Source organism: Paenibacillus sp. FSL W8-0439 (genome assembly GCF_038008995.1).
GTDB lineage: Bacteria > Bacillota > Bacilli > Paenibacillales > Paenibacillaceae > Paenibacillus > Paenibacillus polymyxa.
Map to the genome: position 1 here is coordinate 3,314,555 of NZ_JBBPAK010000001.1, position 57,671 is coordinate 3,372,225.

The following is a 57,671-nucleotide window of genomic DNA, read 5'->3' on the forward strand; positions in this document are numbered from 1 at the left end:
CAATCGCAATATCCGTGATCGGTGTACCTGGCTTCAAATCCATATATTCAAGCGCTTTTTCAGCTGCTTTACGTTCGTTTTCTGTCGGCAATTCTGCCGGAGTCGGTACGGTTGAGGAAATATCTGTTCCCATACCCGGACTGGTGCCCCAGGTTACTTGTGGTATCAAAGCATCGACGTCAAACTCCAGTACGACATCAAACTCGGCGCCTTCATCGGTGACAAGTGCTTTCCACTCAGCAACTGCTTGCTCAAAAGCAGCTCCTTGCGGCACATGCTCGCGTCCACGCAAGTAGTTGAAGGTCGTTTCGTCCGGTGCAATCATACCTGCTCTGGCTCCGCCTTCAATGGACATGTTGCACACTGTCATGCGCTCTTCCATGCTCAACTCGCGGATGGACTCACCTGTGTACTCAATAACATAGCCTGTAGCGAAATCTGTACCGTATTTGGCGATGACACCCAAAATCATGTCCTTTGCCGTCACACCAGGTTTGCGACGCCCTACGAAACGAACTTCCATCGTTTTTGCTTTTGCTTGCTGGAGACATTGCGTTGCCAATACGTGCTCTACCTCACTGGTTCCGATACCAAAAGCGAGCGCTCCGAACGCCCCGTGTGTGGAGGTATGGCTATCACCACAAACAATCGTTTTTCCCGGATGAGTCAGACCCAGTTCAGGCCCCATAACGTGAACGACACCTTGATCCACCGTATCCAGATCATATAGTGTGACACCGAAATCGCGGCAATTTTGAGTTAATGTATCAATCTGCTGCTTGGAAATCGGGTCCGTAATGTTGTAACGATCTTTTGTCGGTACATTATGATCCATTGTGGCAAACGTGAGCTCTGGACGACGCACCTTGCGCCCGCTAAGACGTAGTCCTTCAAACGCCTGCGGCGAAGTTACCTCATGTACGAGGTGAAGATCAATGTACAAAATACTCGGCTTGCCCGCTTCCTGATAGATGACATGGTTATCCCAAATTTTCTCGAACATGGTCTTTTTACTCATCAATATTCACCCCTGTGTTTTTCGAACCTAGTGGAGAGAAGCTGTACGGCTCTCTCTTGGATGTCAACAATATACCACGACGTGTCTGATTGGTCTAAGATATGATATCTATAGAAGTGATAGTCTTGACCTATAAGCGTGCTAGAGAAAATATTGAGGCAGGGAGTGAAGTTGGTAGGATAGAAAAATATATCCCCCTAGTTTTCTAACCAACATTTGCCCCGAGAGCTATGTATCTTGGAAGATTAACACACCAAAGGCCGAAGGTTATTTTTCCTTTCGACCTTTGGTATGACTCTATTTTTATATCATTATAGTTTTCTGTTAAACCTTGAGATTCAGTGTTTCTCCATATCGTACAACGTCAACCTCCGCTGACAGTTTACTTCAAATAGGTTCCCGTTTCTCCAATTCCACCACTGCCATTCAATACATATACCCTTGCATTTCCTTTACCGGAGCAAGTCAAGGTGATTTTGCCATCCGTAACGGTTTTGGAATCACCGGTCACTGCATCCACATAGGTTCCGTTCGGAATCCCGGAAAATGTTGCATTTCCTGAAATGGTGACCAACGCAAAACTGTCAATGCCTTTGGCGCTGTCGGTATATCTTCTCTTAAACGCAAGATTGCCCGTTACATTCTCTGTAGAATACTGGCCTTTTTGCAAGGCAGGAACAGCTCTCCTAATTAAATTTAGCTGTCTGATATGTTTCGCCAGAGGATGGTTGAGTGATTCCACAAGCGTGCCAGTAGCGTTTGTGTATTTGCCATAATCTTGTACCATAACACTGCCTTCTATGTGATCCCCGTAATAAGCCCGTCCCGTTTTGCTTAACGGTGCGTTTGGACCCGGATCAATGACTGCCCCCTTTTGAAATTCGATTTCGGAGCCATAGAAGATGGCGGGTATTCCGCGGAAGGTGAACATCAGGTCAAGATTCTCGGCCCAAGTATCTTGTGTGCCCGCAAATCTTTGATTTTCCGGAGCCTGGTCGGGCGCATAGTCATGGGAGTCGACATAGGTTACATTCCAGGTAGCATCATTGTAGTATTGATCTCCACTTCTCATATTGAAGGCTTCGTGCGCGGTCTTGAATGCCCAATGCATCGGGAAATCAATCACATCCATGCCCGATTTCCTCGAATAGTCAGGTGTATGATAGGTATTGCCGATTAAGAAAGCATTGTTCGAGGTTGGCTGTCCTGCTGTAGTAGAGTTATCCGCCCACTCTTGTTCAACCGACATTTTATTAGAGGCATAGTCATTTTTCCCATCGCCCGGATACGATTTTGAAGCCTTCCAAGTATAGAATGGTGTTGAGATCGCTGGAATTCCGCTGTTCCAAACATCTCTGTACCGGGTGGCTACTTCTCCAAAAACATAGAAATCCGAGCCTCCTCTTGTCTTCCAGGCAGGAATATAGTATTTATTGAAAATATACCGGCTCACATGCTTCACTGTATCGACACGGAAAGCGTCCACACCCATGTCTATATAGTGATTGTAAGTATCAATTAAATATTTGTTAACTGCAGGGTTTTCTGTATTCAAATCCACGCAATCTCCCGCTATCTGACCAGTCTGAACAGTATAGGATTCCCAGGAAAGACTTTTCTCTGTATGGTAAATGTTATTGTTCGTTTCCGTATTCTTCATTAGAGCGAGCCTTGCCTGATACTGCTGATCGGGTGTCATGGAATCATAGTTTGGCGGCAGCTTATCCGTAGTTTTCACCAAGTTGTTACCGGTATCCGGTTTAGCCGGATCTTTCTTAAACATGGGGTACAGATTCTCTTCACCAAAATTGCCGGTATGATTGACGACGATGTCCTGAATGACCTTCAGCCCTTTGGCATGGGCCGCATTGATCAAATCCTGATAAGAAGCTCCCGCCGATTCATACCTTGGGTCTACTTTGGCAAAATTTATAGCATGGTAACCATGATAATCATAACCGCTGGCATTCTGCACAACAGGTGTAATCCAGATGGCACTAAATCCGAGGGCTTTGATATAATCGAGTTTCTGAATCAGCCCCTTAAAATCTCCTCTCCAAGCAGGGTCCGAATCTGGATTACGCGCCTTGGCATCATCCCATGCGTGCACATTGTTGCTTGGATCACCGTCATAGAACCGGGAAGTAATCACGAAGTAAATAGTGTCTTCCCGAAAATCACCTTTGTCTCCAATATTATAAACAAAGCTCTGTTTGGTTTGATTTCCAGCACCGTCTATAACAAGAAATTTTAATGTCGTGGTCTTGGAGATAAGGATGGATGGTCCGGTCAATCCGGCCAATGCGTTACCGAGGATGTAGACTTTTGAGCTTGTGGTCGGTTCCGTACCATCCTCCGTGTAGTATGCCTTGGTCGTTGCCGCCTTGTTATCTTTCAGGTTGAAGGATACAGTCACAGAGGAACCGGAATGCCCGGCAGGCAAATTCGCTGTGATTGTCGGAGCTTGCAGATCGGCATTCAGGTCAATTACATAATCGAAAGAGGATGCATTTCCGGTTTGACCGATTGAATTGACGGCGATGGCCTTGATAGTCAAAGAGGATGCAACCTGAATTGGAGTGGTATACAAGGTCGAGGAGGTCGTAGGTGTCGAACCGTCTACCGTATAATAAATCTTATCGCTACTGTTGGTGCTGGAAAGCGTTACCGTTTGAGCCGAATCGTATGTTTTCGGCACAGGAGAGATGGAAACCGCCGGAATTTTTGGAGTTTCCGGGTTGGTATCATGCCATACGTTATCCGTGTAATACCAACTCTCTTTCACACTGCGAGACAAGTCGGCCGTCTGTTTGCCACTACTGTCATTAAAAATGAGACTTGAGCCTGTCGCCTCGGCAATGGTATAGCTATACCAGTCGTTTCCGTCCGACTTCATCAGAATTCCTGGCCACGCCCCACTAATCGGAACGGTTGACGGATTCAAATTCCAGTAATGGATTCGAATTGTTGAATTCCAGTTTGAAGGCTTCTTAAAGTGAACCGTTAATCCGTTTTGAGTTGCTGTAGGTGTTGCCATAGGTGCATATGTTGCAGTAACGGTAGAAGTAGCCGATGCGGTTGGCAATGGAAGAGCATTCACTGTGGAATTCGTATAGGTTGCTGAATAATCGGTATTACTGGCCGAAGCACCACTAGGTAAACCGAAGAAGTTCAAGCAAAGCGACAATATAATCAACCAAGAAATAAAACTCCCTGTTTTTTTTCTTAGCAAGTTAACACCCTCCTGATAAAATTTAGTGGGTAGATCGTGCAACCGGTTGCATAAAAACAAAAAAAAAAAGAAAGACACTTATTTGGATAAAATGAATCCATTGATCGCCTCCTCCGTGTTATGTAAGGAAAATAATCATTGTACGCGCTTACAAAATTAGCACTTAGAAAAGCCCATTTAAATACGGCTCAATAATACCCAATGATTTTTCCTTTTTTGATTATATCATCCATACTTTTCCTCGGTCAATGTATTTGCTAGTGTGTAGATTTCCTCGCTCGCTAAATTCCCACCACACCTATCTCCAATCTAAACTATGTAAAATTTTGGTTAGGTGTAATGAATTTCACATCTTTCCGGGTCAACCTGTTCTACCATAGAAGAGTGATACGCCGTGCTGGGCAGACCATTTTGGTTGGGACGTCTACTTCCTTTTCTAAATTAGCTACAGAGGCTGTCTGGCATGTGCGGCAAGTACGCCTTTATTTTGATTCGAAGCGGAGTGTCCAGATGTTGAATACCGAATTGGAATACCGTGAGCGCATCAGGAAGCTGGCCGTATGTATTGTCAAGCATTACCGAGGAAAAGGACCGGACAACGTTAAGGTTTCTCTCAACTCACCACTCCGAGTTACAGTAGAGATCCAGGGTACTTTGTCTAATCTGTCCGAAATTCTCGTTCATGAAGGCGCTGTGGAAAAGGTCAGTGATTACTGGAACGTCCTTCGTCCTTATCTGGAAAAGGAGTTTATGAGGGAAGCCGAAAAAACACTTGGCAGTCCCTTCACTTACACTTGGGAGGTCTGCCCCTCCGTCCATGGAGACGGACATATTATCATTACTCTTGAACTACAACACATACCCCGGTTGGATTAGCGGGAAGGAGATTATCTCCTCGCTCGCGGATAAGCCAGTACAGGATGCAGCGTGAAGCGGCATTTTTGTATTGGCTTTTTTTCATGTTACGAGTTTCATCTATTTCATATAAAAAGAGGTGCTGCACACATGGCAGACAAGGTATTAACAGTATGTCCTTACTGCGGAAGCGGTTGTCAGCTTCATTTGCTAGTGGACAAAGGACAGGTAATTGGCGCAGAGCCGGCTAATGGTCGTACAAATGAAGGAACATTGTGTTTGAAAGGACATTATGGGTGGGATTTTCTGAATGATCCACAGATTCTGACTGCACGCTTGCGCAAGCCCATGATTCGCAAAAATGGAGTCATGGAGGAAGTGGAGTGGAATGAAGCCATTCAGTATACTGCCGAACGACTGTCAGCAATTAAGGAAAAGTATGGTCCTGACTCTATCATGGGGACGGGCTCCGCACGCGGTCCGGGAAATGAAGCCAATTATGTTATGCAAAAATTCATGCGGGCAGTCATTGGCACCAACAATATTGATCATTGCGCTCGTGTATGCCACGGCCCTTCTGTAGCAGGTTTGACTTACTCGCTCGGGGACGGGGCTATGTCCAACTCTATTCCTGAAATTGAACACTCTGATCTCATATTCGTATTTGGATACAACGCGCCCGAAACGCATCCAATCGTCGCAAGACGCATCGTAGCAGCCAAGCAACGAGGTGCCAAAATTATTGTATGTGATCCACGCATGACTGAAACGGGCCGCATTTCAGATATGTGGCTACCTCTAAAAGGCGGCTCGAACATGGCTTTGGTGAACGCTTTTGGTCATGTGCTAGTGCATGAAGGGCTTTATGACAAAAGATATGTGGAAGCAAACACAGAAGGCTTTGCCGAATACGTAGATAGCATTAAAAAATATACGCCCGAATATGCAGAAGGCATCACAGGTGTCAAGGCGGCTGACATTCGGGCGGCTATGAGGGAATATGCCAAGGCTCCTACCGCTACAATTCTGTACGGAATGGGCGTATGTCAATTTTCACAGGCTGTTGATGTGGTAAAAGGGCTTGCTTCCCTTGCCCTACTGACCGGAAATCTGGGCAAGCCAAATGTAGGTATTGGACCTGTACGTGGACAAAACAATGTTCAGGGCTCCTGCGACATGGGTGCATTACCTAATGTGTATCCTGGTTACCAGGATGTCATTGACACCGCAGTTCGCAAAAAGTTTGAAAAAGCATGGGGTGTTGAGCTACCGCGTAAAAAAGGATATTCACTTACAGAAGTACCGCATCTCATCCTGAAAGAGAACAAGCTGAAGGCTTATTATATTTTTGGCGAAGACCCTGTACAGAGTGATCCGAACGCTGCCGAGCTGCGTGAAGCGCTAGAACAATTGGAATTTGTCGTGGTGCAGGATATTTTCATGAACAAAACGGCGCTGCATGCGGATGTCATCCTCCCTTCTACCTCTTGGGGCGAGCATGACGGGGTGTATTCTTCGGCAGATCGGGGCTTTCAGCGTATCCGTAAGGCCGTCGAGCCGCAAGGTGATGTAAAGCCTGACTGGGCCATCATTAGTGAGGTTGCTACCGCCATGGGCTACCCTATGTCCTATGCGAACACAGAGGAAATTTGGGATGAAATGCGAAGCCTCAGTCCTTTATTCGCTGGTGCCAGCTACCAGAAAATGGAGGAACAAGGCGGCGTGCAATGGCCCTGCCCTACAGAGGATCATCCAGGTACACCGTATTTGTACAAAGGCAATCAATTTTCCACACCTAGTGGTAAAGGACGATTATTCGCCTGCGAATGGCGTCCGCCGCAAGAACAGCCGGATGCAAAATACCCGCTTGTCTTATCTACAGTCCGTGAGGTAGGCCATTATTCGGTGCGTACGATGACTGGGAATTGCCGTGCATTACGCCAGTTGTCTGATGAGCCTGGATTTATTCAGATTAGCCCAGAAGACGGAGCAGATCTGAATATTCTGGATGGCGAAATTGTTGCCATCTCCTCCCGTCGGGGACGCATCATGGCGCGGGCACAAATTAGCGACCGTGTGCAACAAGGTGCGACCTACATGACCTATCACTGGTGGGTCGGAGCATGTAACGAGTTAACCGCCGATTTTCTCGATCCGGTATCCAAAACCCCAGAATTGAAATACTGCGCCATCCGGTTGGAACGGATTGCCGACCAAGCGCAGGCTGAACGTGATGTACATGAATCGTACCAAAAGATTCGCAGACAGATGAACGTCCAGGAAGCCGTTCTAGCTGACAAGGTGACAAGATGAGCGGCGTACGAAACACGCTGAACCGTTCGACGAGCAGAATGGGTTCAGCCAATAGAACAAGTGCTGTTGCCTCCTCTTTCGTCGTTGCGGATGGCGGGCAATGTATTGGCTGCAAAGCCTGTGAACTGGCGTGCTTTGCCGTTCACGGTCAGGCGAGCGGCATAGGCGCTTCGATCGGAACCGTCAGCGTGCCTGTGGTGCCCAAGGTGTATGTGGTGCGAGCTGGGGATACGTATGTGCCGGTGCAATGCCGGCATTGTGAGAATGCCCCCTGTGCACATGCCTGTCCGGTGCAGGCCATACGTCAGGAAGACGGCGTAGTCATGATTGATGAGGAACGATGCATCGGCTGCACCTCCTGTGTTTTGGCCTGCCCCTTCGGGGCAATCGAGGTGTCTCCGGTCTATCGAGCCGGGCACGTTATCACGCAGTCCGGCCTGACTCACCGTGCAAATCGAACCGCGCTTCCCCGCACTGCGGCAAGCAAATGCGATCTGTGCGCGGAAACAGAGAACGGACAGCCTGCTTGTGTAGAAGCCTGTCCAAATCATGTGCTACGGCTGGCCAATGGTATTCCCGACTCGCCTCCTGAGCCTCGGCGGGAAGTCTTTTTCCCACGCCTGTAAGGTCAAAATCAGCCGCAGAAAGGTAGAAAAACATGTCAACAACAGACAAGATCTCTTCGCCTCCTTGTATGAGGACGTCTGATTCTACAGACCCCGTCATTCATATTGACCCAACGCTCTGCACTGGATGCAGACGCTGTGCGGGTGTTTGTCCGGTAGATGCCATAGAGGGACTGCCTGGAGAACCTCAAACCGTGAATGCAGTCCGCTGTGTTATTTGTGGTCAATGTGTGCAAATATGCAGCGTATACGCCTCAGATTGGGCAGATTCATCTCCACAGGCAGCCGCCATCAGACGACAGGAACGTATACGTGAACGCGATATGCCTGCCGACATCGGCGAACCGCTATTTGCTGCCTATTATAGCTATAACCTGAATAAGGTAGCTGACATGATGAAGAAGCCAGGACAGCTTCGAATCGTGCAGTGCGCCCCAGCCATTCGCGTGTCACTCGCAGAGGAATTTGGTATGCCGTTTGGTACCCTGACGCCCGGCAAAATGGCCGCTGCCCTTCGTCGTCTCGGCTTCGATCGAGTATATGATACGAATTTCGGAGCTGACGTAACTATCATGGAAGAAGGCACTGAGCTGATTCGCCGCGTAACCGAGGGTGGACCGTTACCGATGTTCACATCCTGCTGTCCAGCTTGGGTCCGTTTTGCCGAGATTGAATACCCCGATCTGCTAGACCATCTATCCAGTTGCAAATCGCCAATGCAAATGGTGGGAGCGCTGGTCAAGACCTATGGTGCACAGCTGGATGAGGTGGAACCTGCGAATATTTACAGCGTCGCGATCATGCCATGTACCTGCAAACAATTTGAATGCGATCGTCCCGAAATGGAATCCGACGGTTATCGTGATGTGGATGAGGTGCTGACCACGCGTGAGCTGGCATACTGGATCAAGCAGCGCGGCATTGATTTTATGAACCTGCCTGATGAGGAATTTGATGCACCGCTAGGACAATATTCAGGCGCAGGCACTATTTTTGGGGTAACTGGAGGAGTTATGGAAGCTGCCATCCGCACAGGCTATGAGCTGCTGACGAATGAGAAGCTACCCAAGCTCCAGCTGGATTTTGTCCGTGGCGAGGAAGGCATTCGAGTAGCAGAGGTACAGGTGGGCGAGCTGCAGCTCAAGGTTGCAGTCGTTGCTGGACTCCAACATGCCTACCAACTCCTGGATCGTGTGCAGGCGGGTGAATGTGATTATCATTTTATTGAGGTCATGGGCTGTCCAGCCGGCTGTATCAGCGGAGGAGGGCAACCCAAGCTCATGTTGGAAAAACAAAAAATCGAGGCTTATCGTGCGCGTAAATCGTCCATCTACGGACATGATGCTGCATCTCAGGTGCGCAAATCGCATGAGAATCCTTTTATCATCAAGCTGTACGATGAATTTCTGGGTGAGCCGCTAGGTCATGTATCGCACCATCTGCTGCACACGACCTTCCAAAAGCGTGGACCCGGCAAGCAGAGCCGTAGCAATGATATGCCCGTCAAAGGGCATAACGATTATTCCATTCATTAGTACGCTCAACACATAAGTATGATCATTAGAAATTATATTTTGCTGTTAGTTAGAGAGGAGTCGAGTTGTATGAATCGCTTTGTTTTAGCTGATCCCGATCAGTGTATCGGCTGTCGCACCTGTGAAATCGCCTGTGTTATCGCACATTCGCCGGAGAACCCTTTTATCTCGCCAGATGACGAGTTTCATTTTCACCCTCGCCTCCAGGTGATCAAATCATTCGGAGTCACTGCACCTGTTCAGTGTCGTCACTGTGAGGATGCTCCATGTGCTAATGCCTGTCCGAACGGCTCCATTACGAACGCAGACGGCTGCATTCTTATTAATAGCGAAAGCTGCATTGGCTGTAAAACCTGTATGATCGCCTGCCCTTACGGTGCGATTACCATGGTGCCTCAATACAGAGACGGGCAGCCGGTCGTGCAAGACGGACTGTACACCAATGTGTCGGGTCGTTTGCAACCTAAAGAACGCATGATTGCCAGCAAATGTGATTTGTGCGAAGGTGTGGACGGCGGACCGGCCTGTATTGGAAAATGTCCAACTCAAGCCCTCAAGCTGGTCGAGCCAGATCTGGTTCATGCCCGGGTTGAGGAAAAACGAGCTGCAAGTGCACGTCAGCTGCTGCATATGACACGCATTCCGGCGACGGGTCTATAACATGACTCCGTCTTCTCCTCTGGTCAAAGTTATGCGGACCGAACGGGATGCACTAGGAGACATGGAAATTCCTATAGATGCCTTGTACGGTATTCATACCGCACGTGCGATGAACAATTTTGCAGTCAGCGGCAGGCCCGTGAACAGAAATCTGATTCACGCTCTTGTGTTGGTAAAAAAAACCGCCGCTCAAGTGAATGGTGAGCAGACCCGGTTGTCTGCCCACCGGGTCTCTGCCATTGTAAATGCCTGCGATGAATTACTCGCAGGACGGCATCAAGATATGTTTACCGTGGATGCCATGCAAGGCGGCGCAGGCACCAGTACCCATATGAACGTAAATGAGGTCATTGCTAATTTGGCCATTGTACAGCTAGGGGGGCAGCCAGGACAATATGAGCTTGTACATCCGCTGGATGATGTGAACTGCTGCCAATCTACGAATGATGTATATCCGACGGCGCTACGAATTGCAGCGATACGCCTGCTGCGCCCTTTGTGTGACACGATGTCTTCGTTACAAAATGCTTTACAGCAAAAAGAAATAGAATATGCCGACCTGCTCAAGCTAGGTCGCACACAGCTAATGGATGCCCTGCCTATGATGGCCGGGCAAGGCTTTGGCGCCTACGCAAAAGCTATAGGGCGTGACCGTTGGCGCCTCTATAAAGCCGAAGAGCGGCTACGAGAAATCCCTATTGGAGGCACGGCGATTGGCACAGGTATGAATGCGCCTCGGGCTTACAGCTACCGGATGGTCGAAAAGCTGGCGGACGAGACTGGATTAGGGCTATGCCGTAGCGACCACCCCATGGATCCGATTCAAAATATGGATGTCTTCGTCGAGGTGTCAGGTCTACTTAAATCCGCCGCGGTAAATCTGCTCAAAATATCTAGCGATTTTCGTCTGCTAGCCTCTGGTCCTTTCGGTGGTATCGGTGAATACATGCTACCTCCGGTCCAAGCTGGTTCCTCTATTATGCCTGGCAAGGTCAATCCGGTAATGGCTGAAATGGCCGGATTGACAGCGATGCGTGTGATGGCCGAAGATGCGGCTATCACGATGGCTGCTGCCTCTGGACAGCTGGAGCTGAACGCGTTCCTGCCGTTGATTGCCGAATCGCTGCTGGAATCGCTGCATATTCTCACCAATGCCGTTCAACTGTTCGAGGAACGGTGTGTGCGCGGTCTGATCGTACAGGAGGAACGCTGCTCTGCTAATCTGCACAGCTCAGCTGTGATGGCCTCCGCGCTGGTCGCTGAGCTTGGCTATGATGAAGCTGCTTCCATTGCATCAGCAGCCATTGCACAGGGTCGCACACCAGAGGATATTGCAGAGGATCGCGGTCAGCTGACCCGTGCGCGGATTGACCAATTGTGCCATCCCTATACCGTAACCAAGCCCGGAATTCCGGGGCAGGAAGAAGGAACTCACCATGGGAATGAATGATACCCCAAGAAGTAACCGACCACATATCGTTCTGCTTGGTCGCCGAAATGCAGGCAAATCCAGCATTCTGAACGCCTTGACCGGCCAGCCCGCCGCTGTGGTATCACCTATAGGAGGAACGACTACGGACCCCGTTTTCAAGCCGATGGAGCTACTTCCTGCGGGTCCCATTGTTCTGGTGGATACCGCCGGACTGGACGATGAGGGTGAGATCGGGGAGCTGCGCCGCAACAAAACGCTAGAAATACTTAATAGTACAGACTTGGCTCTGCTGGTCATCGACGCCACTGTTGGAGTCGGACCATTCGAGTACGAGCTGCTCGAGAAGCTACGCACCAAAAAGATTCCTGTCATTGGTGTACTAAATAAAATAGATACCCTTGCTGAATCAGATCCAATGGCTGCAACGCTGGAGACCGAATTGAATCTCGCACTGATTCCTTTCAGTGCATCTATGCTCCGGGGTGACGCAGAACTGAAAAAGGCCATCACAAATACACTCCCCCAAAACGAAGATCGCTTCCGTATCGTAGGTGACCTGTTGTCACCCGGCGATCTGGTCGTGCTGGTGGTTCCCATCGATAAAGCGGCACCAAAGGGACGATTGATTCTGCCGCAGCAGCAAACGATCCGTGATACGCTAGAGAGCGATGCCATCGCTGTCGTGACCAAAGAGCATGAGCTACGTTTGACGCTGGAGCGACTGGGACGCAAGCCCAGCCTAGTCATTACCGATTCACAGGTCTTTATGAAAGTTGCGGCCGACACGCCCAAGGATATACCACTTACCTCTTTCTCCATTCTGTTCGCCCGTCACAAAGGCGATCTGGACGAACTGGTGCGAGGAGCAAGAGCTATTGAACGCCTCAAGGATGGAGACCGTGTGCTCATTGCGGAAGCCTGCACTCACCAATGTCAATCTGACGATATTGGTCGAGTAAAAATCCCTCGTTGGCTGCGTCAAACGATAGGTAAACGCCTCATTATCGAACATGCATCTGGCTCCAGTTTCCCTGACGATTTGAGTGAATATGCGTTGGTTATTCATTGCGGTGCCTGTATGCTCAATCGGCGTACAATGCTTCACCGAATGTCTGAAACGAAAGCCGCCAGGGTGCCGATTGTGAACTATGGTGTGTTTATCGCTTATGTCCAGGGAGTCTTCCCCCGGGCTATTGAATGCTTTCCATCTGCTATGCTAGCCTGGGAGCAAGCCGCTAAAGCAGGAAGTTATTCTTAAAATCTCGTCATTAATATTCTTCTCTCTAGACATACAAAAGCAGCCGCGCTGATTCCAACGCGACTGCTTTTTATTTTCAAATGCTATTATTATCAATTGCTAAAAATACAAATCGCGCTCGCCTGCTTCTAATCGTTCAAGTCTGTCAAGCGTCAAACGGCGCGTTGATTCACGTGGTATACGCTCCAGATTTTCACGCAGAGCAGCAGCTCCCAATTCACGTGCTTCCTCATCTCCATAATCCAGCAGATATTCTTGGAAGGTCAGCAGCGAATTCGGCTGGCACACATTGTGAATTTGTCCGGATTTGGCAAGTTCCATGAAGCGATCTCCGGTTCGTCCCTCACGGTAGCAAGCTGTACAGTAGCTTGGCATATATCCGCCACGGCACAAACTTTTAATAATTTCCGATGGAGAGCGATGGTCTCCCACCTCAAATTGAGGCTTATCTTCCGTCTCCTGTTTTGCATAGGCGCCTACGCCTGTAGCTGATCCAGCACTAATCTGTGACACGCCTAAACCAATGACACGGTCTCTATATTCCGGCTCCTCGCGCGTAGACAGGATCATCCCAGCATAAGGGACAGCCAGTCGAAGAACGGATACAATTTTCATAAAATCATCGTCGTTGACCAGGTACGGATATCGCTCCAGATCTACATTTTCAGCCGGACGCAATCGTGGAACCGAGACCGTGTGAGGCCCACAACCAAAGGTTTCTTCCAAGTGCTCTGCATGTTTCAGCATGGCTACTGTTTCATACCGGAAATCATACAAGCCATACAACACACCGATCCCCACATCATCTATACCCGCACGCATAGCCCGGTCCATTGCGGTGGTGTGCCAATCATAATCCCGTTTGGGTCCCTGCAGATGAAATTTGCGATAGCTCTCCCGATGATACGTTTCCTGAAATAAAATATACGTACCAATACCCACCTCTGCCAGCTTCCGATAGTCCTCCTCGGTTGTAGATGCAATATTCACATTAATCCGCCGAATGCTGCCGTTATCTACCTTGACCTCATAGATCTGGCGCAGACAATCGACGATATAATCAATGGGACAATGGACTGGGTCTTCCCCCGCTTCTAATACAAGTCGCTTGTGTCCCAGTTCTTGAAGCACTCTAACCTCCTCCACCAATTCCTCCGGGGTCAGGCGGCTACGCGCAAAGCTATCATTGGTATGCTTATACCCACAATATTCGCAGTTATTAACGCAGTGGTTGCTTACATATAAAGGAGCGAACAGCACAATCCGGTTGCCATAAATCTGCTCTTTGACGGCCCGCGAAGATTTGAACATCTCTTCCAATAATTCAGGATCATCTACATGCAAAAGAGCCGCCGCTTCACTTGCATTCAGCCCGCGGCAGGCTCTACCCTTTTCTAAAATTTCCAAAATGCGTTGTCGATTTGTTGCCTCTTGTTTCCCCTGCTCCACTGCGGCCATTATCTCTGCTTCATTAATAAAATCTGCCGACACTTTCTCCCGTACTCCACTCACGTATACCCATCTCCTTATTTATGGTTACTGCAATGTTTCCGTCACGTTCTCACACGGTCCCCTGTCTCATAAGCTGTCGTTGCACTCTCAAACTATCGCCGCGCCCCATATCGACTTCAAATCCCGCTCCACGGATTCGCAGCTCCAAGCAATGTCTACATTGGGCAGACTCATCGCCCAAACATATTTTATTCTCATAAATCGCATACTTAGGCCTCACCGCCAGTGGCGACAAATTAGGCATCACCACATTCGCTCCCGCCTGAAGCGCCTTCTCCCTTCCCTGGGGATGAATCGTCCCCATGGCCGTGGATGCCGGAATAAGCGCATCTGGAACGACCAACCGGGATAATGAAATGATATCAAGTGCCTTTTCCATGCTCCCCTGGCTGGCCTCACGAAGCGGCGTATTGCTATGTGGTAAAAAGGGGCCAATTCCGATCATATCTGGCGACAGGCTATGCAAATAGACCAAATCATCTGCTAATTCACTGTTCGTTTGTCCCGGCAATCCCACCATACATCCAGCCCCGATCTGAAAGCCGATCCGTTGCAAAGCCAGCAGCCGGCTACGCCTGCTTTCGATCGTCATCGTCGGATGCAGCTTGGCGTACAAACTGGGTGAAGCTGTCTCATGCCGGAGTAAAAAACGGTCCGCGCCCGCCTCGTATAGTTGCTCATAAGTTTCGTCATCCCGTTCACCGATGGACAATGTAACCGCCACATCTGCAAAACGGCTTTTAATTTCCCGAATTAGTTTCGTCAGCCGGGCAGCCGTAAACCAGTAATCTTCCCCACTTTGCAAAACAAAGGTCCGATAACCCAGTTCATACCCCTCCGCGCAGCAGGCCAGAATTTCTTCCGGCTGCAAACGGTAACGGTCTGCCTGTTTATTCGAAGCACGCAGCCCACAGTACATGCAATCCTGACGACATATACTTGAGAATTCAATTAATCCTCGTAAAAAAACACCTTTGCCATAACGCTCCAATTTGGTGCGAGCTGCCAGTTGGCGCAGTTGTGCTCGTAGCGTCGGCTCACTATCCAGACGTGTCAGCAGCTCCGTCATTTCCGTATGCGTCCATTCCTTGCCATCAGCCAGACGCAGTAATAATTCGTCCGTGACTCATCCCTTCTTCCCTCGTCCATCCGGACTTTACATCATCAGTGGCTTATATCGTACATGTATTATTCTAGCAACATCAGAGAGAATATAACGTGACTAGTTTCACAAAAAATCCCATTTTCTGAAAACCAATTTCATTCTCACCTTAAAAACTACATATTCATCTCTACACACAAAAAAAGCTGTTCCTCCGTTATAGAAGAAACAGCTTCTCTCGATAGGTCTATTTATCACTGAATCAAATCAATCGCCTGCTGGGGTACAAAATAATCAACGCCGTTAAATACGACTACACCGTTGAGCGTAGAATTTTTACCATTCAGTGTAGCAATATTTTTGTATACTGGAAGCTCCAGCTTGTTACTGCCTTTGGTCACCGTAATGACTTTCGTGTCCGCAGTAAACTTGGCTCCTTTAGCTTCAAAAGCGGCTTTTGCAGGAACAAACAGTTGCTTGCTGACTGTATCCAAATCCAGTCCAAGTACACGTGTCATATACTTATTTACATCTGTATTGTCGATGACACCGGATGGACGGTCACCGTTCGGCGCGTACGTGTACAACACGACATCACCCCCTGTGTGTCCACCTGTAGTCCAGCCAATATTGGCGCGTTTGCTAATAATTGGTCCGACGGCATAGTTCATGCTGCCTTCTTTGGCATCTTTAATTGTTTTTACTTCTTCGTCTGACAAATCGGTGATGCCAAAATACGTGGAAAGTACCTCTTTAATATTGCTGCGATCTGCATTCAGCTTGGCTTCCAAGCCTTCACCCGTCAGCTTCGCTTTTTTCAATGGATCTATAAAAGAAGCTAAAGGCGTTTTGTCATAATTGCTAGTTGTATCACTGCTACCAATCGTCAATCCACCGTTTCCATGGTCTGTCACTGCTACGACGACAGTATTTTGGTTTTGCTTGGCGTAATCGAGAGCTACTTTCACTGCTTCGTCAAATGAAAGCACATCACTAATAATTCCCGTTGGATCATTAGCATGTGCAGCCCAATCCACTTTACTGCCTTCTACCATTAAGAAAAAGCCTTTATCATTTTTGGATAACACATCAATGGCTTTCGTTGTCATTTCTGCCAGACTAGGTTCCTTCGATACATCGCGATCCAGGTCATATGCAAGGGCTTCGGGAGAAAAGCTGCCCCAGAGCTTGCTGGAGGTCGAATTTTTCAGCCCTTCAGGTGTTGTGACAAAATCATAGCCCTGGTCTTTAATTTGAGCAATTAAATCTTGGCCGTCCTTACGCCCTGCTGGCTCCAAAAACTTGCCGCCTCCACCTAACACAACGTCAACTCCGTTGTAGGCTTGTTGCATGCTGAGTGCATCATAATTTTTGCGGTCAGGATAATGTGCGGTAAAATCAGCTGGTGTCGCATGCATAATCTCTGAAGTAGCAATAATTCCGGTTGATTTCCCTGCTAGCTTGGAAGCCTCCAGAATGGAAGCTACAGGCTTTTTGGCGTCACCTGCTGCGATCGGTTGCTGTCCGGGCATCGTTGCTTCGTCTGGAAGAACGCCTACATACCCAGTATGTGATTTATGTCCTGTGGCAAAAGCTGTACCCGCCGGAGCAGAATCGGCAATCGGTGCATCCGCAGAATGTGTACGCACCATCCCGCTTGCCATGCTGTCTAACGTTAAGGATGATCCTTTGTACCATCTAGCCAATGCAGTAGCGTCATTAGCCATGCCGTCTGGAATCAGAATAATTACATTTTTAATTGTCGTGTCCTTCTCGACTGCCATCGCTGTCCCGCCGCTTACGGTTAGCATCATCGTCGCTAGGAGTGCAGCTACCGATTTTTTCGTATGTATCCCCCAACATTTTAGCATTCATTTTCCTCCCAGACCTTTTTTTGTACAACCAGAACTAAGATTAATTATGTTTTATCAGGAGAATGTTAAGGGAATTAATTATCTATATTAAAAGACTCTATTTGTGAAAAAACGCTTCATCTTATATAAAACTTGTGACACATGAGATTCGTTAGGATTGGGCATTTAATTTTATTATTGTATAATCAGTCTATGATTTAATAGGAAAAGCTTATAAGATAAGGAGCATGAAATTCGATGGAATTCAGACAGCTTCAGTACACCCTGCAAATTGCAGCGGAAAAAAACTTCTCACGCGCAGCAGAAAAACTGCATATCGCTCAGCCTTCGTTGAGCCAGCAATTGTCCAAACTGGAAAAAGAGCTTGGGGTATTGTTATTTCAACGCAACACCAGCACGGTGGAACTAACACATGCCGGAGCAAGCTTTGTGGAAAAGGCAAAAAAAATAGTCGACGCGGTGGAACAGCTCCGACAGGAAATGGACGATATCTCTCAGTTGCGAAAAGGGAAGGTCGTCGTTGGCAGTATGCCTATCACGGGCTCCCATTTGCTGCCACATGTGCTGCCTGTATTCAAGAGGGCTCATCCAGACATTGAAATCGTGTTAGTCGAAGATTCATCCATGAATCTGGAGAAAAAAACGGCAAGTGGCGATACCGATCTCAGCCTGCTCTCTCTTCCCCTAGTAGAACCTACACTATCTTATGTACCCATCGGTGAAGAGTGGATTGATCTCGCTGTTCCTCCAGGTCATCCCCTAGCCCTGCGTAAAAACGGTAATCAGCCGCAGCCAGTGCACATGGAAGAACTTAAAGACGAGCCTTTTGTCGTCCTGAAAAAAGGGCAAGGCTTTCGCAAGCTGACGATGGATCTGTGTCATCAGGCAGGCTTTGAACCTAATGTGGTGTTTGAAAGCACCAATATGGAGACACTCCAATCGCTCGTAGCGACAGGTATGGGAGTGACGCTCGTTCCCCGTTTTATCGCCCGCGCCGCCAGCAGCGAGTTTGTTCCAGCATTGCTGCCACTAGCCGAACCTACCCCCAGCCGTACCCTGGCGATTGCTTACCGGAACGGACGTTATTTGTCTAAAGCTGCCGAAGCTTTTATTGATACCTTCCGAGAAACGGTCAAGCAACTTTCTCAAAAGTAGCATCGAACGTGAAAAGGACCGTCTTCCTCCCCAGCCCAAGCCAGAGAGGAAGACGGTCCTGGGGCTTCGCCCCTATACTTTCAATACGGCATTTAGATCACGGGTTCGATTACACTGTTGCGATTGCTTCCCTCTGTCTTCAACGAACCACATTTCATGTTCATTTGAAATCCATGTCAGCCTCGCCTGATTACTCTACACTTGCTCGGAAACTCCACTTTATCCATCCCGCATCACTTCTTTCCTTAAGGTCTCTAGTCTTGGTATCCAAGAATGTCCTACCTCAGTTCCAATGTGCTGTGTGATCCCAAAGTGCCTGTCCTCGCCTTGTTGTGATCAGGGTCTCCCTACATGGGGTGGACTTTTATCCTGATCATAGCCCATTTCAAAGTTGTTTCCGACAACCTGTCTATTTAAGCCTCTCGGCCGTGACAGGCCATCCCTATTCGCCAGTTCGGATCTACTTTGGTTATCCATCGTTATCAACCTCCTGGTGTCGGGATACTATTATAATACACCTATGGGCTGTATCTGAAACAGATTCAACAATTTTTTTATCGGGATGAACCAAATGCTTGCTGCACGTCGGATTCACTCACTTGTGTCTTAATAACCAGTTTCGAAGGATCTTGAGGCGAATATATCACCTCTATAATACTTCCCTGTTGCAGTTTGGATAGTTGGGAAGAAAAAACTTCCTTTTGCGTGGTTACATTAAATGTTTCGCCATTGCTTTTCGTCACCGCTAGTGTAAATTGAAGCTTAATTTTATCGGGTCCCGCTTCCCCCATGGGTGTAACATCCAGTATCTTCGCGTAAGCCTGCTCACCGGTTTTGGCGATTTCCATCAGCTCAGGCGAGACGCCCTGCTTGACCATCTGCTCATTCATTAATGCTTGCAAATCCATTTGCGACACCTGACCTTTCAGGTCGAGACCTACCTTCATTTTGTCTTTCTCAGATACGATCAACGGAATGATCGAGCCCGGCTGAAATTGAGCCATGGAGGTCAAAGGAATAATCGTCGTCAAGGCAGTATCATATTTATCTTCACCCTGTTTGGTTACGGTCAACCCGAGCTTTACCTGTGGTTGATTGTTTACATAAGTCCCTGTTTGTTGAACACTTGTAATGATTCCAACCCCCGGAACACCCTTCTTGACTTTACCGCCACCAAAAAACAAACCTAAAATACCCGGTAGAAATATAAGCGCAAAGCCTGTATAAATTAACGGCCGATACCACGGGGCTTCCATAATTAAAAATGGATCATCCCATAAATATTCAGCCAGAAAAGGCGAAAATCCTACCCCAAACACCAGAAGTACCCCGATCAAACTCAAAAATCCTTTCATTCTCCAAAACCCCTTTTTCAATCATTTATTTAAAAAAATGTGCTCGCAAGAATGGTGAAACGCCCGCCAATCATTTACGCTGTCACCAGCCCCATATAAATCAGCTCTGATGGATTTGCCGGATTGCTACCCAGACCCACCACATCTCCAGGTCGCGGAATTTGCAGCTTAGATACGAGCGTTTCCAGCGTTTTTTGGTATCGATTGCCGCTAACTTCCGTCACATCTAGTACAAGCACCACAATCGGATCAAAATTCACGAGCTTCCCGGTATCTGTTACCGAAATCACAACCGCAGTTGCTGCCATCGCCAAGCCTCCGTTAGCCGCCGTTTGAGCTTGTCTTGCCGAGTTTAAGCTCTGGTTGATCTGTTCCCGATGCTCTTTGGGGACCAGACCTTTCATAAATAATCCGGACAAGCCCTTATTCATCAGTTGATCTGCATGTTCTATCGCATCCTGCTGTTTTTTCTTCTTACCGAAAAAGTTCATCATGTGGTTGCACCTCATATTTTGTATTGTTGTACCTTATGAATTCAGTATAGAAGACGGTATCCAACACCACAATACGTTTTGACGCATACAAAAAAACCGAAAAAACAGCAGCTTTAAACTGTTTTTTGTCGGTTTAGTTTTGAGCTTTGGGGCGGTTTGCACAAAATTTTGCGCACTTCAGAGCATTCTTTTGCACGATCATCTGAATGTTTTGTGAAAAACGAGTGCATTCAGCCTATTTTTTACGCAAAAGATAGACCAGTTTACGATAATACGCTGATGATTCTTTATAGCGACGACTGTCCTCGGATACTACAGCCAGCGTTTCATATAGTTGCTCAAGCCGCGCTGGATGCTGGAGAGTTTCAAAATAAGGCAAACATTGCAGAGCATGCATCCAAAAAGCATCCTGTTTTCCCTGGGCAAGCGCAAGCTGGCTTTCATAAAAATCAAGCCCCATTTGCTGATCCGTTGTCAGATTAGTTTTACGTAGCTGATCCAGATGCTGTGAGAGCAGTCCCCAGTTTTTTCGGGTAAATGCAATCTCACAACGGTATATCAGCGTAACGGGCAGCATCATTTGTTGCATTTCCTCTCGCTCCCGACTCACCAATGCTTCAAAACGCACTACTTCTTCCAAGGCCTTATCCAGCTCGCCAATCGATGTCAGCATAATAATCCGATTGTTCAGGATCGTCGTAAGCATATCTGCCGCATTTTCCAAATAGACCAAATTCGCCTCCGCCATAGACAACGTTAACAGTGCTTCCTGTACAGAACCCATAGCAAAGCAATATCCGCTATAAGTCACGTACAGGCCCGTCAGACGGTGAAAGAGCCGATCATCATATACCCTGCGCATTGTTTGCTCAAACACCTGTTTGGCCTGATCAAATTGCTTGACCTGAATGCAGGCCTCCATCATAATGTTTTGCGCATTCAGCCAGTTTTCGGTTCCCTCATCCACCAGGCGGATGAGCTGCGTAACGTTATTTAGTACATCATAATAATGATTTTTAGAGCGGAAATATTGAATTTTATAAAATAAAATTGCTTTTTTTAGTGGTGCGGGCAACTCCACCTCATCCGAGCGACCAAACCTCTCCAAATAAAAATTCAAATAGGTTTGATGCAAATATTCATAGGCTGTTGGGTCATTTAGCTGCTGGAAATAAACAGCCTTCATCAAATAAGTCGTCATTTCCACCACGAGCGAATCGTTGCGATCCTCCAACTGATCCACATAGCTTTCCGTAGCGGGATTAGCCAGCTTGGACAGCTCTGTGAAAATCGTATCCGCTGTAGCCAGCGTCTCCTCATCCTCTGCCGATGCACGTAATAGGTAGGAAGATTGTACACCTAGACGTTCAGCAATTTGCTCAGCTAAATCCTCAGCCAGCGGGTAACGGTCAGCCAATATATTCGCAAAATGTGCAGGTGTAACTAATCCGTCTACTAACTCTTTACGGGATAGGTTTTTCTTTTTACACAAAAATTCAATGCGTTCCTTAAGCATGGATTATCCTTTCTATACTGACTATCGGTCATACAGCAGGGGACGCCGATCTTCAAACACTGGAATACGCCCACGCACGTCCTGAACCAAGGCAGACTCAATTGAGCCTGTGAGAATCTCCTCCTGCTCTCCGCCCTCGGCAATCATTTCTCCCCATGGATCAATGATGAGCGAATGCCCGAAGAAATCGGTATCTCCACTACGACCTACCCGGTTACAAGCAATGACATACATCTGATTTTCAATAGCCCGTGCGGTCAGCAGGGTACGCCAGTGGTGAAGCCGGGGATGAGGCCATTCTGCAGGTACGATCAGCAAATTTGCGCCAGACAGGGCCAGACTGCGAGCCAGCTCAGGAAAACGGATATCGTAACAAATTGACGCCCCAGCCTGTATTCCACCATCCAGTGCGAATACAACTTTCTCCTCGCCAGGCTGTAAATATTTCTCTTCATCCATAAGTCGGAACAGATGAATTTTAGAATACGACGCCACTTCTTTGCCTGTACGGTCAAAAACGAGCATCGTATTGTATACATGACCGTCGCTTTTTTTCTCTGCGATCGACCCTGCTACTACATTCACTTGATAAGTGGCGGCAAATGCCGCTATCCATGCCCGAGTCTCCGTGCCTTCTTCGTCCGCCAGCTCATGAATGCGATCCAAGGCATAACCTGTATTCCACATTTCCGGTAGAACAATCAGATCTGGCTTTTGTTCGGCCTTTACCGCTTGTTCCATTAAAGAACGGATATGATTGTGGTTTTCGGGAGGATTTCCTATCTCTATATGAGCTTGTATAAGTGCCACACCGAATGGCTGAGCTTCCTGATACGTCAAAGTTCTTCATCCTCTCTATGAGCCGGAACTTTTCCCGTGTCCCATTGTCCGGTATTTTCTCCCATCATAGCCCGATTAGTCTGGGTTACGCAACCATACAAGCTCAATTCCCCCTATACAACTCGGTAAAATCGTGATAGATTGTTTCTTAAACTATTCCAAAAGGTCGTGTACATTGATGACTCATTTTTCTATTCCCTCGGCTGACGTCATGAAACAGTTACCCACTCAATTTTTTGCCACACTTGTACAAAATGTAAACCGTGAAATTGCAGCAGGGCATGATGTCATTAATCTCGGACAGGGAAACCCGGACACTCCTACTCCATCTCATATTGTAAAAGCTTTACAGGAATCAGCGGATAACCCGCTGTATCATAAATATTCTCCTTTCCGCGGCTACAGCTTTCTCAAAGAAGCCATCGTCCAGCGCTATCAGGAGGACTACGGCGTAACTCTTGACCCGGAAAGCGAGGTCGCCATCCTGTTTGGCGGAAAAACGGGCTTGGTTCAGCTACCGCAAGTTTTGCTCAATCCCGGCGATGTGTGTCTCGTCCCTGATCCCGGCTACCCGGATTACTGGTCTGGCGTAGCCTTGGCTAAAGCGGAAATGTCATTTCTCCCCTTAAAGGAAGAGAACCGTTTTCTGCCTGATTATGAAGCCATTTCCGAAGAAGATCGCCGCCGCGCCAAATTAATGTTCCTTAATTATCCGAATAATCCTACTGCGGCAACTGCCCCACTCTCCTTTTACGAGGATACGGTTGAATTTTCGCTACGTAACGGTATTGTGGTTGCCAGCGATTTTGCCTATGGCGCTATTGGATTCGATGGCAAGCGGCCTGTAAGCTTCCTACAGGCCGAGGGGGCTAAGGATGTGGGGATTGAGTTCTATACCTTGTCCAAAACATACAACATGGCCGGCTGGCGTGTTGGTTTCGCGCTCGGTAATGCCAAGATCATCTCGCTGATTAATTTGCTACAGGACCATATTTATGTAAGCCTGTTTGGAGGTATTCAGGCAGCAGCGGCGACAGCTCTGACGTCCTCACAGGAATGCGTAACCGAGCTGGTTGCTCGCTATGAATCACGCCGCAACGCTTTTTATGATGCCCTTGGTCAAATAGGCTGGAAGGGGACGCGTCCAAGCGGCTCCTTCTTCAGCTGGTTGCCTGTGCCGCAGGGCTATACTTCGGCTTCTTTTGCTGATCTGCTACTGCGTGAAGTCAAGGTAGCTGTCGCTCCAGGGATTGGGTTCGGTAGCGGCGGCGAAGGATATGTGCGAGCAGGGCTTCTGAGCTCAGAAGCTCGACTGGCCGAGGCGGCTGATCGAATTGGCAAGCTAAACCTGTTTGGTTAAGCCGTATTTTCCAGCTACAACTTCTTTGCCAAACCTAGTCTTTTCGTGGTATTCTGTATCCAATATCATTTAGCGCGTTGAAGGGACTATTAAGAGAGGCTCGGTCCTGTTCAGAGAGTAAATTCCGATAGGCTGCAAGAATTTACCTGGACTCTCTCCCAACTCCTATCCCCGAGCGCCCTGCGCAATCAGGCGGTCCCTGCCGTTAACAGGTTTTAAGTGGGATGATCATGAATCATCAATGAAGGTGGTACCGCGGAAGCACAAACTTTCGTCCTTTGCATACAAAGGATGGAAGTTTTTTTGCATTAAAAAGAGTAAAATTAAGGAAGTGGACGTCTTGTCAACACGTATCGTCATTAAAATCGGTAGTAGCTCCCTGACTGGAGTGGAAGGTGGTCTGAATCGGGAAGCCATCGCTTATTTTGCTAGGGAAATCAGCTTGCTTCGTGCAAAAGGCCATGAAGTGCTGCTGGTTACATCAGGCGCTGTAGCCGCCGGGTTCCGGGAGATTGGATATCCCTTTCGGCCCAAACTGCTGCATGAAAAGCAAGCGGCAGCTGCCGTCGGCCAAGCTCTTCTCATGCAAGCCTATGAGCAGGCTTTTAAAAATTTTGACCTCGTAATCGCGCAGGTTCTGCTGACCCGTAGTGACTTTCTGAGCCGCAAACGGATGAACAATGCCGGAATGACTGTAGAAGAATTGCTGCGCCAGCAGGTTATCCCGATTTTTAACGAAAATGACACCGTATCGATTGACGAATTGAAATTCGGCGATAATGATATGCTGTCTGCACTAGTTGCCAATCTGGTCAAAGCCCAGCATTTGATTATCATTACGGATACCGATGGCGTATATACGGCTGACCCGCGCAAGCATCCAAACGCTGTACGTTTTGAACGTATCGAGGAAATTACAGAGGAGATTTATGCATTAGCCGGAGGTTCTGGATCAGCAGTAGGAACTGGCGGCATGCGATCCAAAATCGAGGCTGCCAAAGTGGCTACACGCGGCGGTGTGCCTGTATATGTGGGACGGGTAAGCGAAAATGGTGATCTGGATGCAGCCGTCGAAGGACACGGACCGGGCACTTATTTTGATACCCACCTCTCTTCACTGCCGATGAAAAAACAATGGCTTGGATTTATGTCCACCCCTTTGGGCTCAGTGCATGTAGACCAAGGGGCCGAAGAAGCGTTAGTACACGGAGGACATAGTCTGCTTCCGGTTGGCGTACGACGTGTCGAGGGCAGCTTTCATGCTGGAGATGTCGTTGAGGTACTGGGACCGGAAAATAAGGTATTAGGACGTGGCATCGTCAATTATGATGATGAACAGCTTAAAATGGTACAAGGTTTACCTAGCGGTGAGGTTGTGGGCAAAATCGGTCCCATCCATCGGCTTGAGGTGATCCACAGGGATGAATGGATTACATTATGTATGTAGGGAGGCCATAATATGAGTGATTTAACGACAAACACAGCGATAACAGAGGATAACCAGTTCAGCGAAGTACGAACCAAAGCAAGTCTCGCGAAAAAAAGTGCCGGGGTTATGAACCGACTGACTACAGCACAAAAAAACGAAGCATTGCTTGCTATGGCTGAAGCTCTAGTAAACCATGCAGAAGAGCTGATTGCAGCGAATCATAATGACCTGAAACGTGGACGGGAACTGGGAACGTCCGAATCACTGCTCGACCGCCTCAAGCTGACCGAGGAGCGAATCGGGGCTATTGCTGAAGGATTGCGGCAAATTGCGGCACTACCTGATCCGGTCGGCGACACGCTTGAGCAAATTGAACGTCCAAATGGTCTGCGGATTGAGAAAATACGTGTACCGCTGGGTGTCATCGGCATCATATATGAAGCGCGTCCAAATGTGACCGTGGATGCAGCGGGTCTGTGCTTGAAAACAGGCAATCCGGTTGTGCTGCGTGGTGGTTCGGCTGCTCTCTCCTCCAACCGCAAGATCATTGAAGTGCTCCAGCAGGCGCTAGACGCAACAGCCGTGCCACGCGAGGCGCTTCAACTCATTGAAGATTCAGACCGTGCCTCCGTCAGCGAAATGCTCACCTTGAACGGCTTGCTGGATGTAATTATTCCACGCGGCGGTCGTTCACTCATTCAAAATGTTGTTCAGAACGCTACCGTGCCTGTCATCGAAACCGGGGCTGGCGTATGCCATACGTTCTTGGACGCTACAGCGAATGTAGAAATGGCCGAAGCGATTACACTCAATGCGAAGGTACAAAGACCGTCCGTGTGCAACTCGATGGAAACACTGCTCGTACACTCGGATTATGCTCAAGCACATTTAACAGGATTGGCTGAACGTTTTCGTGATGCTGGGGTTGAGCTGCGCGGATGTGCACGGACACGAGAACTAGCTCCTTGGGCTGTCTCTGCCACGGAAGAGGATTATGGCACCGAGTACAATGATTACATTTTGAATGTAAAAGTCGTAAACAATTTGGACGAAGTACTGGAGCATATTGCCCGGTATGGCACGATGCATTCAGAGTGTATTGTTACTGAGAATAAAGCTCATGCTGAGCGTTTTCTGCAAGAAGTGGACGCGGCAGCCGTGTACCACAATGCATCCACCCGCTTCACGGATGGCTTCGAGTTTGGATTTGGTGCCGAGATCGGAATCAGCACACAAAAATTACATGCCCGCGGCCCTATGGGGTTGCCTGCCTTGACTTCAACCAAATACCGCGTGTACGGTACTGGACAAATCAGGGAATAATATCATAAATCAATCCGTATCTTTGGAGGTATGAATCCATGTGTGAATCACAAACAAAGGTGTTAATTAACGAGCAAATTACGTTTTTCGGTGCAGGTTCAATGGCTGAGGCTATTATTCGTGGGATGACGAATCGTTCTGTCGTTAAACGTGGCGGTATTACCGTCATCAACCGCAGTAATCAGGCTCGTCTTGAAGAACTCCAACAGCAATACGGAGTATTGTTCCAAACTGAGGATGCAGCCAAAACGGAACTGCTGCGTCATTCTCCAGTGATCGTGCTTGCCATGAAGCCTAAAGATGCTGCCGGGGCACTTGGACAGCTCGGTCCCCTTCTGTCAGATGAACAGCTGATCATTTCGGTCATCGCCGGGTTGTCTATTCGTACCATGCAAACGTTGCTTGGTCGCAAACAGCCAATCGCACGAACGATGCCCAACACATCCAGTTCGATTGGACTGGGAGCCACAGGCATCAGTTTTTCCAAAGAGATCAGCGAAACTCAACGTAAAAACGTGCTTACGATGTTCGAATCCGTAGGTACAGTAACGGTTATAGAGGAAGAGAAAATGGATGTACTGACCGGCATTTCCGGAAGCGGCCCTGCCTATGTCTACTACTTAATGGAGGCCATGATTGCTGGGGGAATCCGCGGTGGCTTGACTCCTGAACAAGCGCATGAACTAACAGTGCAAACTGCGCTTGGCGCAGCACGCATGGTCCAGCAAACCGGAGAGGAGCCTTCTGCCCTTCGTCATAAAATCATGTCTCCTAATGGCTCCACGGTAGCTGCATTGGAAACACTGGACAAAGGTGACTTCTACGAAACGGTGATTGCGGCGGTGCAGCGCTGCGCTGAACGATCCCGCGAGATGGGAGCTGTACTTAAGGAGGGAATTGAGTGAGCTATTGCCTGGCGACCTACCGAATATACGATGACAAAGCTGATTTTAAGCAAAAGGCCCACTCTATTGCCATCGGCATGACGGTGGGCAGCTGGACTGAGCTCCCGCAGGCCAAGCGGGATGCGATGCAGAAGCATCTCGGCTCTGTTCAATCTGTGGATATTCACGATGGAGGTCCCGGTGAGCGGTACGCCGACTTAACGATCGCTTACCCGGATGTCAATTTCAGCCGTGATATTCCCGCATTGTTAGTTACGGTCTTCGGCAAAATTTCGATGGACGGCCGAATTAAGCTGACGAAGCTGGGTTTCTCGGAAGCATTCCTCTCTGCTTTTTCAGGTCCGAAATTCGGTATCAGCGGCTTGCGTGAGCAGCTTGGCGTGTATGATCGGCCTCTGCTCATGAGCATTTTCAAATCCGTAATTGGGCTCAATTTGGACGAACTGCGTGAACAGTTTACCCGTCAGGCTCTCGGCGGCGTTGATCTGATCAAAGATGACGAGATCTTGTTTGAAAATGGGCTGACGCCGATTGAAAAACGTGTCGAAGCCTGTATCCGGGCTGCCGAAGCGGCTGAACGTGAAACTGGTAAAAAGCTGCTGTATGCCGCTAATTTAACCGGTCCAAACTCGCAGCTCAAAGCGCAAGCCCTCAAGGCTATCGGCGCAGGTGCGAACGCATTACTATTTAACGTGCTGGCCTATGGTTATGATGTGCTGCATGAGCTTAGCAGCGATCCCGCGGTTTCGGTACCGATTGCAGCCCATCCTTCATTAGCAGGTGCTGCATACCCATCACCTCATTATGGTATATCGGCGTCCGTCCTGCTTGGTCAGCTTATGCGGCTAGCTGGTGCTGATCTCGTTCTCTTCCCTTCCCCCTATGGCTCAGTGACAATGCCGCGTAAGGAAAACATGGCGATTCACGACGAGCTGATCACCCCTGCTCTACCGCTGAAGACCAGCATGCCTGTCCCTTCCGCAGGGATACACCCAGGTCTGGTGCCACTCATTGTACGCGACTTTGGTACTGATGTGGTGGTTAACGCCGGGGGCGGTATTCACGGACATCCACTGGGTACGGAAGCTGGTGGGCGTGCTTTTGTGCAGGCGATTGAGGCGGTGCAGCAGAATGTCCCGCTGGCCCAATACGCCCGCACTCATCCCGAGTTGCAATCTGCGCTCGACACCTGGGGAGGCGAACGATGAGCACAGCCAAGAAGCCCGTCATTTTTTGTGATTTTGACGGGACCATTACGAACAGTGATAATATTGTCGCTATTATGAAGCATTTTAAGCCTATGGGCTATGAGCCCATCATGCATCAAATCGTGAACGGGCATATGTCCATTCGTGAAGGCGTAGGTGCGATGTTCGCCTTGATGCCTTCGAAGCTTAAGGAAGACGTTATCTCATATGTACTTGGACAAGCGGGTATACGTCAGGGCTTTGCACGCTTTTTGGACTTTGTACGAGAGCAGCAGATTGAATTTTTCGTTACTAGCGGCGGCATTGATTTTTTTATTGATCCATTGCTAGAACCGTTCGGCATCCCGCAGGATCACATTTTTTGCAACGGAGCGGATTTTTCCGGGGCTCACATCCAGATCACGTGGCCGCATCGGTGTGAGGAACCGTGTAAGAATGACTGTGGCATGTGCAAAACGACCGTCATTCGTCAATACCCTTCCGAGCAATACGAACGGATTTTGATTGGCGACAGCCTGACAGATTTTGAAGGAGCCAAAATTGCCGACCTTGTGTACTCCCGCTCACATCTGACATTGAAGTGTCAAGAGCTTAGCGTACCGCATGTACCCTTTGAGACATTTGACGATATTATCGAGGATTTAAAGCAAAAACAGGAGCAGGGGGTACTGTAATGAGTTTTAACTTGGCAGACATTTCGTTTGAGGAAAAACGCCGTTCTCTGGAAGAACTCGCTGATGTCAAGGAGCTATTCGCCTCTCGCAACTGGTTCCCAGGTACAAGCGGTAATCTGTCGATCCGAATCGGTAATTTTCACCCAGAACAATTTTATTTTGCAGTCACCGCTAGCGGCAAGGATAAGACCAAACGTACTCCTGAGGATTTTCTGTTCGTAGACCAATACGGAAAAGCGGCAGAAGCCACAAACCTCAAGCCAAGTGCAGAGACGCTCATCCATTGCGAAATTTACCGCCTGACAGGCTGTGGAGCAGTTTTTCATGTGCATACCGTGTTTAACAACCTGATTTCCGAATATTACGGTGAGCAGGGCTTTGTACCTGTGCAAGGCATCGAGCTCATTAAGGCTTTTAACATTTGGGAGGAAAATGCCGCCATTCAGATTCCCGTACTGCCAAATTATGCTGACATCGCCTCGATTGCCAAGCTGGTATCAGACGTGCTGAATGATCAGGTTCCAGGCATTTTATTGCGTAATCATGGCATTTATGCATGGGGTCGTGATGTGTTTGAAGCTAAAAAGCATCTGGAGGCGTTTGAATTTCTGTTTGAAACGACCTATCGCTCCTTGCTACTGAAAACTTCAAAATGAATAAATTATAAATATTAAAGATGCGTATCATTGAATGGTAAAAATGGTCATTGAATATCGAGAACGGTACCTAGCGAAAGCACGGAACGTTCTTTTTTTTATTAAAAAAAAGCAACCTATTCTACTGGCTACCTAAAAACTAACCTGTTTTTCTCAAATGGACTTTTTTAATCCCATGAAGGTATCACTGCAAATTAAAAGGCAACTGGGGTGATAAGTTGAGTAAAGAAATAGAAGATATAATATTAAGTTTAGAAAAGCAGTTAATGCATGCTCGAAGTGAGGATTTTGAAAAACTATTAGCTTATGACTATATTGAGTATGGTTCGTCGGGTAGAAAGTACGACAAGTCAATGCAATTAACCTTTTTAAAGAGTAGGTCTCCATTGAACCATATACCATTTATAATTACTGACTTTAACATAAGGTTGTTATCTTCAGAAATTATACATGCAACATACTGTACTGAGTCAAATGATACCGGAATTAAATCATTAAGAAGTTCAATTTGGAAATTAAATGAAGGGCAATGGCAATTTTCAATGTTGTAAAAAAACAACGTCCCCTATTGGGGACGTTCCAGCGTGAATTGCTCTCCTAGCTTTGCATAGTTGTTTCCAGCCAACCGACTCACCGGACGCAACTCCTTGGCAATCACATATGTATTTTGGTACGCTTCCTCTGATAAATGATACTGCACTACGCGCCCAATTAATAGGTCACAGGCAGGTGTGTCCTCCTTGCCTCCCAGCGGTATCACCTTCTCCAAAATACATTCCATACGTATTTTCGCTTCAGTCACACCGGGAACTGCAATTTTTGTACTCTTTATTGGGGTGAGACCTGCCAGTGTAACCTCACTCTCCTCCGGCGACAGACGAGAAGCCGTCACATTCACTGCCCCCACATTGTCTTCGTCTGTAATATGTACGACAAAAGCATTGTGCTCTATCGCATTACGCGCTGTATCTTTAGAAACTCCATCGACACGCTGTACGGATACAGACAGCAGTGGCGGCTCGGCGGCAACGATGGAAAAATAACTGAACGGAGCACCATTCAGCACCCCTTCGCTGCTCAAAGTCGTTACAAACGCTACTGGCCTTGGGATAATACTCCCGGTCAACAGCTTATAATTTTCACGCTCTGTAAGTGTGTCAGGATTTAAAGAAATCATTTTTCCCCTCTTTTCCGACTACATTCGCTTCGAATGCATATCATCAAGTTACGCCTGGTAAGCAACTACAATTTATAACCAGTCACATGGTGCAACTCAGGCTTCCCTAACAAGTATCGCGTGAATGATACAAAATGTAAAGCTGAAGCTAGAAGCCCTCTCTATTTTTCAATCACATTCCCCTGACTGTCACGCACAGTAACCGCTATTCCCTCAGGCACAGCAATGGTAACGTCAAGCTGATGATGTGTCTGCATAAAACGTGTGGGAATCTGGCTGAGAAGTACATATAGTGTGTCTCCAATTTGCTTTGTCTGATACAGCTCCGTTCCTTTGAAATCATCCTCATTGCCTGTATATATATAATTCCCGAACACATGCACCTCCGGTGAGGTGGTTGCGTCAATTTTGACCGCATAGGGATCTTCTCCCTGTACAATCACCTTGGTCACTCCGGCAGGCAGTTTTTCATGCCAGTCTGGGAGAGTCCTTGTTTCCTGAACCGAACTCATCATTTCTCTGACTTGCGGAGTGATGCCCAATGAGCTGACTAAGGCAAATCCGATACAACAAAAAACCAATATCGCCGTAATAAACATACTGAACAGATCATAGCGAATGCGCTCACGTGTCCCTTTCCAAGCGGTATACATTAAAATCTCCAGTCCCAGCAAAACAAACACGACAGGCCACCACGTCAACGCTTGATCCAGTATGCCCGCTCCCCAAAACTTAGAGGCAAACGTTACGCCGCCCAGCAGTACCAGAAAAAGTCCCATGGACAGCCTTCCAACTTTCCACACACCTGTTGGAGCGTTTGAGCTCTTGGAGGTGCCATTCTTATGGGATGAAGTACCCAATAAACCTATTGCCCCAGTCACGTCGCTCTGAGAGTGATGGGCTCCCTTAAAGGAAGCCTCACTCTTTGAAAATTCAGTATCCATTTTATCGTTTCTCCTTTGCTCGCTTCAATTTGGAATTGCCAATCATCATCCAAACACCGCCGCCAATTAATAGAAGGGAGACAATAATGGTTCTTAAATACATATCAACTAAATTGTAAATTTGTCCATCCGGGAACAGACGGTCCAGTGTCGGAACAAGTACGTTAATCAGGATGTAGTATGCACCCAGCAGAAGCAGTCCTAAGCCTACCCAGCGGTGATATTGAGCAAACATAGCGATCACAGGCTTGTCGATCAGCTGCTCCCGTCCATAACGACTTACCTGCTGCAATGCATCAAAAAAGCTGTAAAACCAGACCACCGGGATTAGAAACAAAAAGAGTGAAAGATGCAGCACGTCCAGTATATAGATAAATCCTAAAAACAGTAGCATGAGCTGTAGTCCACGTTTTTGCAACCCAATATACATATGTCCGGCACCGGGAAATACCGATAAAATGGTAGCCAGCATTTTACTACGACGTCCCTCAACTCTTCCATGCTCCAGTTCCTCAAACAAAGTCCGGTCCTGAAGAATGTCTCCAGCTTGTTTACGATGTACATGCTGCACCGCATCAAACATGCAATACAGCCAAATAATCGGCAACACGCCTGCAAACGCCAAAAATCCGGATTCGTTCGTTATGCTAGTAATAAAGATGAGGATCGCGCCAAAGCCAAAGAAGGATAACAGAAAAGACAAGCCACGCTGCATCAGCCCCAAATGAAGGTGCCCCAAACCCGGAATGAATGACAGCAAAATCGTAAAAAACCGTTCATTATCCGATCCTTTTTGAAAAGCAGGTGATCCTGCCATACCATAGTATCCTTGTTGATAATGGTCATACCCTGGACCAGATCCCATACCTGCCCCCATGGTATTCGTGCCTGTGTCTGTTGCTCCCTCCGGCACCTCTCCTGTTAAACCAGCCTCTCCATAAGGTTCACTTTGCGAGTAAAAGCCATATGGATTGGGTCCTGCATGAGGGGGGTATGGAGCAGCGACTGCACGAGGATCATAACGTAATAAGCTAATCACGATATGCAGCATGCAGAGTCCCCATAAAAGGGCAGCAATAAACATACCCACCAAAAAAAACGCTCCGTCACTTGCTACCACTGACAAAAATATTCCCCCTGCCAGACATCCGAAAAACAAAATGGTATAGACAAACGCATTGGCTTTTCTGGTCCAGTAATAGTGTCCTACACCCGGAATGATGTTCAATAGAAATGCCAATAGCTTGCTTCGTTCCGTATAAGGCATCGCTACACTTCCTTTCTATTTATGGAATCTTGGTAAAATTCCCAACTGAAGTTTAAACTTGTTCGTCTTACCCTTAACTTATTTAGGGCTTTAATTTATCGAGCCAGGTTGTCGTAGCTTGCATGACTTCTTCACTGTAAGAGACGCGTTCTTTTGAAGGAACCGGCTTATTGCCTGTTTGCGGCATCATTTTGTCAAAGGCTCCACTGGATAGCAAGATCAACGTCAGACTTGCGGCAATAACATAGTGGAACACAGGTTTCTCAAACCAGCGACGTTTTTTAAACATAATTTGACTCGGTTCAGCTTCTATATCGGGAAGAACGGCCATTACCTGATCTATGAAGCGCTCCGTATCCATCCAGGCAGAGTGTTCTTCCAATGTCGGCTCTAATTGCTCCAGTGCGACAAGATATAGCATCAGCGCTTGTTCATCTTCCAACAAGAGCTTTTCCAGTCGGGTAGATTCCTCTATCGAACAAGTTCCTGTAATGTATGCATGCCAGTCATTCGTTTGCCCTTCCATCCACGGTCTATCCTGTTGGTCAGTCATTGCCATTCCTCCTCCTTCCAGTGATTCCGAATCCATAGTCGTGCCCGATAGAGTCTGGACTCTACCGTTTTTAAAGCTACCTGCGTCTCTTCTGCTATTTGATCGTAGGTTTTGCCCTGCATATAGTAGGCTTGAATAATATCTCGATGCTGCTGGGGCAACTGGGCGATTTTTTGTAATAGTTCTACCGTTTGCTCTTCACGGATGAGACGGGCCAATACATCTTCATCCGGGGAAGGGAGCTGCACAAGGGATTGTGCCACGTCTATAAGCTCTGCGGGTCGCCTGTCTTGTTTGCGTTTAATATCCAGCGCTTTATGGAGCGCAATTCGGCTCAGCCACGTTTTAAACCCTTCGTTCCGGTACTGGGGGAGAGACTTGTACACTTGAACGAACGCCTCCTGCGCGGCATCCTCCGCTTCCTTGCTGTCATGCAGTACCGAATAGGCCACATGAAATACATGCTTGCTGTACAGCTCTACGATCTCACGGAACGCCTGCCGATCACCGGACCGGATTCGTTCAATGATTCTCTCTATATCAATGACGCTCTCCCCCTTCCCAATACTATAGACGCCAGGAATTTTTCTTCCCCTGCATATTTCTAAAAAAAATTTAAAAAGGACACACCCTCCTAATCGGAAGGGTGTGTCCTCTATCATTAAAGTCTACTTGCTCACTTTAAATTTCTGCCCTACATTACATGTTGCACAAGCGATACTCCGCGTTGTCCATGTATCGCCATTTCAATGTGACAGCCATAGCGCATCAATTTACTACCTAAAAGGCTCAGTTTGCTACTTTAATTGCGACCGCCACCACGGAATCGCTGGGCATATTCTTTCGCATCCTGTGCATTACGAACCCGGTTTCGGCTCCACTCTAGCAGAATGCGATCTATATACCGGAAATGTACCTTCCCAGCAAATACCGCTTCCTTCAGGGCCAGCAAAATAAGCTCCTCCGGATACCGATCCTGATCCACCCAACTGCTGATCGTCTCATATTCCATCGGTGATAATGGTCGGCCGAATTCTTTCTCAAAAATTGTGAATAAATTTCGTTCTTCTGTAAGTGGAGATTCCGATACTCCATTCAGTAAATCCGGCTTCCCGGCAAACAAAATGTCATCTTCATCGTGCTGCTCCGAACGCTCGGCGATCATACATTCAGCCAGCTTGCGATACAGACCCGCCAAGTTATAACGTTCAAATTGGACGGATGAACTGCGGTCTTCCACGGAATCTATTCGCAAAAACCCTTCTTTCATGAGCTTACTGAAATAAAGCGCGATTTCGTTTGCAGTGCACCCAATTCGAGCCTGCAATTGCTCCCATGTCGGAAATTCATTACGTTCCGCTTGTTTAAATGCAAGTAACTGCATCAGTAGCAGCATTTCACCATCCGTCAGCCGAAGCGTCCGATAATGCTTGAGCAGAGCGTAGGGAATTTGAACCATTCCGGTTTCCATAGCATAGGCTACTCCCTCCGCCCAATCTGCCGCTGATGTCTTATCAAATGATCCTGTCATTGATTATGGATACAAACGATACAGCATACGTGGGAACGGAATCGTTTCACGTACATGATCGAGTCCACAAATCCATGCTACTGTACGCTCCAGTCCCAATCCAAAGCCAGAATGCGGAACGGTACCATAGGTGCGCAGATCCATATACCATTGGTAGGCTTCACGTGCCAGGTTATGCTCGTTAAAACGTTCTTCCATCAATGCTGGATCGTCAATTCGTTGGGAACCCCCGATAATTTCGCCATAACCTTCAGGAGCGATCATATCGGCACACAGAACAACCTCTGGGCGGGATGGGTCAGGTTTCATATAGAATGCTTTAATGTGAGTCGGCCAATGCGTAATGAACACAGGCTTGTTATATCTTTCGGCAATAGCCGTTTCATGAGGAGCACCAAAGTCTTCTCCCCACGGGATGTCGAATCCTTCACCTTGAAGGAAGGCAATCGCCTCATCGTACGTAATCCGTGGGAACTCACCTTGAATTTGCTCCAGCTTCGAAACATCGCGTCCGATAGCTTCAAGCTCCTTCGCACAATTTTTCAGAACAGACTGCACGATATGGCTTACAAATTGCTCCTGAACGCGCAAGGATTCTTCGTGATCCACAAAAGCCATTTCAGGCTCGATCATCCAGAACTCAATCAGGTGACGACGTGTTTTGGACTTTTCCGCACGGAAGGTTGGACCAAAGGAATATACTTTACCCAGCGCCATTGCCGCAGCTTCCATGTACAGCTGTCCGCTTTGTGTCAAATAAGCATCCTCGTCAAAATATTTGATGTGGAACAACTCAGTTGTACCTTCCGCAGAAGAAGGAGTCAAAATAGGCGGGTCTACCTTCGTAAAACCGTTGCCGTTGAAAAATTCCTGTACAGCACGGATAATTTCCGCCCGTATGATCAGAACCGCACGTTGCTTGGCGGAACGCAGCCACAAATGGCGATGATCCATCAGGAAATCTACACCGTGCTCTTTTGGGGTAATCGGGTAGTTTTCGGTCAAATGAATGATTTCAATACCTGTAACCGTTAATTCATAGCCCGATTGACTGCGCGGCTCCTCTCGCACGATTCCAGTTACATAAAGGGAGCTTTCTTGTGTCAGGGATTTGGCGTCATTCCAAATATCCTCAGACACTTCGCTTTTTACGATAACCCCTTGAATATACCCGCTACCATCACGTAGTTGCAGGAACTGAATTTTACCGCTAGACCGCTTATTGTTTACCCAAGCGCCAATTGTAACCGTTTCCCCTACATGGCGACCCACTTGGGCAATCGTACTTTTATTTGTCATGACCGTCTCTCTCCTTGAACCGAAAATCAAACAGCCCTCCCCCTTGGGTTAGGCTGTTTGCTCTCGCTGTTTGGTGCATGTGGTACTTAAACCATAGTTCCACATGTATAAAGTTTACACTTACGGACCGAACTACTGAACCAGACGGAACGTGTCACGGGCAATTACCAGTTCTTCGTTTGTTGGAATGATCAGTACTTCTACCTTTGAATTTGCAGTTGTAATCCGGCGAATCTCGCCAGAACGAATAGCGTTCAATGATTCATCCAGCTCGATACCGAGGAATGTCAGTTGTTCCAACACTCTCTTACGCAGAACGATGGAGTTCTCGCCTACGCCTGCTGTAAATACAATTACGTCTACTCCGTTCATTGCGGCAGCATACGAACCAATATACTTGCGCAGACGGTATTCATACATTTCAAATGCCAATGTAGAATTAGCTTCGCCTTTTTCCATACCTTCAGTGATTTCACGCATATCACTGCTGATACCAGAAATAGCTAGAAGTCCACTATGCTTGTTCAGCATGGAATTGACTTCATTGACAGTCAATTCTTCTTTGTTCATGACATAAGGCACGATTGCTGGGTCCAAATCACCACTACGAGTACCCATCATAAGTCCTTCCAGTGGAGTCATACCCATGGAAGTATCTACAGACAAACCGCCTTGAACTGCTGTTACACTACCACCATTACCGATATGGCAAGTGATGATCTTCAAGTCTTCCAAAGGACGGCCGACAAATTTGGCAGCTTCCTTACTTACAAAGTCATGGGAAGTGCCGTGTGCACCGTAACGACGAACCTTATACTTATTGTACAACACTCTCGGTATGGCGTACATATAAGCTTTTTCTGGCATGGTTTGATGGAACGAAGTATCAAATACCACAACTTGCGGTACTTCTGGCATATTCAATTCAGCCGCTTTAATCCCCATCATGGATGCTGGGTTATGCAGTGGAGCCAGGTCGAACAAGCGACGGATTTCACTCTTCGCTTCAGGAGTTACGAGCGCTGACTGTTTGAAAATTTCGCCTCCATGAACCACACGATGGCCCACAGCCTGAATTTCGCTAATGCTGGAGATAACACCATGCTCTGCATCTGTGAGTGCATTCAGTACTTTACGGATGGCAGTAGTATGCTCCAAAATTTCGCTAACTTCAGTGTATTCTTCCTTATTGGTTGGTTTATGCGTCAGAATCGAAGAGTCCATACCGATGCGCTCTACCAATCCTTTTGCCAAAACGGACTCGTCCGTCATATCATACAATTGGTATTTCAGGGAAGAACTCCCTGCGTTGATTACGAGGATTTTCATATCCGGTCACCATCCTTGTCATACTTAAAGAAGCCTTCGCCCGATTTCACGCCCAGATTACCTGCACGTACCATTTTCTTCAGGACGATGGACGGACGGTATTTCAGTTCGCCAAATTCACGGAACATCCGCTCCAGAGCCGCCAAAACGGAATCCAGACCAAAGCGGTCAGCCATTTCCAAAGGACCGTTTTGGAAGTTGTAGCCGATACGCATAGCATCGTCGATATCTTCGGCAGAAGCTACGCCCTCTTGAAGTACATGAGCTGCTTCGTTAATCAGCAGACAGATAATCCGGCTAGTTACAAAGCCAGGAGATTCATAAATCATGACTCCTTTTTTCTCCACGATTTCTTCCACGAACATTTTCGTGTTTTCAAAGGTATCATCTGAAGTTTTCAAACCACGAATAATTTCTACAAGATCAATACGGGATACTGGATAAATAAAGTGCATACCAATAACACGCTCTGGATACTTGGTCGAGCTGGCAAGCTCGGTCAGGCTCAGCGTGGATGTATTACTTGCAAGGATGATGTTGCTTGGACATACATGATCCAGCTCTTGGAAAACAACTTTCTTCTCATCCAGATTCTCTGTAATGGTTTCAATGACCATATCACAGCTAGCGAGCTCCGCCAGATGGGATACTTTTTCAATGCGAGATAAAATCAGTTTTTTCTCTGCTTGGGTAATTGCCCACTTTTCCAGTTGCTTATCTAGACTTGTTTCAATCATATTATAAGCGTAGTCTAGTTTCTCTGGTGTCTGCTCTACTAGCAGCACATCGATTCCTTTGGACGCAAGCATTTCAGAAATACCTTGTCCCATGGTGCCGCCGCCAATGACGCCGATTTTTTTAAATTGCATGGTTCTTAACTCCACCCTTTCCTGGTCACTCTCATATATTGTATCCTTCTTTGTCGAAAAATACATGTTTATGTCCCAATAGATAATAATATCTTAGCACGGACTAAAAGTAAAAAAAAATAACCAGCATAAAAAATTATGCTGGTAATAAAGCATTTTCACTAAATTGACATCTAAATTGATCTCCGGACAGCGTTTCTTCCTTCATCAAGATGTCAAGAGAATTGTCGAACACAGGACGATGCTTTTCCAACAACTCCAAAGTGCGGTTATGCAGGTCATTCATAATCTCGCCATTTTCCCGCATGAGTTCCTCTTTTGTAACCATTTCCATGTTAATAATCCCAAGAGAAGTCAAACCGGAAGTCATCATCGTATGAACGATGTTCAGTGCCTGTTCAAAATCATTACTTGAACCAGTACTTCGACCGCCGTAGTACATTTCTTCTGCTGTAGCACCTGCAAGCGAGATCATAATTTGCTCCTCCAGGTACTGCTTGGTATATAAATAATGCTCTTGCTGTGGGTTGTGACGCACGTAACCGAGCGCTTTCCCACGCGGGCTCAGCGCTACTTGACTTACACTACCGGGACGGACGATTTCAGCCATAATAGCATGTCCCAGCTCGTGAATCGCTACACGTTTTTTCTCTTCGAATGTCGATTCTCGGTCTGTTTTTTCGCCCATCATCACCTTGTCAATCGCCATGGACAGATGACTTTGCGCAATCATTTGCCGATCCTGTCTCATTGCATAGATGGCTGCTTCATTCATGACGCTCTCCAACTGTGCACCGGAAAAACCGTAAGACTCCTCTGCAATTTTGTCCAAATTAGCATCTTCCTGGATCGGTTTGTTTTTGGCATGAATTTTAAGGATATGAAGACGACCCTTCTTATCAGGCAAGTCTACTTGAATATGACGGTCAAAACGTCCTGGACGCGTTAAGGCGCTGTCCAACATTTCTTTACGGTTTGTTGCCGCAATGAGCAATATCCGCGGCGTATCTGCCGAATAAATGCCATCCATTTCTGTCAGCAACTGATTCAAAGTCTGATCATATTCTCGTTGCTGTCCACCCTCACGCTTACCGCCAATAACATCAATCTCATCAATAAAAATGATTGCATTTTCTTTCTTTTCCTTGGCTGCACGAGTGCGAGCCTCCCTAAACAACTCACGGACACGACCTGCACCAACACCTACATACATTTCAACAAATTCACTGCCTGAAGCTGCAACAAACACTGAATTGGTATAGTGTGCAGCTGCTTTCGCCATCAGCGTTTTCCCTGTTCCCGGAGGGCCTGTAAGCAAAACGCCTTTCAATGGACGAATGCCAAACTTGGAAATTTCATCATGACGATTCAAAAAATCCAAGGCTTCACGCAATTCCTGTTTAGCGCTTTCTTGTCCACCAATTTCCTCAAAAGTCAGCTTGTCCGGACCATTTTTTTTACGTTTGCGCTCTTGCCCGGCACCTACGGCCAAGCCGCCACGAGCATGCATGAGCATTAACAAGCCACTGAGCATCACGCCTGCAACAAGAAGAGGGATAATGTTCACCCCAATAAAAACGAGAAATATAATGGCCACCGGCACAATACCGATTAATATTTCCTTGATCCATCTAGGCATTAGGCCATACCCCCATTTGCTGAGATTGACGTGGCAAAACGATAAACTTCGTCGCATTGCCTTCGCTGAGTCGGATATAGACATTGTTCGAATCCATATCGGTATCAGCCTTGATACCTGTCTTTTTCTTTTTCATCTGCTCAACTGTAGATGAAATTTGAGTATACTTTTTATTTTCCATCGCTTCGGCTACAGGAAACATAGCCTCAGACCACCATTGATTCAGTGCTGAATTGGAACGATCTGCGATATCCAGCTTAATGGTGCGGCTGCCAATGATGGATTGCCCTTTTTGCTTAACCACATCGACTAATCCGGCCACATCCGCCTGCGGTTTGAGATCTAGTTTCAATACCACCTGATCCTGTTTAATATCTATTTGAGCGCTTGTCACGCCTGGATATTGAGATACCAGTTTTTCCAGAGGACTTTGCATTGTAACCTGACGGTAAATGAACCATCCTCCAAACATTAACAAGGCTGCCAAAACGGCCGCCACAACAATAGGAACTGCACGCAATTTCAAACAACATCCTCCTCTCAAAATGTAAAACCCAGAAGAAACGGGACGAATGTCAACAAACAACCAAATTGCATGATCTTATAATGATCAGCAACTCATTTATCTATCATTTTTGTCTATCACTTATAAAATATAGTATATCATAACGTAAATCTAATATCGAAGGCAATGTGTGGAGGAGTTGTGATAAGGCAAAAAGATGCTTCTGGCTTTTAGTCCAGCTTTGCGGAGCATTAAGTAAAAAGACGCAAATACGAATTAAATCGTATTTGCGTCTTTTTCTAATACTTTCAATCATTCCAAGCTATATAGACTGAGTATAAAAGTTATTTGGAGTGGCCCCATAGCTGTCAGCCAGCGGAGTGGAACACTTGAATCTGCAGAAGCGAAGCGATCGTAAGATCAAATGGACTACGCAGCGCTCCTAACGCTTTTGGGTACTCCCAAGCCACCAATCCACACTCTTAACATGGTGCTAGTAATTAGGCAAAGTATACTTTATCCCCGTCGATGCTCCATCTGAGAAACGGTAAAAGGTATAGTTGTGATGGCTTTCATCATCGTAAAACAGTTGCCATACATATTCGCCATTGAACACACTCGGTTGGAGCCTTACAATTTTTGCATTTGGAAGTTGCTGCTGAATTATTGCTGTCATTTTTTGCTCGTCGACTCCGTTTTTCATCAGCTCGGTATGAACACCACTTGGATCTGCGGCAGGTATGTTAGGTTGCCCCTCCATTTTTTGAAAAGGAACCCACACCATTATATTTTCATTCTGTGCGTTTTTTCCTTGAACTACCCAATATATCTGATCCCACACAGACTTCCAAGTCTGAGTCGTGCTAACCAGACCACCTGATTGCTTGGCCTTCATGATAGCGGCATTTTTCTCAGCCACCTGGTCTTGAGTAACATACGAATAATACCAGAAAATGCTGACCAGGATCAGTATTACGGCCAAAATGGCGACCGCTATCCATTTCTTCTTATTTTTCAAACCTGTGCTTCCTCTCTAAGGGGATGTGACACCTAAATTAGCGCGACAGCAGCCCTTCAAAGGCGGCTTGTGCCTCATGTTTGATACGTTCCTCGTCCATCGTCAGGCATTCGCCATTTTTCACAACCTGACGGCCGTCTACCCACACATGAGCCACGTCTTTGGCACTTGCAGAGTATACGGCATGAGAAATAAGATCTGTACGCGGCAAGAAATGGGCCTGATTCAGATCTAGCGCGATAAAGTCAGCCTTATTGCCTGCTGCCAGCGCTCCTACCTCTTTTAAACCAATCGACTTTGCACCGTACTCTGTTGCCAGACGTAGTGCTTCATTTGCAGGAACTGCCGTTGGGTCGCCAGATACTCCCTTGTGAATGAGTGCTGCCAGACGCATTTCCTCGAACATATCCAGGTTATTATTGCTGGCAGGACCATCTGTTCCGAGTGAAACAGTAACTCCTGCACGCAGCAATTCAGGCACTCTAGCTACACCACTTGCCAGCTTCAAGTTGCTGCCTGGATTATGCGATACCGCCACACCTCGTTCCGCTAACAAAGCTATTTCTTCGTCGTTCAAGTGAACGCCGTGGGCAACAAGTGAAGGACGGGAGAAAAAGCCAAGCTTATCTAAGTGTGCAACTGGACGCAAGCCGTAGTCGCGTACGTTTTGTTCAACTTCGGCGATCGTCTCGGACATGTGCGTATGCAACGGTAAATCGAGATCATGTGCTGCTTGAACAAATTTCTCAATAAACGCAGGCGGGCATGTGTATGGGGCATGAGGAGACATCATTGTTGTGATACGTCCGTCTGCTTTTCCATGCCAGTTACGCGCAAAAGTCACGGCCTCAGCTAGCTTGATCCGCTGTTCTTCTTCTGAACAGAGTCCAATGGCTCCACGCATCAAGCTTGCACGAATGCCCGACTCTTCAGCTACACGAGCCACCTCATCCATATGATCGTACATATCCAGGAAAGTCGTGGTTCCACCTTTCAGCATTTCCAGCACTGACAAAGAAGTTCCCCAGTACACATCCGTAGATGTAAACTTGGCTTCCATAGGCCACATTTTTTCCTGAAGCCACACTTGAAGTGCCAAATCATCTCCATACCCTCGCAGCAGAGACATCGCCGCATGACCATGAGTATTGATCAGACCAGGTAAAAACAATAACCCCTTGCCGTCGATTGCTTCTGTCTCTTCCTCACCCGCAGGCAAAGTCTCGCCAATGTAAGTAATACGGCTATCCTCCACAATCATAAAACCATGGATTACCCCAGCCTCGGGTCCATTCACGGCAAAAGAACCGTTTTTAATCATCCATTTATTCACTGTCATATTGTACTTCTTCCTTTCCGTCCTCCAGATAATAAGCGAGGCTAAGCAAATCAGTTGTAAAGTCTGTGGCATGTATCCGAATGTTAGCTGGTGCCTTGAGAATGATAGGTGCAAAGTTTAAAATCGCTCCAATTCCACTCTCAATCAGCCTATCAGCTACGTGCTGTGCCTCAAAATCAGGTACAGTAATAATCCCGATTCGTATATTTTTTTCTTTCACAGTCGCTTCCAGTTCATCCATCGGCTGTACGACCAAAGTATTGATTCTGGTCCCAACCTTATCCGGGAACGCATCAAAAACCGCCACAATCTTCATATTGTCTTTTAAATAAGCATTATAGTTCGATAGGGCTTGACCCAGATTACCCGCTCCGACCAATACTACATTAATTTGCTGGTCGATTTTCAGGATATGGCGTATTTTCTCAATTAGATAAGAAACATCGTAACCGATGCCCTTCCGACCAAAATCGCCAAAATAGGCAAGATCTTTACGAATTTGGGCCGGATTCAAATCTAACCTCTGTCCCAGCTCTTGAGAAGAGACCGTAGCCACCTCCCGTTTGTGCAGTGCATTCAGATAACGTAAATATACGGGTAATCTCCGTACGACAGCCTCTGAAATTTTATCTGATTTCATACTTGCTCCCCCTAATTGTAACGGACTTTAAGTGTCCGTCCGTTGTGCCTCAGTCTCCGGGGCGGATTGGAGCCATTCGGCGATGCGGGGCACCATTTGCTCCGATGGCATATGCTCCATTTTTGGTCCCGGTAACGAGTACAAAAAGTGCTTTCCATAATAGGATTCGATCACACGCGTATCGTAAACGATGACGACTCCGTGGTCGCTCGCTGTACGTACCAATCGCCCAAATCCCTGTTTGAAGCGAATAACTGCTTGTGGTACAGACAGCTTCATAAATGGATTCTTCTTCTGCTGCTGGAGCAACTCGCTTTTGGCCTCCAGTAACGGGTGGTTGGGCGGTTGAAACGGCAAGCGAACGATAGCCAGACAAGTCAAAGCTTTCCCTGGAATATCGACGCCTTCCCAGAAGCTACTGGTTCCCAGCAATACAGAAGCTTTCGCTTCCTGAAAACGGCGGGTTAGCTTGCTGCGACTCCCACTGTCCACACCTTGTCCTAACACGGTAATATCGCTGGACGCTAACGCCTCTTTGAGCGGCTCATACACTTGCCGGAGCATCCGATAGGAAGTAAACAGAACGAGCATTCTCCCCCGCGTCGCCTGGGCAGTCGCTCCTAGAGAGCTAACGAGCATCTCTACAAAATGTGCATCTCCTACACTGCCCTTCACACTCGGAAAATCTCGCGGAATGACCAGCAACACCTGATCCCTGTAATTAAAGGGTGATGGGAGCTGTGACGTCATTAATCGTCCTTGATCTGCTGCCTCCTGCAAGCCGAGTTGATCGGTCATGTACTGAAACGATTTATCTACCGATAAAGTAGCAGATGTCAGAATAATACTTCTTTTTTTGTCAAAAAACATTTCTTTCAACTGGCGGCTCACATCGACGGGCACCGCATAAAATTGCAATGATTTACTACGGAATTGTCCACTCGCTTCAAGCCAATATACGGTTGTTTCATCATCGAGTCGTATAAAGAAGCGCAAATTTTCCCTAATCCCCGCCAAATCCTTAAGCAGACCCGTGATATCTGTAATGAGACTATCCGCCGCATAATCGTCATGTTCTTCCTTGACATCCAGCATCAGCTTGTCGCCCTTGCGCAAAATTTCGCTCAATGTTACATAAAGCTGATTTTCCAATGCCGCCGCCTGATCCCACTTTGCAGGCTTGGCTGACGGTTTGAGACGCGAAGAAAATTGCCCCGTTTCACCTGGTGTGGCATCAGTTCGCTCTGGTAACATGCCAAACAGCTTATCGCTTAGTAGGTCCCAAGTTTCCTTAACCTCTAACACAAGTGGGTACAACTGATCAATGACCGAGGCCCATTCCGTCGACTTCTCATGCCCCGACTTTGCCAACTGCTGACGTAACGAAGGCAATTGCCCATTCTTGCTGTCCTTGAACAATCGAGTCAGCGTATGCACGAGTGTGAAATATTTCATATGCATGCCCAGGTGCTTACCAGCTACTTCCTCTAGATGATGTGCCTCATCAATCACCAAGTGTTCATAGCTAGGCAGCAGCTGATGACTTGCTTTGACGTCGGTGAACAGCTTGGAGTGATTCGTTATAACCACATCCGCTGTTCCAGCTTCATGACGTGCACGATGATAGTAGCATTTGCGGAACCATGGACAAGAACGACCAAGACAGGACTCGGAATCACTAGCTACCGTTTCCCAAAAATCCCCTCCACGGTTGCTCAGGTTTAGTTCCTCATCATCACCGGTTTCTGTCAGAGTCAGCCAGACAATCATTTGAGCCGCTGTAATCAAGTCTTCCTTTGGTGTCGCGAAGTCTCTTCTGTTTATTTTATGTTCAAACTTACGCAGACACAAATAATGCCCCCGTCCCTTAAAGATGGCAGCCCGGAACGGGAACGGAATCACTTTGGTCAGCATCGGAATATCACGCTCTCGCAATTGCTCCTGCAGATTAATGGTATGCGTGCTTACGGTGACCCTCTGCCCATATTTTACACTGTGATACAGTGACGGAAGCAAATAGCCCAGGGACTTCCCTGTTCCTGTACCCGCCTCAATCAACAAATGCTTATCTTGACTCAGGGCTTGATTTACACCCTCAATCATTTGTATCTGCGCCTCGCGCTCCTCATATTGGCTCAAGGATGAACGCAAATTGTCCCGTACATCATCCATATACTGCTCAAAGGAAACGCCTGACAGTGGATTCGGATCATCTTCTCTGCGTGGAGCAGCCAGTTCAGTCCAATCTTCCACTTTAAGCGCAAGCTGACGAAAAAACTGATGTTTCTCCAAATCCTGAATAGGATCTAGCTCTTTCTCTTCTCGTATGCCGTCAAGAAACCAACCCAGGTCGCTGTCTTCCTCTGCGAACAAATCGCTAAGCCGCTGTATCGTTATCAGAGGCAGTGCTTGAAGCTCGCCCAGACACTTTAAAAACACCTCAGCCGTAGCCAACGCGTCGCTGTCTGCTTGATGAGGGCGGTCATGCGCCAGCCCAAACTCTGAGGAAACAAAACCTAGCTGATAAGAAGATAATGATGGAAACATAATTTTCAGAAAATCCATCGTATCCAAAATTCTACCGCTAAAGGGTAAATATCCACACCGGTCCAAAGCGCTTTGCAAAAAATTAAAATCAAACGCCACGTTATGACCGACGAGTACGACATCGTCCAGCATAGGCACGAGCTCCATCATCATTTCTTCGAGTGCAGGTGCATCCTTGACGTCATCGTCTGTAATTCCGGTCAATCCGGTGATAAAAGGTGGAATAGATCTGCCAGGGTTTACATAAGAGCCGTAAACACGGGAAATGCTGTTATCATGATCTATAATTGCAAGTCCGACTTGAATGATGTCATCCGCGGACTGGGTGCCTGTCGTTTCAAAATCCAATACCGCAAATTTCATTCGAGCTTAATCCTTTCTTATGACACATACAATAATAATAACTCTGTATAATAGCATAGCAGAAGATTGCCTGTTTGGAAATTAAGACAGCCAAAAAAGACGATGCACACGCCGCCTAAGAGAGGTGGGCATGCATCGTCTTACTCGGTGTCTGACAACTACATCCAGGTCAACATGGAGCTGTCGTAGCGAAGCTTTTCGACACCGGACAAACAGGCTTGCATATTGTGCAGTGGCTCGGGCAACGTTGGATCGAACTGATGCGCGAGAGCAAAATATTTTTGCGCCTCTTTTACGTCAGCCTGCTTTGCCATCAAACAACCCAGCGCATTATAGATGACCGCTTTTAGCCCTGGCTGTTCAGTCAGGTGCAGCACCTTTTGAAACTGGCTTATAGCCTCTGCTGGATCATCCAGTTGAAAATGAGCCATTCCCATATACATGTGACTCTGCCAGCTGTTCGGAAAATGCTGTAGCACCTGCTCAAATTGCTGGATTGCCTCCGGGTACATAAGTAAGCGATAATACCCCTGCCCCCGGTTAAATGCCGGTAGCTCCTTTTCAGGCAGCTCAGCGTCAGACATGTCGGCCTCTGCAGAAAATCCTGCTGCACGCAGGTAAACCATTTTTTCCTCAAAGGCCAGCCACTCATCCATAATTCCGTCACTCATTCTCCGCAGCAGACTCCAGTGCTGTAGCAGCTCCTGTCTGCGGGGGCCCTGGGCTGATGGGTAATGCTTCACGATATCATCTAACATGCTGTTCATTTCTGCGAATACATGCTGGAACATGTGCATCCCGCCCTTACGAAAGATGGATTAATACACTCACATTTTTCGCTTAAAAGACGGGTTTCATCCGCATTCCCATTCATTACATGATCGTTGCATGTACTTCCTTGTTCATCGTTTGGGCTGGTTTATTATGTTCATCCACAAATACCACAGTTGGTTTGTATGTTTTGGCCTCTTCATTCGACATGGAAGCATAGGAAATAATAATGACTGTATCACCGGGCTGGACCAGACGGGCTGCCGCACCGTTGAGACAAATCACGCCGCTCCCACGCGGTCCGGGGATCACATAGGTTTCCAGTCGAGCTCCATTGTTATTGTTTACAATTTGAACCTTTTCATTCTCCAGCAGATCTGATGTCTCCATTAAATCTTCATCTATGGTAATACTGCCCACATAGTTCAGGTTAGCTTCAGTAACCGTCGCGCGGTGAATTTTAGATTTCATCATGGTTCTAAACATGGGAAAGTACCTCCACTTTCTGTATTCTTATATTATCAATCAGTCGGGTATTCCCAAATTTTACGGCTAGCGCAACAATGACATCTTCTTGCACATCACATAGGCGCTGCTCAGGACGAAGGGGCTCCAGGCCAGGAAAAGTTAATATTTCAATGTAGTCAATATCTGCCAAAGGAGATGAGGAGATGGTCGACTCCACCATTTGATGTAACTGCTCAATCGTAATGGTGTTCTGTACAATATCTTCGCTCACTTCTTGCACCTTGCGCAGTGACTGGGACAGCACCAACGCCTGCTCACGCTGTTCCGCACTCAAATATACATTGCGGGAGCTAAGAGCCAAACCATCGGCCTCTCTGACGATAGGACAAGGTATGAGGGTCACATTCATATTGAGATCAGCCACCATTTGTTGAAGCACAGCAACCTGCTGCGCATCCTTCATGCCAAAGAAGGCCAAATCAGGACCTACCATGTTAAACAGCTTAGCTACCACTGTAGTTACACCATCAAAATGGCCAGGACGGGAAGCGCCGCACAAGCGGTCTGTCAGAGCGGATACGTGAATTTTAGTTTGAGTTGGCTGCGGATACATTTCTGCTACAGTCGGCAAAAAGACAATATCCACGCCTTCGCGCCGTGCTACTTCCAGATCACGCGCTTCATCGCGAGGATAGCTGTCCAGATCTTCGGTAGGTCCAAATTGAATCGGATTTACAAAAATGCTAAGCACGACTGTGTCTGCCATTTCACGCGCCTTTTGCATCAAGCTCGCGTGCCCTTCGTGCAGGTATCCCATTGTTGGTACAAAGCCAACTTTATGTTGTTGTACAGAGGCAGAATCGTGTACCATTTTTGCTCTATTGGCCCCAAGCTGCCGACGCTCGGCAATAATCTTACGCAGTTGAGCCACTTCTCTTACGATGATCATGACTGTGATTCCACCTTTTCCTTAGCTTGTTCCTGCGCTTGTCCTTTTGCCTGACCGTACAAGGACTCCAGGGACTCCACAACGCGATCATCCGCGCTGAACACATGCTCTGCGGCCGGGAATGCCCGCCCTTTCACATCGCTCACATACTGCTCAATGCTGCTGCGGATCAAGCCGCCAACATCGGCATAGGTTTTAACAAAACGTTTGCTGAAATATGGCGATGCATATTGAATTAGATCGTGATAAACAAGTACCTGACCGTCACATCCACGTCCTGCACCGATTCCAATGGTTGGAATGGAAAGTTCTTTAGAGATCGCCGTTGCCACTTCCTCAGTCACCAATTCCAGTACAATACCAAAGGCACCCGCCTGCTCTAACGCCTTGGCATCAGCCATTAACCGGCGTGCGTCTGCTTCGTCCTTACCTTGAATGCGATAACCGCCAATCTGATTAACCGATTGCGGAGTAAGTCCGATATGTCCTAGCACAGGTACACCTGCCTGAACAGTCGCTTTTACGACATCGGCAATTTCAGCTCCGCCCTCCAATTTAACAGCATGCGCATGTCCTTCCTGCATCAGACGACGGATGCCTTGAAGACTTTCAGATATGCTGCTGTGATATGTCATAAAAGGCATGTCCGCTACGATGAACGTATGCTCGGCGCCTCTTGCCACTGTCCGGGAATGGTACACCATATCATCCAGGGTCACTGGGATGGTCGAATCGTAACCAAGAACTACGTTACCCAGCGAGTCACCCACGAGAATGATATCAATTCCCGCCTCCTCGGCTATTTTAGCCGATGGATAATCATAGGCGGTCAGCATACTGAGCGGAATGCCCTCTTGCTTCATTTTTTTCATTTTTACGATATTCAGTGCTTGTTTTCCTGCCATTGTGAATGGCTCCCTTCCATCTTTTTTTGGCACAAAAAATAACCTTTTATGAACGCCTGTACATATGCGTCATCAAAAGGTCCGAACAGCCAAAAAAGACACTCATTTTGAGATCGTCCCTTCTGTCTCGGTCCTGTTCGGCTCAGAGCAGAATCCAACGTAACCTTCAAATGAAGTTATGATGGTCTTACAAACTTGCTAAAGTAGAGCATGTGCCCTTGGAGTGCAGCTCGGACCGTCCGATGCCGCCTCCTGCACAGTATAACAAAAAATATCAGCTTTTTCACGTGAAGTTTTACACAGGAAACAGAAAAATTGTGGCCGTATACTCAGCTAAGGTCGCTTCCTACAATTGTATATCCCCTGAAATGACCTGAATTCGCTCACCCTGGTCCGTTTCTATAACGAGTGCTCCTGAAGGGTCCAAGCCAACCGCTGTACCTTCTACCGCTATCCCTTGTCCCGTATGTGCACGTACGCTTCGGTTCATCGTCACAGATAACGCCTCCCACAGCATGGCTATAGGCTGGAACCCCTGCTCGGCATATAGCTTGCATAGCTGCTCCATTTCTTCCAAAACAGCAGCAATCAGCCCAGTACGGTCAACTTCAAGCCCCGCCTCTATTTTCAAAGATGTCCCTACATGGGATAACTCTTCCGGGTAATCTTCTACATTCAAATTAACGTCAATGCCAATCCCTGCAATGCAGTAGCGAACCCGTTGATCCTCTGTTGCAGATTCCAGCAGAATACCGGATACCTTGCGACCATGAATCAGCAGATCGTTGGGCCATTTGATGCCTGCCTCTACACCCGTCAGTCGGCGAATAGCCCTACACACCGCCACGCCTGTTAACAGCGTTAGCTGGGGGGTAAAGGCCAAGGGCTGGGTGGGGCGCAATACAATGCTCATCCAGATACCTTTGCCGCGAGGGGAATACCATTTGCGCCCCAGACGTCCCCGACCTGCCGTTTGTTCCTCCGCAAGCACTAACGTTCCCTCCGGCGCACCCTCTTCTGCCAAACGCATTGCATCCTGCTGAGTGGATACCGTTGAGTCCAGAATAATGATACGCTGACCAAACGATTGAGTGGTTAACATACCTGCCAATTTGGAGACTTCCAGCCGGTCTGGCTGAGAGATCAGCCGATAGCCCCGCCGTGAGGAGGCATCGATATTATAACCCAGCTCACGCAGTTTGTTGATCTGCTTCCATACCGCCGTACGACTAACCGACAGTCGTCGGCTAATCTCCTCCCCGGATACGTAATCGGATGAACCTTCCTCCAGTATGCCTAACAATCTTTCATGATTATTCACTACTCATCACCCGTTTCACTTCCTGAAGCAATGTTTCTGTTTCATTCGGGATATCTCCGCAAGCGACCGCTTGTAAAAGCCGTTCCATCATCTGTCCCAGCCAAGGTCCACCTGGTCGATTCATTGCCTGAACCAGTTCATTTCCAGTAATATTTAAATCCTTGATACGAACGACGACCGCCTGCTGTGTCCACGAGTTTGCCAGTTCGGCAATTTTCTTCACATGCTTTTCTACCCATGGCGGTAATCCGCGAAACGAAGAAGGCAGTGTCTTGTAAAGCTCCAGCCAATCTGTAGCTGTGTCCTTTCCCAACTTAATTAACAAACGAATCCAGCTACGACGCAGCGCCTCAACGTTGATACGGTCGGAATCCCTCGAAACTGAGTTGCCAGCTATGGCAACAGCATGACTGATGAGCTCAGTCTCCCATTCCAATAAATGAACCAAACGTAGACGTACAGCGTTGGAGAAAGTCCAAGCTCTTAAAAGCTCGTCCGCTGCCTCTGAGCTAAGTCTACAAGACATAAGGAGCAAACCCCACCGCAGCTCTGCTGGCAGCTGCACGATCTCCTGGAGCGCCTGTGCGTCACATTGTTCCCAGGGAACCGGAACCTTCGTACAGCCCAGCAATCCACTACGACCCAGCATCTCCAGCCCACGTAATGGATCAGGTCCCGCTAGCATCTTTTCTAACTCGACTCGCACCCGTTCCATGGCTATGTATCTAAGTCCCTCTCTGCGACGAGTCATACCTTTCCAAGTATTGTAGGCCACTCGGAACCGAAATACAGAGGCAAAACGGATGCAGCGCAGCATTCGCAGCCCGTCCTCCTCAAAACGTTCCTCAGCTCGTCCCACACAACGAACGAGAGAGGCTCGCAAATCTGCTTCCCCTCCAAACGGGTCCACTCGCTCCCCATGTTCAGCCATCGCGATTGCGTTCATCGTAAAATCGCGCCGCATCAGATCCTCACGGATGTCCTTCACAAAGGATACTTCCGTCGGACGGCGGTGATCGGTATAACCGCTTTCCGTACGAAAAGTGGTCACCTCGAACGCATGACCGTCCTGCATGACCGTTACCGTCCCATGCTGGATTCCTGTCGGAATAACATGAGGGAATAGCGCTAAGACCTCTTCAGGTTCAGCCGAGGTGGTCAGATCCATATCATGAATAGCACGTCCTAATAGCTCATCCCGCACACAGCCACCGACCCAATAAGCTTCGTGGCCTGCTGTGGTTAGTGTATGTATGACCTCTCTGCCGTGAAGAGCCATCTCTGGGTCAGCATGTTGCCAAGTATTTGTATTCACAGGGTTTCCCCCTTTGCAAGTATTCAATAAAAAAACGGACGCGAGTCCGCCCCCTTAAACGCTGATCGGTTTAAGATCCGGCACCTCGCGTCCCAACACACGGTAATAAATCTCTTCATATTGACGAGTAATCAGCTTATCACAGAATACGGTACGTGCGCGTGTCAGGCACGCTTCACGGAAACGTTCCGCCATTGCTTCATCGGACAACAGTTCTACAGCATATTCTGCCATCGCCTCTGTATTACCGATTTCAGCCAGATACCCCGTACTTCCATGTACAACGAGTTCAGGTACTCCTCCTGCCTGAGAACCGATTGTTGGCACTCCACAAGCCATGGCTTCCAGCGCAACTAGACCAAAACTTTCTTTCTCCGACGGAAGCAACAGCACATCTGCCATAGAAATCACTTCTGCGATTTGATCCTGCTTACCTAAAAAGAAGACTTTGTCCTGTAAGCCTAAACTTTCGATTTTACAACGAATTTTCGGAAGATCCGGTCCTTCTCCCACCAACAGTAGCTTCGCAGGTACCTTTTGTTGCACTCTGTCGAATATATCCAGCACATCTCCCACCCTTTTGACAGGACGGAAATTGGAAATATGCATCATAATTTTTTCGTGCGGTTGGGCAAAATCTCTCCTAAGCGCAGCAGCATCTCGTGGATAATATACTCGTTTATCTACAAAGTTGTAAGTCAAATCAATAGGTCGTGTTATTTCCAACGCATCAATCGTCTCCCGAATCAAATCTTTGGAGACGGCTGTCACAGCGTCACTTTTGTTAATAGCCAGTCGAATCAGATCCTTTAATGATTCATCCTGTGCCAACACTGTAATATCTGTACCGTGCAGGGTGGTAACCACTTTCAAATGATCGCCCACCATTTCCTTCGCCAAATATGCGCATACTGCATGCGGAACAGCATAATGGACATGGAGTACATCCAAATTCTTCATTTGAGCCACCTGGGCCATTTTTGTCGCTAGCGACAAATCATATGGCGGATATCTAAACACGTAATAATCGTTAACCTCAACTTCATGATAAAAAATATTCTTCTGGAACGCCCCGCCTAATCTGAACGGAATGCTATTGGCAATAAAATGAACCTCATGCCCTTTTTCTGCCAGCAACTTGCCCAGCTCTGTAGCCACAACGCCAGAGCCACCCAGCGACGGATAACAGGTAATCCCAATTTTCAGTTTGTCATTCAAGCTAAGCTGCCTCCTTCCGGTCATCCATAATCACTCGTATGCCCATGTATTTCAGCATTCTACAACATGCGTAAGTATATAGTCCTTATTTGAATAGCTTAACCAGATATGGCGTTTTGGACGCAAATCCTTCTGCATATGAAATCAGTTTACGTTGACCCAACAACGAATCCCGAGCTTTTACACGTTCCACATACCCCTGATTCAGTGGTGTGGATACCGTATCCTTCCCAGGCGCTGCCTGAAATTGCGAAGCATAACTCAACAACGACTGTTCCTTAGCTTCATAATGCTCGGTAATGTCCACGATCAAGTCCGTTCTGCCGATATCATTAATAAAATAAAAATATAATTGCTCTACCTGTACCGCAGGACTTTCTGGCATAAAGCGTCTCAACTTGGCGTTAAACACAGCTTCCTCTACTAGCTTGCTGCACATGACATGATCCGGATGCCGATCCTCCCAATAAGGAGCAAATACAATTTTTGGTGCATGTCGTCTGATTTCTGCTGTAACTGCAGCTACATGTTCAGGAGTTACATATAACCCACGATCAGGCAGACCCAAATTCGTCCGCACAGCCAGCCCGAGCACTTTTGAAGCGTGTTCAGCTTCTGCCATACGAGTATCCACATCACCATTAGATGACATTTCAGCCCGTGTCAAATCGCACACCCCCACCTTTAACCCAGCGGCTGTATGCTTGGCAATCGTGCCTCCCATTCCTATTTCTGCATCGTCGGCATGGGCTCCGAAAATCAGGATGTCCAGCGTCATTTTACATCACCCTGCTGGTCAATGCCCGGTTTATATTTATGTACCAGCTCACGCCAAGCAAAATCGCCACGATCTAGCGCTTTAACCAGTATTTCAGCAGTTGCAACGTTGGTTGCCAAAGGAATCCCCTGTACATCACACAGACGTAATAATGCGCTAATGTCCGGCTCATGCGGCTGTGCCATGAGTGGATCACGCAAAAATATAATCAAGTCCATGTCATTTTGCGCAACCATAGCCCCGATTTGCTGATCTCCACCAAGCGGCCCAGACATGAAGCGGTGAATTTGAAGCTTGGTTTGCTCCATAATGCGCTGACCTGTTGTACCTGTTGAATATAATTGGTGATCTGTAAAAACATGCTCATATGCCGTAATAAAATTAACCATTTCATCCTTTTTGCGATCATGCGCTATAAATGCAATCTTTAACATTCGAAATTCCTCCTGCCTCATTCTATAATTCCATTCATCAATTCATTCGTATATTCTTAATCAATGTAATGCTCAAAACCATATACAAGCCCCGGCTGCTCCATTACCTTCTGGATACCGATTTTAACACCAGGCATGTATCCAGCCCGTTCATATGAATCCTGACGAATTTTCAGAGATTGTCCAAATCCTCCAAATATGACTTCTTGCTGTGCGAACACACCGGGAAGACGGACACTGTGAACGCGGAAGCCTTGGTAGTAACCGCCTCGCGATCCTTCTAGCGTTTCTTCCTCTTCCGGGTTGCCTTGTCGTAGCTCCTCACGCTGCTCGGCGATCAGTTCAGCAGTCTTAATGGCTGTACCTGAGGGCGCGTCCAATTTTTGGTCACCATGATATTCGATGATTTCCAGATGTGGGAAATATTTCGCTGCCTGAGCCGCAAACCGCATCATCAAAATGACGCCGATCGAAAAGTTGGGCGCAATTAGACCACCAATTTGTTGCTCACGACACTGCTTGTCCAGTTCATCAATTTGTTCAGGAGTAAACCCTGTCGTACCGATAACTGGACGAACTCCATGCTTAATAGCAAGCGCTGTATGTGCGTACGCAAAACGCGGCCCCGTAAAGTCAACCATGACATCGGCTCGACTCTCCAGTAAAGCCTGCTCTACATCCTCCATAATAGCGATACCAGCTTCCGGTAGTCCGACGAGAAGGCCGGCATCACTGCCGGCGTGTGTTCTGTTCACTGCGGCTACAAGCTGTAGTTCCTCATCCTGAAGAACCAATTTGACCACCTCACGGCCCATACGTCCTGCTGCTCCAACGACAGCCACTTTTATTGGTTCTGACATATCCCTACAACTCCTTATGCATCCATTTGTGCTAGATTTGTTCATTCATCTGCTGGCATAATTTCTTCATGAGGTTGGCAAGCTGCACATTATGAGGAAACAGCGCTGCAGCCTCACGAGCAGCCTGCACAGCCAGCTTATATTCATTCAATTCGTCATAAATCAAAGCGAGCAGTAAAAATGCGTCACCACATAACGGATCAAGAGAAATTGCCCGTTCGAGCAGCAAAATCGCATCCTGGCGCATCTGTGGCGTAGCTCTGTCGACCTCCAGCATTTTTCTGGCTTTTTCTGTATACTGCCTGGCTTCCTGCGCATGCAGATGGAGAACATATTCATCCTGCTGTGGAGCGAGACGGACCGCATGCTCTGCATATGCCAGGGCCTGCTCCAATCGTCCACTGCGAGCATAGGTAACCGAGCAACGGAAATAATGCTCCGCATGATCAGGCTGGGCTGAAATCGCTTTTTCAAACCATTCCACCGCCTGCTCAAAATCGTTCTGCAAAATGCACTGATAAGCTTTCTGAACGTATTCCTCCGCCTTCATGACACTGCACCTCCGGGTAACCGGTTTGGTACAGCATATGTACAAAACGCCTAATCGGTGTCCTTTTTGGTCCAGCGATTCGCGTCACGCGTGTTAAATTTATGCATAACCTTATCATGTGCCTCAGTCAAATTGATACCCAGTGAGTTCGCAAAGCAAACAGTGATGAACAAAATGTCCCCCAGTTCCAGCTCAATGGAATTGTCCGCCTCATCCGTTTTTTTCGGCTTCTCACCAAAGGAGTGATTGACCTCCCTTGCCAGTTCACCGACTTCCTCGGACATCCGGGCCAACATGGCCAAAGGACTGAAATACCCTTCCTTAAATTGAGAGATATACTGGTCTACCTCACGTTGAATTTCATCTAACGATTTTTCCATGAAACACGCAATCCCCCCATGTGCAGGTTTATTCATATGTTATCGTAAAGCACATTTTAAAACAAATTTTTTTTAATTGTGAACTAACGAACCCAATTTGCAGTCATCTGTCTTTTAAAGCTGTCGCAAAAAGGTATACTAAACATAAGGGGCTGCGATTTAGCAAAAATTGCATGTAGTCGCCATCCTTAAACTGCTACTGTGAGGGATCATATGAAAATATCCAAGTCCATGGAACAGCTTAAATTGATTTTGCCCATCGTATTTGGCACCGCCATCTATGCATTCGGTCTGCTTTATTTTATTATACCCAGTAAACTGATGGAAGGCGGTATTACAGGGATCACCCTGCTGCTAAATTATGCTTTTT

Annotated in this window: 54 protein-coding genes (2 of these 54 running past the window's edge); 17 read left to right on the forward strand and 37 right to left on the reverse strand. The window is 47.4% G+C overall.

Features of this window, described 5'->3' with window-relative positions; translation table 11 throughout:
• Both leuC and MKX36_RS14155 read right to left on the reverse strand, forming a co-directional pair.
• Positions 1 to 1,018, reverse strand: partial view of a 3-isopropylmalate dehydratase large subunit gene (leuC, locus tag MKX36_RS14150; protein WP_016822141.1) — the 5' portion only. The gene continues 407 nt to the left of window position 1, outside the view; the window shows 1,018 of its 1,425 coding nt (coding positions 1-1,018); its start codon is at positions 1,016 to 1,018; its stop codon lies beyond the left edge, outside the window.
• 382 nt (positions 1,019 to 1,400) lie between these two features.
• Positions 1,401 to 4,250, reverse strand: coding sequence for an alpha-amylase family glycosyl hydrolase (locus MKX36_RS14155; protein WP_340864915.1), 2,850 nt, complete (start codon positions 4,248 to 4,250; stop codon positions 1,401 to 1,403).
• Between the two features lie 339 nt (positions 4,251 to 4,589).
• Between MKX36_RS14155 and MKX36_RS14160 the strand changes: the two genes are divergently transcribed.
• The 7 genes from MKX36_RS14160 (at position 4,590) to hydF (ending at position 12,929) form a co-directional block, all read left to right on the forward strand.
• The gene (locus tag MKX36_RS14160; protein WP_225164765.1) at positions 4,590 to 5,126 is read left to right on the forward strand and encodes a hypothetical protein; all 537 of its coding nucleotides are present in this window, start codon (positions 4,590 to 4,592) and stop codon (positions 5,124 to 5,126) included.
• A 129-nt stretch (positions 5,127 to 5,255) separates the two neighbouring features.
• Complete coding sequence (gene fdhF, locus MKX36_RS14165) at positions 5,256 to 7,418, forward strand: formate dehydrogenase subunit alpha (RefSeq protein WP_340864916.1); 2,163 nt, start codon at positions 5,256 to 5,258, stop codon at positions 7,416 to 7,418.
• A 38-nt stretch (positions 7,419 to 7,456) separates the two neighbouring features.
• The gene (locus MKX36_RS14170) at positions 7,457 to 8,044 is read left to right on the forward strand and encodes a 4Fe-4S dicluster domain-containing protein (protein ID WP_290409625.1); all 588 of its coding nucleotides are present in this window, start codon (positions 7,457 to 7,459) and stop codon (positions 8,042 to 8,044) included.
• A 32-nt stretch (positions 8,045 to 8,076) separates the two neighbouring features.
• Complete coding sequence (locus MKX36_RS14175; RefSeq protein WP_340864917.1) at positions 8,077 to 9,579, forward strand: [FeFe] hydrogenase, group A; 1,503 nt, start codon at positions 8,077 to 8,079, stop codon at positions 9,577 to 9,579.
• A gap of 69 nt (positions 9,580 to 9,648) precedes the next feature.
• Complete coding sequence (locus MKX36_RS14180; protein WP_016822146.1) at positions 9,649 to 10,239, forward strand: 4Fe-4S dicluster domain-containing protein; 591 nt, start codon at positions 9,649 to 9,651, stop codon at positions 10,237 to 10,239.
• Between the two features lies 1 nt (position 10,240).
• Positions 10,241 to 11,689 (forward strand): aspartate ammonia-lyase, encoded by a 1,449-nt coding sequence (locus MKX36_RS14185; RefSeq protein ID WP_340864918.1) that lies wholly within the window; start codon positions 10,241 to 10,243, stop codon positions 11,687 to 11,689.
• The gene (gene hydF / locus MKX36_RS14190) at positions 11,676 to 12,929 is read left to right on the forward strand and encodes a [FeFe] hydrogenase H-cluster maturation GTPase HydF (RefSeq protein WP_031461642.1); all 1,254 of its coding nucleotides are present in this window, start codon (positions 11,676 to 11,678) and stop codon (positions 12,927 to 12,929) included. The genes MKX36_RS14185 and hydF overlap by 14 nt, the downstream gene beginning before the upstream one ends.
• A 99-nt stretch (positions 12,930 to 13,028) precedes the next feature.
• Here hydF and hydG read toward each other — a convergent pair whose 3' ends face one another.
• The 3 genes from hydG to MKX36_RS14205 form a co-directional block, all read right to left on the reverse strand.
• Positions 13,029 to 14,441: a [FeFe] hydrogenase H-cluster radical SAM maturase HydG gene (gene hydG / locus MKX36_RS14195; RefSeq protein ID WP_016822149.1), complete on the reverse strand. Its 1,413-nt coding sequence runs from the start codon at positions 14,439 to 14,441 to the stop codon at positions 13,029 to 13,031.
• Positions 14,442 to 14,490: 49 nt separating this feature from the next.
• Positions 14,491 to 15,543 carry a [FeFe] hydrogenase H-cluster radical SAM maturase HydE gene (hydE, locus tag MKX36_RS14200; protein ID WP_256620845.1) on the reverse strand — a complete coding sequence of 351 codons (1,053 nt, stop codon included), beginning with the start codon at positions 15,541 to 15,543 and terminating at the stop codon, positions 14,491 to 14,493.
• Positions 15,544 to 15,797: 254 nt separating this feature from the next.
• Complete coding sequence (locus MKX36_RS14205) at positions 15,798 to 17,414, reverse strand: alkaline phosphatase (RefSeq protein WP_340864919.1); 1,617 nt, start codon at positions 17,412 to 17,414, stop codon at positions 15,798 to 15,800.
• Positions 17,415 to 17,654: 240 nt separating this feature from the next.
• Here MKX36_RS14205 and MKX36_RS14210 point away from each other — a divergent pair, with 240 nt between their 5' ends.
• The gene (locus tag MKX36_RS14210) at positions 17,655 to 18,572 is read left to right on the forward strand and encodes a LysR family transcriptional regulator (RefSeq protein ID WP_017427573.1); all 918 of its coding nucleotides are present in this window, start codon (positions 17,655 to 17,657) and stop codon (positions 18,570 to 18,572) included.
• A gap of 336 nt (positions 18,573 to 18,908) precedes the next feature.
• Here MKX36_RS14210 and MKX36_RS14215 read toward each other — a convergent pair whose 3' ends face one another.
• The 5 genes from MKX36_RS14215 to MKX36_RS14235 form a co-directional block, all read right to left on the reverse strand.
• Positions 18,909 to 19,049 carry a hypothetical protein gene (locus MKX36_RS14215; RefSeq protein WP_016822153.1) on the reverse strand — a complete coding sequence of 47 codons (141 nt, stop codon included), beginning with the start codon at positions 19,047 to 19,049 and terminating at the stop codon, positions 18,909 to 18,911.
• Positions 19,050 to 19,126: 77 nt separating this feature from the next.
• On the reverse strand, positions 19,127 to 19,927 hold the full coding sequence (locus MKX36_RS14220) for a hypothetical protein (RefSeq protein ID WP_025365098.1): 801 nt from the start codon (positions 19,925 to 19,927) through the stop codon (positions 19,127 to 19,129).
• Between the two features lie 74 nt (positions 19,928 to 20,001).
• Positions 20,002 to 20,421, reverse strand: a complete 420-nt coding sequence (locus MKX36_RS14225; RefSeq protein ID WP_016822155.1) for a hypothetical protein — start codon at positions 20,419 to 20,421, stop codon at positions 20,002 to 20,004.
• 235 nt (positions 20,422 to 20,656) lie between these two features.
• Positions 20,657 to 21,937, reverse strand: coding sequence for a helix-turn-helix domain-containing protein (locus MKX36_RS14230; protein WP_019687831.1), 1,281 nt, complete (start codon positions 21,935 to 21,937; stop codon positions 20,657 to 20,659).
• A gap of 21 nt (positions 21,938 to 21,958) precedes the next feature.
• Positions 21,959 to 22,777, reverse strand: a complete 819-nt coding sequence (locus tag MKX36_RS14235; protein ID WP_016822157.1) for a carbon-nitrogen family hydrolase — start codon at positions 22,775 to 22,777, stop codon at positions 21,959 to 21,961.
• A 178-nt stretch (positions 22,778 to 22,955) separates the two neighbouring features.
• On the opposite strand from MKX36_RS14235, the gene MKX36_RS14240 reads away from it, so the two are divergent.
• From MKX36_RS14240 to MKX36_RS14275, 8 genes are all read left to right on the forward strand, one after another.
• Positions 22,956 to 24,137 carry a pyridoxal phosphate-dependent aminotransferase gene (locus tag MKX36_RS14240; protein ID WP_340864920.1) on the forward strand — a complete coding sequence of 394 codons (1,182 nt, stop codon included), beginning with the start codon at positions 22,956 to 22,958 and terminating at the stop codon, positions 24,135 to 24,137.
• A gap of 241 nt (positions 24,138 to 24,378) precedes the next feature.
• Positions 24,379 to 25,584 (forward strand): glutamate 5-kinase, encoded by a 1,206-nt coding sequence (gene proB / locus MKX36_RS14245; RefSeq protein ID WP_016822160.1) that lies wholly within the window; start codon positions 24,379 to 24,381, stop codon positions 25,582 to 25,584.
• Positions 25,585 to 25,596: 12 nt separating this feature from the next.
• A complete protein-coding gene (locus MKX36_RS14250) occupies positions 25,597 to 26,889 on the forward strand; it encodes a glutamate-5-semialdehyde dehydrogenase (RefSeq protein WP_123797329.1) in 1,293 nt (430 codons plus the stop codon).
• A gap of 38 nt (positions 26,890 to 26,927) precedes the next feature.
• Positions 26,928 to 27,794, forward strand: coding sequence for a pyrroline-5-carboxylate reductase (gene proC, locus MKX36_RS14255; protein ID WP_016822162.1), 867 nt, complete (start codon positions 26,928 to 26,930; stop codon positions 27,792 to 27,794).
• Positions 27,791 to 29,002 carry a 2,3-diketo-5-methylthiopentyl-1-phosphate enolase gene (locus tag MKX36_RS14260; protein WP_340864921.1) on the forward strand — a complete coding sequence of 404 codons (1,212 nt, stop codon included), beginning with the start codon at positions 27,791 to 27,793 and terminating at the stop codon, positions 29,000 to 29,002. Before proC ends, MKX36_RS14260 begins: the two co-directional genes overlap by 4 nt.
• Positions 28,999 to 29,676, forward strand: coding sequence for a 2-hydroxy-3-keto-5-methylthiopentenyl-1-phosphate phosphatase (locus tag MKX36_RS14265; RefSeq protein WP_340864922.1), 678 nt, complete (start codon positions 28,999 to 29,001; stop codon positions 29,674 to 29,676). Before MKX36_RS14260 ends, MKX36_RS14265 begins: the two co-directional genes overlap by 4 nt.
• Positions 29,676 to 30,332 carry a methylthioribulose 1-phosphate dehydratase gene (locus MKX36_RS14270; RefSeq protein WP_340864923.1) on the forward strand — a complete coding sequence of 219 codons (657 nt, stop codon included), beginning with the start codon at positions 29,676 to 29,678 and terminating at the stop codon, positions 30,330 to 30,332. Before MKX36_RS14265 ends, MKX36_RS14270 begins: the two co-directional genes overlap by 1 nt.
• A 218-nt stretch (positions 30,333 to 30,550) precedes the next feature.
• Positions 30,551 to 30,883: a DUF4440 domain-containing protein gene (locus MKX36_RS14275; protein ID WP_340864924.1), complete on the forward strand. Its 333-nt coding sequence runs from the start codon at positions 30,551 to 30,553 to the stop codon at positions 30,881 to 30,883.
• 14 nt (positions 30,884 to 30,897) lie between these two features.
• Here MKX36_RS14275 and MKX36_RS14280 read toward each other — a convergent pair whose 3' ends face one another.
• From MKX36_RS14280 to MKX36_RS14410, 27 genes are all read right to left on the reverse strand, one after another.
• A complete protein-coding gene (locus MKX36_RS14280) occupies positions 30,898 to 31,509 on the reverse strand; it encodes a flavin reductase family protein (RefSeq protein WP_340864925.1) in 612 nt (203 codons plus the stop codon).
• A 161-nt stretch (positions 31,510 to 31,670) separates the two neighbouring features.
• Entirely contained in the window at positions 31,671 to 32,453 is a 783-nt protein-coding gene (locus tag MKX36_RS14285) for a hypothetical protein (RefSeq protein WP_330719871.1), read from the reverse strand.
• A 1-nt stretch (position 32,454) separates the two neighbouring features.
• The gene (locus MKX36_RS14290; protein WP_340864926.1) at positions 32,455 to 33,720 is read right to left on the reverse strand and encodes a multi-tm2 domain protein; all 1,266 of its coding nucleotides are present in this window, start codon (positions 33,718 to 33,720) and stop codon (positions 32,455 to 32,457) included.
• A gap of 82 nt (positions 33,721 to 33,802) precedes the next feature.
• The gene (locus MKX36_RS14295; RefSeq protein ID WP_340864927.1) at positions 33,803 to 34,273 is read right to left on the reverse strand and encodes a hypothetical protein; all 471 of its coding nucleotides are present in this window, start codon (positions 34,271 to 34,273) and stop codon (positions 33,803 to 33,805) included.
• The gene (locus tag MKX36_RS14300; protein WP_340864928.1) at positions 34,270 to 34,935 is read right to left on the reverse strand and encodes an RNA polymerase sigma factor; all 666 of its coding nucleotides are present in this window, start codon (positions 34,933 to 34,935) and stop codon (positions 34,270 to 34,272) included. The genes MKX36_RS14295 and MKX36_RS14300 overlap by 4 nt, the downstream gene beginning before the upstream one ends.
• Positions 34,936 to 35,075: 140 nt before the next feature.
• Positions 35,076 to 35,804: a DnaD domain-containing protein gene (locus tag MKX36_RS14305; RefSeq protein ID WP_016822172.1), complete on the reverse strand. Its 729-nt coding sequence runs from the start codon at positions 35,802 to 35,804 to the stop codon at positions 35,076 to 35,078.
• Between the two features lie 3 nt (positions 35,805 to 35,807).
• Positions 35,808 to 37,103 carry an asparagine--tRNA ligase gene (asnS, locus tag MKX36_RS14310; protein WP_016822173.1) on the reverse strand — a complete coding sequence of 432 codons (1,296 nt, stop codon included), beginning with the start codon at positions 37,101 to 37,103 and terminating at the stop codon, positions 35,808 to 35,810.
• Between the two features lie 132 nt (positions 37,104 to 37,235).
• The gene (locus MKX36_RS14315) at positions 37,236 to 38,432 is read right to left on the reverse strand and encodes an acetate/propionate family kinase (RefSeq protein WP_013371630.1); all 1,197 of its coding nucleotides are present in this window, start codon (positions 38,430 to 38,432) and stop codon (positions 37,236 to 37,238) included.
• A complete protein-coding gene (locus MKX36_RS14320) occupies positions 38,429 to 39,301 on the reverse strand; it encodes a 3-hydroxyacyl-CoA dehydrogenase family protein (RefSeq protein WP_013371631.1) in 873 nt (290 codons plus the stop codon). Before MKX36_RS14320 ends, MKX36_RS14315 begins: the two co-directional genes overlap by 4 nt.
• Positions 39,302 to 39,437: 136 nt before the next feature.
• On the reverse strand, positions 39,438 to 40,940 hold the full coding sequence (locus tag MKX36_RS14325) for an AAA family ATPase (RefSeq protein ID WP_016822174.1): 1,503 nt from the start codon (positions 40,938 to 40,940) through the stop codon (positions 39,438 to 39,440).
• A complete protein-coding gene (locus MKX36_RS14330; RefSeq protein ID WP_016822175.1) occupies positions 40,933 to 41,466 on the reverse strand; it encodes a hypothetical protein in 534 nt (177 codons plus the stop codon). Before MKX36_RS14330 ends, MKX36_RS14325 begins: the two co-directional genes overlap by 8 nt.
• A 472-nt stretch (positions 41,467 to 41,938) precedes the next feature.
• Positions 41,939 to 42,463: a cell wall elongation regulator TseB-like domain-containing protein gene (locus MKX36_RS14335; protein ID WP_016822176.1), complete on the reverse strand. Its 525-nt coding sequence runs from the start codon at positions 42,461 to 42,463 to the stop codon at positions 41,939 to 41,941.
• 37 nt (positions 42,464 to 42,500) lie between these two features.
• Complete coding sequence (locus MKX36_RS14340; RefSeq protein WP_090890206.1) at positions 42,501 to 43,802, reverse strand: amidohydrolase; 1,302 nt, start codon at positions 43,800 to 43,802, stop codon at positions 42,501 to 42,503.
• Positions 43,789 to 44,442, reverse strand: coding sequence for a redox-sensing transcriptional repressor Rex (locus MKX36_RS14345; RefSeq protein ID WP_257125975.1), 654 nt, complete (start codon positions 44,440 to 44,442; stop codon positions 43,789 to 43,791). The genes MKX36_RS14340 and MKX36_RS14345 overlap by 14 nt, the downstream gene beginning before the upstream one ends.
• 27 nt (positions 44,443 to 44,469) lie before the next feature.
• Entirely contained in the window at positions 44,470 to 47,352 is a 2,883-nt protein-coding gene (gene dinG, locus MKX36_RS14350; protein ID WP_044785193.1) for an ATP-dependent DNA helicase DinG, read from the reverse strand.
• Between the two features lie 158 nt (positions 47,353 to 47,510).
• On the reverse strand, positions 47,511 to 48,143 hold the full coding sequence (locus MKX36_RS14355) for a tetratricopeptide repeat protein (RefSeq protein WP_016822180.1): 633 nt from the start codon (positions 48,141 to 48,143) through the stop codon (positions 47,511 to 47,513).
• An 82-nt stretch (positions 48,144 to 48,225) separates the two neighbouring features.
• Positions 48,226 to 48,609, reverse strand: a complete 384-nt coding sequence (gene panD / locus MKX36_RS14360; RefSeq protein ID WP_013371641.1) for an aspartate 1-decarboxylase — start codon at positions 48,607 to 48,609, stop codon at positions 48,226 to 48,228.
• Positions 48,602 to 49,540: a pantoate--beta-alanine ligase gene (gene panC / locus MKX36_RS14365; protein WP_340864929.1), complete on the reverse strand. Its 939-nt coding sequence runs from the start codon at positions 49,538 to 49,540 to the stop codon at positions 48,602 to 48,604. Before panC ends, panD begins: the two co-directional genes overlap by 8 nt.
• The gene (gene panB / locus MKX36_RS14370) at positions 49,537 to 50,445 is read right to left on the reverse strand and encodes a 3-methyl-2-oxobutanoate hydroxymethyltransferase (RefSeq protein WP_340864930.1); all 909 of its coding nucleotides are present in this window, start codon (positions 50,443 to 50,445) and stop codon (positions 49,537 to 49,539) included. The genes panC and panB overlap by 4 nt, the downstream gene beginning before the upstream one ends.
• 346 nt (positions 50,446 to 50,791) lie before the next feature.
• Positions 50,792 to 51,766: a biotin--[acetyl-CoA-carboxylase] ligase gene (locus MKX36_RS14375; protein ID WP_340864931.1), complete on the reverse strand. Its 975-nt coding sequence runs from the start codon at positions 51,764 to 51,766 to the stop codon at positions 50,792 to 50,794.
• On the reverse strand, positions 51,759 to 53,081 hold the full coding sequence (locus MKX36_RS14380) for a CCA tRNA nucleotidyltransferase (RefSeq protein ID WP_340864932.1): 1,323 nt from the start codon (positions 53,079 to 53,081) through the stop codon (positions 51,759 to 51,761). Before MKX36_RS14380 ends, MKX36_RS14375 begins: the two co-directional genes overlap by 8 nt.
• A gap of 54 nt (positions 53,082 to 53,135) precedes the next feature.
• A complete protein-coding gene (bshA, locus tag MKX36_RS14385; RefSeq protein ID WP_016822185.1) occupies positions 53,136 to 54,299 on the reverse strand; it encodes an N-acetyl-alpha-D-glucosaminyl L-malate synthase BshA in 1,164 nt (387 codons plus the stop codon).
• Positions 54,300 to 54,384: 85 nt separating this feature from the next.
• On the reverse strand, positions 54,385 to 55,077 hold the full coding sequence (bshB1, locus tag MKX36_RS14390; RefSeq protein WP_017427558.1) for a bacillithiol biosynthesis deacetylase BshB1: 693 nt from the start codon (positions 55,075 to 55,077) through the stop codon (positions 54,385 to 54,387).
• Positions 55,074 to 55,511, reverse strand: a complete 438-nt coding sequence (gene mgsA / locus MKX36_RS14395) for a methylglyoxal synthase (protein WP_013371648.1) — start codon at positions 55,509 to 55,511, stop codon at positions 55,074 to 55,076. Before mgsA ends, bshB1 begins: the two co-directional genes overlap by 4 nt.
• Before the next feature lie 56 nt (positions 55,512 to 55,567).
• Entirely contained in the window at positions 55,568 to 56,371 is an 804-nt protein-coding gene (gene dapB / locus MKX36_RS14400; RefSeq protein WP_340864933.1) for a 4-hydroxy-tetrahydrodipicolinate reductase, read from the reverse strand.
• 31 nt (positions 56,372 to 56,402) lie between these two features.
• The gene (locus MKX36_RS14405) at positions 56,403 to 56,921 is read right to left on the reverse strand and encodes a tetratricopeptide repeat protein (protein ID WP_016822188.1); all 519 of its coding nucleotides are present in this window, start codon (positions 56,919 to 56,921) and stop codon (positions 56,403 to 56,405) included.
• 50 nt (positions 56,922 to 56,971) lie between these two features.
• Positions 56,972 to 57,301 (reverse strand): nucleotide pyrophosphohydrolase, encoded by a 330-nt coding sequence (locus tag MKX36_RS14410; RefSeq protein WP_007430805.1) that lies wholly within the window; start codon positions 57,299 to 57,301, stop codon positions 56,972 to 56,974.
• Between the two features lie 213 nt (positions 57,302 to 57,514).
• Here MKX36_RS14410 and MKX36_RS14415 point away from each other — a divergent pair, with 213 nt between their 5' ends.
• A protein-coding gene (locus MKX36_RS14415; RefSeq protein WP_016822189.1) for a YitT family protein crosses the window boundary here: on the forward strand, positions 57,515 to 57,671 show its beginning. Its footprint extends 713 nt past the window's final position; the window shows 157 of its 870 coding nt (coding positions 1-157); its start codon is at positions 57,515 to 57,517; its stop codon lies beyond the right edge, outside the window.

Coding starts and splice junctions, on each gene's coding strand:
- MKX36_RS14265 (WP_340864922.1), top strand. CDS start 28,999: ATGAGCACAGCCAAGAAGCCCGTCATTTTTTGTGATTTTGACGGGACC.
- MKX36_RS14220 (WP_025365098.1), bottom strand. CDS start 19,927: ATGAAAGGATTTTTGAGTTTGATCGGGGTACTTCTGGTGTTTGGGGTA.
- proB (WP_016822160.1), top strand. CDS start 24,379: ATGAAGGTGGTACCGCGGAAGCACAAACTTTCGTCCTTTGCATACAAA.
- dapB (WP_340864933.1), bottom strand. CDS start 56,371: ATGTCAGAACCAATAAAAGTGGCTGTCGTTGGAGCAGCAGGACGTATG.
- panB (WP_340864930.1), bottom strand. CDS start 50,445: ATGGCAGGAAAACAAGCACTGAATATCGTAAAAATGAAAAAAATGAAG.
- MKX36_RS14215 (WP_016822153.1), bottom strand. CDS start 19,049: ATGGATAACCAAAGTAGATCCGAACTGGCGAATAGGGATGGCCTGTCA.
- MKX36_RS14160 (WP_225164765.1), top strand. CDS start 4,590: ATGAATTTCACATCTTTCCGGGTCAACCTGTTCTACCATAGAAGAGTG.
- MKX36_RS14345 (WP_257125975.1), bottom strand. CDS start 44,442: ATGAAATCAGATAAAATTTCAGAGGCTGTCGTACGGAGATTACCCGTA.
- MKX36_RS14170 (WP_290409625.1), top strand. CDS start 7,457: ATGGGTTCAGCCAATAGAACAAGTGCTGTTGCCTCCTCTTTCGTCGTT.
- panD (WP_013371641.1), bottom strand. CDS start 48,609: ATGTTTAGAACCATGATGAAATCTAAAATTCACCGCGCGACGGTTACT.
- MKX36_RS14295 (WP_340864927.1), bottom strand. CDS start 34,273: ATGACTGACCAACAGGATAGACCGTGGATGGAAGGGCAAACGAATGAC.
- dinG (WP_044785193.1), bottom strand. CDS start 47,352: ATGAAATTTGCGGTATTGGATTTTGAAACGACAGGCACCCAGTCCGCG.
- MKX36_RS14250 (WP_123797329.1), top strand. CDS start 25,597: ATGAGTGATTTAACGACAAACACAGCGATAACAGAGGATAACCAGTTC.
- asnS (WP_016822173.1), bottom strand. CDS start 37,103: ATGACAAATAAAAGTACGATTGCCCAAGTGGGTCGCCATGTAGGGGAA.
- MKX36_RS14405 (WP_016822188.1), bottom strand. CDS start 56,921: ATGAAGGCGGAGGAATACGTTCAGAAAGCTTATCAGTGCATTTTGCAG.
- MKX36_RS14240 (WP_340864920.1), top strand. CDS start 22,956: ATGACTCATTTTTCTATTCCCTCGGCTGACGTCATGAAACAGTTACCC.
- MKX36_RS14325 (WP_016822174.1), bottom strand. CDS start 40,940: ATGCCTAGATGGATCAAGGAAATATTAATCGGTATTGTGCCGGTGGCC.
- MKX36_RS14300 (WP_340864928.1), bottom strand. CDS start 34,935: ATGATAGAGGACACACCCTTCCGATTAGGAGGGTGTGTCCTTTTTAAA.
- MKX36_RS14410 (WP_007430805.1), bottom strand. CDS start 57,301: ATGGAAAAATCGTTAGATGAAATTCAACGTGAGGTAGACCAGTATATC.
- MKX36_RS14230 (WP_019687831.1), bottom strand. CDS start 21,937: ATGCTTAAGGAACGCATTGAATTTTTGTGTAAAAAGAAAAACCTATCC.
- MKX36_RS14180 (WP_016822146.1), top strand. CDS start 9,649: ATGAATCGCTTTGTTTTAGCTGATCCCGATCAGTGTATCGGCTGTCGC.
- MKX36_RS14340 (WP_090890206.1), bottom strand. CDS start 43,802: ATGACAGTGAATAAATGGATGATTAAAAACGGTTCTTTTGCCGTGAAT.
- mgsA (WP_013371648.1), bottom strand. CDS start 55,511: ATGTTAAAGATTGCATTTATAGCGCATGATCGCAAAAAGGATGAAATG.
- MKX36_RS14320 (WP_013371631.1), bottom strand. CDS start 39,301: ATGCAATTTAAAAAAATCGGCGTCATTGGCGGCGGCACCATGGGACAA.
- MKX36_RS14355 (WP_016822180.1), bottom strand. CDS start 48,143: ATGTTCCAGCATGTATTCGCAGAAATGAACAGCATGTTAGATGATATC.
- MKX36_RS14290 (WP_340864926.1), bottom strand. CDS start 33,720: ATGCCTTATACGGAACGAAGCAAGCTATTGGCATTTCTATTGAACATC.
- MKX36_RS14175 (WP_340864917.1), top strand. CDS start 8,077: ATGTCAACAACAGACAAGATCTCTTCGCCTCCTTGTATGAGGACGTCT.
- fdhF (WP_340864916.1), top strand. CDS start 5,256: ATGGCAGACAAGGTATTAACAGTATGTCCTTACTGCGGAAGCGGTTGT.
- MKX36_RS14225 (WP_016822155.1), bottom strand. CDS start 20,421: ATGATGAACTTTTTCGGTAAGAAGAAAAAACAGCAGGATGCGATAGAA.
- proC (WP_016822162.1), top strand. CDS start 26,928: ATGTGTGAATCACAAACAAAGGTGTTAATTAACGAGCAAATTACGTTT.
- MKX36_RS14280 (WP_340864925.1), bottom strand. CDS start 31,509: ATGATTTCTTTAAATCCTGACACACTTACAGAGCGTGAAAATTATAAG.
- MKX36_RS14210 (WP_017427573.1), top strand. CDS start 17,655: ATGGAATTCAGACAGCTTCAGTACACCCTGCAAATTGCAGCGGAAAAA.
- hydF (WP_031461642.1), top strand. CDS start 11,676: ATGGGAATGAATGATACCCCAAGAAGTAACCGACCACATATCGTTCTG.
- panC (WP_340864929.1), bottom strand. CDS start 49,540: ATGATCATCGTAAGAGAAGTGGCTCAACTGCGTAAGATTATTGCCGAG.
- MKX36_RS14270 (WP_340864923.1), top strand. CDS start 29,676: ATGAGTTTTAACTTGGCAGACATTTCGTTTGAGGAAAAACGCCGTTCT.
- MKX36_RS14315 (WP_013371630.1), bottom strand. CDS start 38,432: ATGAAAATCCTCGTAATCAACGCAGGGAGTTCTTCCCTGAAATACCAA.
- bshB1 (WP_017427558.1), bottom strand. CDS start 55,077: ATGACGCTGGACATCCTGATTTTCGGAGCCCATGCCGACGATGCAGAA.
- MKX36_RS14285 (WP_330719871.1), bottom strand. CDS start 32,453: ATGGATACTGAATTTTCAAAGAGTGAGGCTTCCTTTAAGGGAGCCCAT.
- MKX36_RS14185 (WP_340864918.1), top strand. CDS start 10,241: ATGACTCCGTCTTCTCCTCTGGTCAAAGTTATGCGGACCGAACGGGAT.
- MKX36_RS14305 (WP_016822172.1), bottom strand. CDS start 35,804: ATGACAGGATCATTTGATAAGACATCAGCGGCAGATTGGGCGGAGGGA.
- MKX36_RS14205 (WP_340864919.1), bottom strand. CDS start 17,414: ATGCTAAAATGTTGGGGGATACATACGAAAAAATCGGTAGCTGCACTC.